General features: G+C 68.0%; 45 protein-coding genes and 1 tRNA gene (2 of these 46 running past the window's edge). 18 read left to right on the forward strand and 28 right to left on the reverse strand.

Translation table 11 applies throughout. The annotated features are described in order from the left end of the window. The 8 genes from D4766_RS04790 to dacB form a co-directional block, all read left to right on the forward strand. Positions 1–751: the 3' portion of a PepSY-associated TM helix domain-containing protein gene (locus D4766_RS04790; protein WP_120716415.1), read on the forward strand. Its footprint begins 407 nt before the window's first position; the window shows 751 of its 1,158 coding nt (coding positions 408–1,158); its start codon lies beyond the left edge, outside the window; its stop codon occupies positions 749–751. After that, positions 748–939 (forward strand): hypothetical protein, encoded by a 192-nt coding sequence (locus D4766_RS04795; protein ID WP_120716416.1) that lies wholly within the window; start codon positions 748–750, stop codon positions 937–939. The genes D4766_RS04790 and D4766_RS04795 overlap by 4 nt, the downstream gene beginning before the upstream one ends. A 37-nt stretch (positions 940–976) precedes the next feature. Then, entirely contained in the window at positions 977–3,097 is a 2,121-nt protein-coding gene (locus D4766_RS04800; protein WP_120716417.1) for a TonB-dependent receptor, read from the forward strand. 110 nt (positions 3,098–3,207) lie between these two features. Continuing rightward, positions 3,208–4,722 (forward strand): MFS transporter, encoded by a 1,515-nt coding sequence (locus D4766_RS04805; RefSeq protein ID WP_234024894.1) that lies wholly within the window; start codon positions 3,208–3,210, stop codon positions 4,720–4,722. Further along, positions 4,719–5,732 (forward strand): serine hydrolase domain-containing protein, encoded by a 1,014-nt coding sequence (locus D4766_RS04810; RefSeq protein WP_120716418.1) that lies wholly within the window; start codon positions 4,719–4,721, stop codon positions 5,730–5,732. Before D4766_RS04805 ends, D4766_RS04810 begins: the two co-directional genes overlap by 4 nt. A 109-nt stretch (positions 5,733–5,841) precedes the next feature. Then, positions 5,842–7,899, forward strand: coding sequence for a S9 family peptidase (locus D4766_RS04815; RefSeq protein ID WP_120716419.1), 2,058 nt, complete (start codon positions 5,842–5,844; stop codon positions 7,897–7,899). Then, positions 7,896–9,749 (forward strand): amidohydrolase family protein, encoded by a 1,854-nt coding sequence (locus D4766_RS04820; RefSeq protein ID WP_162935653.1) that lies wholly within the window; start codon positions 7,896–7,898, stop codon positions 9,747–9,749. The genes D4766_RS04815 and D4766_RS04820 overlap by 4 nt, the downstream gene beginning before the upstream one ends. Positions 9,750–9,835: 86 nt before the next feature. After that, complete coding sequence (gene dacB, locus D4766_RS04825) at positions 9,836–11,317, forward strand: D-alanyl-D-alanine carboxypeptidase/D-alanyl-D-alanine endopeptidase (protein ID WP_120716421.1); 1,482 nt, start codon at positions 9,836–9,838, stop codon at positions 11,315–11,317. 3 nt (positions 11,318–11,320) lie between these two features. Here the strand turns inward: dacB and D4766_RS04830 are convergent, their stop codons facing one another. Next, positions 11,321–11,731, reverse strand: coding sequence for a penicillin acylase family protein (locus D4766_RS04830; RefSeq protein WP_120716422.1), 411 nt, complete (start codon positions 11,729–11,731; stop codon positions 11,321–11,323). Between the two features lie 293 nt (positions 11,732–12,024). Here D4766_RS04830 and D4766_RS04835 point away from each other — a divergent pair, with 293 nt between their 5' ends. Next, positions 12,025–14,928: a TonB-dependent receptor plug domain-containing protein gene (locus D4766_RS04835; RefSeq protein ID WP_120716423.1), complete on the forward strand. Its 2,904-nt coding sequence runs from the start codon at positions 12,025–12,027 to the stop codon at positions 14,926–14,928. A gap of 85 nt (positions 14,929–15,013) precedes the next feature. Here D4766_RS04835 and D4766_RS04840 read toward each other — a convergent pair whose 3' ends face one another. Then, positions 15,014–16,639, reverse strand: a complete 1,626-nt coding sequence (locus tag D4766_RS04840) for an N-acyl-D-amino-acid deacylase family protein (RefSeq protein WP_120716424.1) — start codon at positions 16,637–16,639, stop codon at positions 15,014–15,016. A gap of 135 nt (positions 16,640–16,774) precedes the next feature. On the opposite strand from D4766_RS04840, the gene D4766_RS04845 reads away from it, so the two are divergent. From D4766_RS04845 to dgcA, 3 genes are all read left to right on the forward strand, one after another. Further along, complete coding sequence (locus D4766_RS04845) at positions 16,775–17,659, forward strand: LysR family transcriptional regulator (RefSeq protein ID WP_120716425.1); 885 nt, start codon at positions 16,775–16,777, stop codon at positions 17,657–17,659. A 92-nt stretch (positions 17,660–17,751) separates the two neighbouring features. Beyond that, complete coding sequence (gene dgcN, locus D4766_RS04850) at positions 17,752–18,786, forward strand: N-acetyltransferase DgcN (protein WP_120716426.1); 1,035 nt, start codon at positions 17,752–17,754, stop codon at positions 18,784–18,786. Further along, positions 18,786–19,790: an N-acetyl-D-Glu racemase DgcA gene (dgcA, locus tag D4766_RS04855; protein ID WP_120716427.1), complete on the forward strand. Its 1,005-nt coding sequence runs from the start codon at positions 18,786–18,788 to the stop codon at positions 19,788–19,790. The genes dgcN and dgcA overlap by 1 nt, the downstream gene beginning before the upstream one ends. A 14-nt stretch (positions 19,791–19,804) precedes the next feature. On the opposite strand, the gene D4766_RS04860 is transcribed toward dgcA, so the two are convergent. Continuing rightward, positions 19,805–19,881, reverse strand: a tRNA-Arg gene (locus D4766_RS04860). A gap of 62 nt (positions 19,882–19,943) precedes the next feature. Here D4766_RS04860 and D4766_RS04865 point away from each other — a divergent pair. Next, the gene (locus D4766_RS04865) at positions 19,944–20,693 is read left to right on the forward strand and encodes a queuosine precursor transporter (RefSeq protein ID WP_120716428.1); all 750 of its coding nucleotides are present in this window, start codon (positions 19,944–19,946) and stop codon (positions 20,691–20,693) included. Between the two features lie 69 nt (positions 20,694–20,762). On the opposite strand, the gene D4766_RS04870 is transcribed toward D4766_RS04865, so the two are convergent. The 10 genes from D4766_RS04870 to D4766_RS04915 form a co-directional block, all read right to left on the reverse strand. Further along, entirely contained in the window at positions 20,763–23,678 is a 2,916-nt protein-coding gene (locus tag D4766_RS04870) for a TonB-dependent receptor (RefSeq protein ID WP_120716429.1), read from the reverse strand. Between the two features lie 160 nt (positions 23,679–23,838). Then, positions 23,839–24,822 (reverse strand): P-type DNA transfer ATPase VirB11, encoded by a 984-nt coding sequence (gene virB11 / locus D4766_RS04875; RefSeq protein ID WP_120716430.1) that lies wholly within the window; start codon positions 24,820–24,822, stop codon positions 23,839–23,841. Positions 24,823–24,826: 4 nt separating this feature from the next. After that, complete coding sequence (locus tag D4766_RS04880) at positions 24,827–25,948, reverse strand: TrbI/VirB10 family protein (protein ID WP_234024895.1); 1,122 nt, start codon at positions 25,946–25,948, stop codon at positions 24,827–24,829. After that, positions 25,948–26,778 (reverse strand): TrbG/VirB9 family P-type conjugative transfer protein, encoded by an 831-nt coding sequence (locus D4766_RS04885; protein WP_120716431.1) that lies wholly within the window; start codon positions 26,776–26,778, stop codon positions 25,948–25,950. The genes D4766_RS04880 and D4766_RS04885 overlap by 1 nt, the downstream gene beginning before the upstream one ends. Continuing rightward, positions 26,775–27,962 (reverse strand): TrbL/VirB6 family protein, encoded by a 1,188-nt coding sequence (locus tag D4766_RS04890; protein WP_120716432.1) that lies wholly within the window; start codon positions 27,960–27,962, stop codon positions 26,775–26,777. Before D4766_RS04890 ends, D4766_RS04885 begins: the two co-directional genes overlap by 4 nt. Beyond that, positions 27,959–30,391, reverse strand: a complete 2,433-nt coding sequence (locus tag D4766_RS04895) for a VirB4 family type IV secretion/conjugal transfer ATPase (protein ID WP_120716433.1) — start codon at positions 30,389–30,391, stop codon at positions 27,959–27,961. The genes D4766_RS04890 and D4766_RS04895 overlap by 4 nt, the downstream gene beginning before the upstream one ends. 16 nt (positions 30,392–30,407) lie before the next feature. Further along, positions 30,408–30,689 (reverse strand): VirB3 family type IV secretion system protein, encoded by a 282-nt coding sequence (locus D4766_RS04900; RefSeq protein ID WP_120716434.1) that lies wholly within the window; start codon positions 30,687–30,689, stop codon positions 30,408–30,410. Positions 30,690–30,692: 3 nt separating this feature from the next. Continuing rightward, on the reverse strand, positions 30,693–30,995 hold the full coding sequence (locus D4766_RS04905) for a TrbC/VirB2 family protein (protein ID WP_120716435.1): 303 nt from the start codon (positions 30,993–30,995) through the stop codon (positions 30,693–30,695). A gap of 3 nt (positions 30,996–30,998) precedes the next feature. After that, positions 30,999–31,643, reverse strand: a complete 645-nt coding sequence (locus D4766_RS04910) for a lytic transglycosylase domain-containing protein (RefSeq protein ID WP_234024896.1) — start codon at positions 31,641–31,643, stop codon at positions 30,999–31,001. A gap of 183 nt (positions 31,644–31,826) precedes the next feature. Continuing rightward, entirely contained in the window at positions 31,827–32,186 is a 360-nt protein-coding gene (locus D4766_RS04915; RefSeq protein WP_120716436.1) for a hypothetical protein, read from the reverse strand. 264 nt (positions 32,187–32,450) lie between these two features. Between D4766_RS04915 and D4766_RS04920 the strand changes: the two genes are divergently transcribed. Both D4766_RS04920 and D4766_RS04925 read left to right on the forward strand, forming a co-directional pair. Further along, entirely contained in the window at positions 32,451–34,082 is a 1,632-nt protein-coding gene (locus tag D4766_RS04920) for a beta-helix domain-containing protein (RefSeq protein ID WP_120716437.1), read from the forward strand. 91 nt (positions 34,083–34,173) lie between these two features. Further along, on the forward strand, positions 34,174–36,912 hold the full coding sequence (locus D4766_RS04925; RefSeq protein ID WP_120716438.1) for a TonB-dependent receptor domain-containing protein: 2,739 nt from the start codon (positions 34,174–34,176) through the stop codon (positions 36,910–36,912). Between the two features lie 67 nt (positions 36,913–36,979). Here the strand turns inward: D4766_RS04925 and D4766_RS04930 are convergent, their stop codons facing one another. After that, positions 36,980–37,654, reverse strand: a complete 675-nt coding sequence (locus D4766_RS04930; protein ID WP_120716439.1) for a response regulator transcription factor — start codon at positions 37,652–37,654, stop codon at positions 36,980–36,982. Positions 37,655–37,712: 58 nt separating this feature from the next. Further along, positions 37,713–40,238 carry a DUF2339 domain-containing protein gene (locus D4766_RS04935; RefSeq protein WP_120716440.1) on the reverse strand — a complete coding sequence of 842 codons (2,526 nt, stop codon included), beginning with the start codon at positions 40,236–40,238 and terminating at the stop codon, positions 37,713–37,715. An 83-nt stretch (positions 40,239–40,321) separates the two neighbouring features. Between D4766_RS04935 and D4766_RS04940 the strand changes: the two genes are divergently transcribed. After that, complete coding sequence (locus D4766_RS04940; RefSeq protein ID WP_234024897.1) at positions 40,322–41,086, forward strand: Crp/Fnr family transcriptional regulator; 765 nt, start codon at positions 40,322–40,324, stop codon at positions 41,084–41,086. 10 nt (positions 41,087–41,096) lie between these two features. Here D4766_RS04940 and D4766_RS04945 read toward each other — a convergent pair whose 3' ends face one another. The 9 genes from D4766_RS04945 to kynU all read right to left on the reverse strand — a co-directional run bounded on the left by D4766_RS04945 (position 41,097) and on the right by kynU (position 51,788). Next, positions 41,097–43,862, reverse strand: a complete 2,766-nt coding sequence (locus D4766_RS04945; RefSeq protein WP_234024898.1) for a phosphoenolpyruvate carboxylase — start codon at positions 43,860–43,862, stop codon at positions 41,097–41,099. Beyond that, the gene (gene eda / locus D4766_RS04950; RefSeq protein WP_120716442.1) at positions 43,859–44,473 is read right to left on the reverse strand and encodes a bifunctional 4-hydroxy-2-oxoglutarate aldolase/2-dehydro-3-deoxy-phosphogluconate aldolase; all 615 of its coding nucleotides are present in this window, start codon (positions 44,471–44,473) and stop codon (positions 43,859–43,861) included. Before eda ends, D4766_RS04945 begins: the two co-directional genes overlap by 4 nt. Beyond that, positions 44,470–45,441, reverse strand: a complete 972-nt coding sequence (locus D4766_RS04955; protein WP_120716443.1) for a glucokinase — start codon at positions 45,439–45,441, stop codon at positions 44,470–44,472. Before D4766_RS04955 ends, eda begins: the two co-directional genes overlap by 4 nt. A gap of 10 nt (positions 45,442–45,451) precedes the next feature. Beyond that, positions 45,452–47,257 carry a phosphogluconate dehydratase gene (gene edd, locus D4766_RS04960; protein ID WP_120716444.1) on the reverse strand — a complete coding sequence of 602 codons (1,806 nt, stop codon included), beginning with the start codon at positions 47,255–47,257 and terminating at the stop codon, positions 45,452–45,454. Next, positions 47,250–48,710: a glucose-6-phosphate dehydrogenase gene (zwf, locus tag D4766_RS04965; RefSeq protein ID WP_120716445.1), complete on the reverse strand. Its 1,461-nt coding sequence runs from the start codon at positions 48,708–48,710 to the stop codon at positions 47,250–47,252. The genes edd and zwf overlap by 8 nt, the downstream gene beginning before the upstream one ends. Before the next feature lie 88 nt (positions 48,711–48,798). Further along, complete coding sequence (locus D4766_RS04970) at positions 48,799–49,215, reverse strand: secondary thiamine-phosphate synthase enzyme YjbQ (RefSeq protein ID WP_120716446.1); 417 nt, start codon at positions 49,213–49,215, stop codon at positions 48,799–48,801. Next, positions 49,212–50,093: an HpcH/HpaI aldolase/citrate lyase family protein gene (locus D4766_RS04975; RefSeq protein WP_120716447.1), complete on the reverse strand. Its 882-nt coding sequence runs from the start codon at positions 50,091–50,093 to the stop codon at positions 49,212–49,214. Before D4766_RS04975 ends, D4766_RS04970 begins: the two co-directional genes overlap by 4 nt. Continuing rightward, a complete protein-coding gene (locus D4766_RS04980) occupies positions 50,090–50,542 on the reverse strand; it encodes a MaoC family dehydratase (RefSeq protein WP_120716448.1) in 453 nt (150 codons plus the stop codon). The genes D4766_RS04975 and D4766_RS04980 overlap by 4 nt, the downstream gene beginning before the upstream one ends. A gap of 13 nt (positions 50,543–50,555) precedes the next feature. Then, complete coding sequence (gene kynU / locus D4766_RS04985; protein ID WP_120716449.1) at positions 50,556–51,788, reverse strand: kynureninase; 1,233 nt, start codon at positions 51,786–51,788, stop codon at positions 50,556–50,558. Positions 51,789–51,865: 77 nt separating this feature from the next. Here kynU and D4766_RS04990 point away from each other — a divergent pair, with 77 nt between their 5' ends. Beyond that, entirely contained in the window at positions 51,866–52,666 is an 801-nt protein-coding gene (locus tag D4766_RS04990; RefSeq protein ID WP_120716450.1) for a transglutaminase-like domain-containing protein, read from the forward strand. A 103-nt stretch (positions 52,667–52,769) separates the two neighbouring features. Continuing rightward, positions 52,770–53,429, forward strand: coding sequence for a L,D-transpeptidase (locus tag D4766_RS04995; protein ID WP_234024899.1), 660 nt, complete (start codon positions 52,770–52,772; stop codon positions 53,427–53,429). 1 nt (position 53,430) lies between these two features. Here D4766_RS04995 and tilS read toward each other — a convergent pair whose 3' ends face one another. The 4 genes from tilS to ptsP all read right to left on the reverse strand — a co-directional run. Next, the gene (gene tilS, locus D4766_RS05000; protein WP_120716452.1) at positions 53,431–54,426 is read right to left on the reverse strand and encodes a tRNA lysidine(34) synthetase TilS; all 996 of its coding nucleotides are present in this window, start codon (positions 54,424–54,426) and stop codon (positions 53,431–53,433) included. A 1-nt stretch (position 54,427) separates the two neighbouring features. Then, the gene (locus D4766_RS05005; RefSeq protein ID WP_120716453.1) at positions 54,428–55,354 is read right to left on the reverse strand and encodes a tol-pal system YbgF family protein; all 927 of its coding nucleotides are present in this window, start codon (positions 55,352–55,354) and stop codon (positions 54,428–54,430) included. A gap of 139 nt (positions 55,355–55,493) precedes the next feature. Beyond that, the gene (locus D4766_RS05010; protein ID WP_120716454.1) at positions 55,494–56,522 is read right to left on the reverse strand and encodes a helix-turn-helix domain-containing protein; all 1,029 of its coding nucleotides are present in this window, start codon (positions 56,520–56,522) and stop codon (positions 55,494–55,496) included. Between the two features lie 139 nt (positions 56,523–56,661). After that, a protein-coding gene (gene ptsP, locus D4766_RS05015; RefSeq protein ID WP_120716455.1) for a phosphoenolpyruvate--protein phosphotransferase crosses the window boundary here: on the reverse strand, positions 56,662–57,671 show its 3' portion. 1,258 nt of this gene lie beyond the right edge of the window; only the last 1,010 of its 2,268 coding nucleotides appear in the window; its start codon lies off the right edge, out of view — the gene reads right to left on this strand; it ends in the stop codon at positions 56,662–56,664.

A 57,671-nucleotide genomic window follows, 5' to 3' on the forward strand; every position in this document is an offset into this window, starting at 1 on the left:
TACCGACATGTTCCTGGGCCTGCCGGGCATGATCGTCCTCGGCGTCATGGGCCTATTGTTCGTGGTCGCGCTCGTATCGGGCACGGTGCTGTATGCGCCTTTCATGCGGCGTCTGCGGTTCGGCACGCTGCGCGCGGGCCGCAGCGCCCGGGTCCGCCGGCTCGATCAGCACAACCTTATTGGCGTCGTCACGCTCGCGTGGGCGCTGGTGATCGGACTGACCGGAGCGATCAACGCCTTTGCCGACCCGCTGACCGATGCGTGGCGCGACGGCGAGGTCGCGTCGATGACCGCCGCCTACGCCGGCAAGCCGCCGCTGCCTCCGGCCCGCTACGGTTCGCTCGATGCCGCGATGGCCTCGGCGCAGGCGGCGCTGCCGGGGCGATCGCCACAGTTTATCGGCTTCCCGGGCGGCGCATGGAGTTCCGGCCATCACTACGCGATCTTCTTTCAGGGCGACCGGCCGCTGACGCAAAACCTGCTCACCCCTGCCCTCGTCGATGCCGAGACCGGGACGCTCACCGACGCGCGCACGATGCCCGCGCTCAACCAGGCGCTGATGATGTCGAAGCCGCTGCATTTCGGCGACTACGGCGGCTTGCCGTTGAAGATCGTCTGGGCGCTGCTGACACTGGCGACGATCCGGGTGCTGTGGACCGGCTTGCTGCTGTGGTGGCGCCGGCGCGCAGGCGAGCTCGAACGGCGGGTCGACGAGATCGCCTCGGGTTTCGCCGCAAGGAACGAGGCATGAGCGTTCGCCTGCCCGCCAGCCGCAGGGCGCGCGCGGCCCTGACGGCGCCCGGCATTCTTTCGGCGGCGACCATCGCAGGCCTCGCCGCGGGATTGGTGGGAGACGGCATCTGGGATGTCGGTGCTTGGCTCCTGCTCGGATTGTTGCCTCTCGTCCTCGTCATCGCATGGTCGCGGCGCTCCCGCTGACCCCAGCCCTTCCATCCCTCTTCGAAAGAAACATACGATGTCCTTGCGCTTCCTCGCCTCGTCCTCCCTCGCCGCGCTGACCGTAGCCATTGCCGCGCCCGCCGCGGCGCAGGACAGCGATGCCGCCGCGATCGTCGTCACCGCCCAGCGTGCCAACGCGACCGAGATCGCGAACGGCGGCGAGGCGGGGGTGCTCGGCGACAAGCCTGCCGAAGACCTGCCCTTCGCCATCCGCAGCTTCGGCGAGACGCTGATCCTCAACCAACAGCCGCTGTCGCTCGGCGAAGTGCTCGACAACGATCCCACCGTCCGGACGACGTACGGGTTCGGCAATGCGGCCGAACAGTTCGTCATCCGCGGCTTCGCGCTGTTCGGCGACGACCTCGGGCTGAACGGCCTCTATGGCATCGCCCCGCGTCAGCTGGTCGCACCCGAACTGTATCAAAGCGTGCAGGTGCTGAACGGCTCCAGCGCCTTTCTCAACGGGGCGGCGCCGGGCGGCTCGGGCGTGGGCGGCAGCGTCAACCTCCAGCTCAAGCGGGCCGGCAGTGCGCCCCTGACGCGCGCGACCGCCAGCTATAACTCGGTCGCCCACATCGGCGGCAGTTTCGACGTCGCGCGGCGTTTCGGCGAATGGGGGCTGCGCGTCAACGGCGCCTACCGCGACGGCGAGACCGCGATCGATCGCGAGGATCGCCGCACGCAGGTGATCGGCGGCGCGCTCGACTACGATGGCGGCCCGTTCCGCGCGGCGCTCGACGTCGCCTATCAGAATATCCGCGTCGACGGGCTGCGCCCCAAGGTGACGATCGGCTCCGCCGCGATTCCCGCCGTTCCGGATGCGGATGCGAACTACGCGCAGGACTTCTCGTTCACGCGCCTGCGCGACGTGTTCGGCACCCTCACCCTCGAATACGACGTGGCCGACAACGCGCTGCTGTACGCGCGGCTGGGTGCGCGCGACGGCCGGGAGGACGGGATCTACAGCTCCATCACCGTGCTCGACGGGGCGACCGGGGCCGCCAACGGCAACGCGCTGATCGTCCCGCGGACCGACAACAACGAGGCGATACAGGGCGGCCTGCGGCTCAAGCTGGGCAGCGCGGTCACGCACGAGATCAATTTCGGCGGATCGGCGAACTGGCAGACGAACCGCAATGCGTTCGACTTCCGCTACGGGCCCGGCTTCGCCGGCTTCGCCACCAACCTTTACGACACGCCGCAGGTGGCCCTGCCCACATCTACCCTGGTCGGCGGATACCTGGACGATCCCTATCCCATCGCCCGCAACCGTCTGACGAGCGCGTTTGCGTCGGACACCATCGGGCTGTGGGGCGACCGCATCCTTCTCACCGGCGGGCTGCGGCTGCAGGCGATCGATGTCCGGACCTTCGGGTACTACGACGGCGGGTCGCCGGAAACGCGGTATCGCGAAGATGCGATCACCCCCGTCGTGGGCGTGGTCGTGAAGCCCGCCGCCGGTATCTCGCTCTACGCGAACCGGATCGAGGCGCTGCAGCAGGGCCCGACCGCGCCGCTCGATCCGCTGCTCGCGAACCCGGGCGAAGTGCTCGCACCGCGCCGTTCGGTGCAATACGAAGCGGGCGCGAAGGCGGCCTTCGGACGGCTGGAAGCTGCAGTCGCGTTCTATCGCATCGAGCGGCCCGGCGACGGCGCGATTGCCGGTGGGTCGGGCCGGCCGGTCTACGGTTACATCGGCGAGCAACGGCATCGCGGGATCGAAGCGACGCTGAACGGCGAGGCCGTGCCGGGACTGCGCATCAACGCCGGCTTCGCAGTCAACGACGCCGAATACGACAGCGGGCTTTCGGTGGCAGGCGTTCCCGACTTCACGGCCAACGCAGGGGCGGAGTGGGACCTGCCGTTCGTGTCCGGCCTTACCCTCACCGGCCGCGCGACGCATTCGGGCAAACAGTGGGTCGATGCGGCCAACACGCTCGAAATCCCGTCCTGGACGGTGTTCGATCTCGGCGCGCGATACGTTGTCGCGGCCGGAGACAGGCCCGTCACCTTGCGCGTCTCGGTCGATAACGTGGCGAACAAGCGGTACTGGGCATCCGCATTCGACAGCTTCAACGCCGCCCTGTTGCAGGGCCGCCCGCGCACGGCGAACGCGTCGATCTCGGTCGACTTCTAGCCGTTCCGCCATAGCTCTGGTCTATCGGGCATGCTCCCGTTCGGGCGTGCCGATTGACAAGGGTGCCCGTCCTGGTGCCAACCGGCGGTTCGGGGACGGGAGGAAGGCAAGTGGACGCAGCCGCGGTGGGACATGGCGCGCCGGTGACCCCGGCGATACCGGCGCGGCGGCTGCTTCCCCTCTACCTTCTCCTCGGTTTTTCGGCCGGGCTGCCGTTCTTCATGTTCAACGCGGTCCTGCTGCTCCGACTGGCTCGGCACGACATCGACATCGTGACGATCGGTTACTTCGCCTGGGTCGCGTTGCTGCCGACATTTAAGTTCCTGTGGTCGCCGATGGTCGATCGCTATGCGGTGCCGGGCTTCGCACGGTTCTGGGGCAAGCGGCGCGGCTGGATCTTGCTGTCGCAACTCGGCATTTTCGCCTCGATGGTGGGCATGGCGTTCACCAGCAGCGATACCGACCTGCCGCTGGTGGCGCTGTTCGCGGTGCTTTTGGCATTCTGGACCACGACGCTGGAGGTCGCGGCGGACGGCTGGCGGATCGAGCTTGCACCCTCGCAGGAACAGCAGGCGCCGATCGTCGCGGCCAACCTGTGGGGCTATCGCAGCGCGATGGTGGCGGCCGGAAGTGGCGCGGTCCTGATCGCGGCGCGCAGCGACTGGACGGTCGCCTATCTCGCGATCGCGTTGGCGGCGTTCCTGCCTTTCCCGGTTCTCGCGCTGACACGGGCGGACCCCGATGCAAGGGGCAGGCGATGGGGTTCGCTGTTGCTGGGCACGGCCGCCGCGATCCCCGTCCTTGCCGCATCCTGCGCGGTGGTCGCGCTGGCGGGGTGGGCGGTCCTCCGCGCTGCAGACGGCGCGGGCGTGGGTTCGGACACCAACCTGACGCCGATCGTCATGGCCGTGGCCCTCCTGCCGTTCGCCCTCCTCGCGTTGGCCCTTCCCCGCATCCGACGTCTGGCACCGGACGCGCCGCTCCTGCGCTCGCCCGGACTGGGGCCCTTCGTCGACATCTTCTGGCGGTACGGTTTCGCCACCCTGCTCGTGTTGGGTTTCGTGTCGATGTACCGCGTGGGCGACGTCCTCGCACTCACCCTGTCGCACCCGATGTGGGACGCGCACGGCTACTCGCTCGACCAGATCGGCATCGCCGACGGCGCGGTCGCGCTTCCGGCCAGCATGGCCGGTGTCGGGCTCGGCAGCTGGATGGCGGCGAAGTGGCGGCTATCGTGGGCGCTGGCGGCAGGTGCGCTCGTGGCGGCGATGGGCAACTGGATCTATGTCTGGCTGTGGTCGGTCCCGCCCGAGGGGTGGGTGCTCTACGCCGGCGTTGCCGTGGACCAGTTCGGCAACGGCATGGCCGGGGCCGTCTTCGTGGTGTACCTGTCGATGCTGGTGAACCCGCGCTTCCCCGCCGCGCAATACGCGTTCCTGTCGGGCTTCGCGTTCCTCCTGGCCCGCCTGCTCGCGGGTGCCTCGGGCGAGATGCAGCAGGTGATCGGTTACGACGGGTTCTTCCTGCTCACCGGCGCCATCAGCCTGGCAGCGGTAATCTTCATTCCCTTCCTTGCGCGCATCCGGTCGCGGGGCGACAGCGCCGGACCGGCGGAGGCCGCATGATCGACATCGACGAAGCCTTTGCGCCCGCCCGCCTCATGGTCGATGACGGCCGCATCCCCTGCGCCTCGCTCGGGGTGGTCTCTGCCGCTGGTGCATCGACGGTGGCATTCGCCGGGTACGCCGCGATCGAACCCAAGCGAGAAAAACTCACGCGCGACCACTGGTTCGACCTCGCCTCGGTATCGAAGGTCATCGCAACCACGACGATGATCCTCAAGCTGGCCGAACAAGGTCGGCTCGACCTCGACGCCCCGTTGACGAGCGCGATACCCGACCTGCGGCAATACGACGTGGAACACGCCGCGGAACGGCGGATCACCTTTCGCCAGTGCCTGGCGCACAGCACCTTCCTGCCCGCGGTCTTTCCCATCTACACTTACGGCGACGACCCTCTGCGCATGCGCGCATTCGTCTTGCAACGCGAATGGGCGCACGGAAGCCCGGTCTATTCCGACATCAATTTCATCCTGCTCGGCATCGCGATCGAACGGATCACGGGCCAGCCGCTGACGGACTGGCCGCTCGGCGAAGGCCTGTCCTACGGCCCGCCGCCCGGCCCGGCGGTGGCGACCGAGCGATGCACGTGGCGGGGCCGCGTGCTGAAGGGCGAGGTGCACGACGAGAACGCCGCCGCGCTGGGGGGTGCGCCAGGTCATGCAGGCCTCTTCGGCACGGTCGACGGCGTGCTGAAGTTCGCCCGCGCGCTGATGGCCGGGGAAATCCTGTCGCCGGCATCGATGGACCTCATCCGCACGTCGCAGTTCCATCACCGGACCCATGGCTGGGAACTTCCCTACGGCGGCTGGTCGGGCGGCGAGGCGTGTTCGCGCGCGACCATCGGGCACACCGGCTTCACCGGCACCGGCCTGTGGATCGATTTCGACCGAGGCATGGCCTGGACCCTGCTTACCAACCGCGTTCATCCGACCCGCCACCGGGACCACGCCATCCATGAACTGCGACCGCAGGTGGGCAATTCGGTCATAAGAGCCTGGGACGCGGCACACTGAATGCGGCGGCTTCGTCCGATGCAGACAATGACGAGCCCCATAGCCGCGCGGCATGAAACCGCGCCGGCGCGCTTGCCAGAGCCCGCGCCCGCACCCTAGGCAGGCGTCCATGCGGGCGATCATCCTGTTCCTGGCAGCCTTCGCGCTGCCCCTCCCCGCCGCCTCGGCTCAGGACCGGGCCCAGGCCTCCCCGATAGACTCGCCGAGCAACGTCCGACTGGCGGAGCGGCTTGCGATCCCCTTCGCGTCGGGACTGGCGGGGGCGGCCGATGCGCCGGTCTTCGCATGGGTGACGAACGCGGCCGGGGTGCGCAACGTGATGGTAGCGCGCGCGGGCGAACCGGCCCGTGCCCTAACCCGGTTCCGCGCGGACGACGGGATCGAGATCTACGGTCTCGCACTCTCGCCGGACGGATCGCAGATCGCCTTCGTGCGAGGGGGCGACAGCTCGTTCCCGGACGAAGGCCTGCCCAATACCGGCCAGCTTGCCGAAGCGCCGCTCCAGACGGTCTGGCTGGCCGACACCGGCGGCGCTGCCGCTCCCCGCGCGATCGGCCGTGGGCACGACCCCCTGTTCTCGCCCGACGGCCGGTCGCTCCTGTTCACCCGCGGTGGAGCCATCAGCCTGTGGACCCATGCGGGAGAGGTCCGGCAAATCGCCGACCTGCGCGGCAATGCGGGCGATTTCGGCTGGTCACCCGATGGCACGCGCATCGCCTTTCGCGAATTGCGGGGCGGGCACAGCGTCGTGGGCGTACTCGACGTAGCGACCAGGGCGCTGCGCTATCTCGGCGCCACCCTCGGCCATTCGAGCGACCCGGCGTTCTCGCCCGACGGCCGCGCAGTCGCCTTCATCCAGTTCCGCGATCCGCCCGCCCGGTTCGAGGACAGCGAGCGCTCGTTCTGGTCGGTGCGTGTTGCCGACATCGGCACCGGAACGGTGCGAACCGTATGGACCGCGCCACCGGGCCAGGGCGGCCAGTATTACGGCACACGGGGGCGCAACCTGTTCTGGACCGGGGCGGGCCACCTGCTTTTTCCTTTCGAGGGAAGCGGCTGGCTTCACATCATGGCGGCCCCGGCGGCAGGCGGGCCTGCTCGCGACCTGACGCCGGACGCGAACGAGGTCGAGAACTTCGTGCCCACCCCCGACGGCCGCGGCGTCGTCTATTCCGCCAACCCGGGCGATCTCGACACGCGCACGCTGTGGCAGGCGGACATCGCAAGCGGCCGCACCCGGCAGCTGACCCAGCCCGAACGCTTCGCCTTCTTCCCGACCTTTGCGGGTAGCCGGCTCGCGGCCACGGTCACCGACGGCCGCACGCCCGCTCACATGGTGATAATCGATGGCATGAAAGCGCTGGGCGAGAAACCGGCGGTCGCCGCGTACACCCCGCCCGAGGACGTGCGCTTCACCGCGCCGGACGGAACGGTCGTACACGGGCAATACTTCCGGGGCACCGGCAACGGTCCCCGCCCCGCGCTCGTCTTCGCGCACGGCGGGCCGCGTCGGCAGATGGTCGCGGGCTTCCACCCGCTGTTCTACTACCACAACACCTACATCCGGAACCAGGAGTTCGCCGCGGCAGGATACGACGTGCTGTCGGTCAACTACCGCAGCGGCACCAATTACGGCCGCGCCTTTCGCGAGGCGCCGCGCACGGGCCGGGGGGGCGCGGCGGAGTATTCCGACATCCTCGCCGGTGCCCGCTGGCTCGCCGCGCGGCCCGGCGTCGACCCGAAGCGGGTCGGCATTTGGGGCGGAAGCTGGGGCGGCTATCTCGCGGCGCTGGCGCTTGCACGGAACAGCGATCTCTTTGCCGCCGGTGTCGACCTTCACGGCGTGCACACCATGGTCCGCACCGTCGCCGATACATACGCACCCGGCGAAGCAGCGGCGATCCAGCGCCTGCAATGGGACAGTTCGCCCATGGGCGCGATCGAGGGCTGGCGCTCGCCCGTCTTGCTGATCCACGGCGACGACGACCGCAATGTCGATTACCGCCAGTCCCTCACCCTCGCCCGCGAACTGACCGCCCGCGATGTGCCGTTCGAGGAGCTGGCCCTGCCGAACGAGCGCCACGATTTCTTCCGCTACGAAAGCTGGCTGGACGCGATGACGGCCACGGGCGATTTCATCGACCGCAAGCTGGGTGCGGCGAAGTGAAACGGGTACTCGCCTTACTGGTGGCGGCCGCCGCGATCCTCGGCCTCACGCTGCCCGCGCTCGCGCAGGGCGAGCCGGCAGTGCTCATTCGCAATGCCCGTATCTTCGACGCGACCGGTGCGCCGGCCCGGTCAGGCGACGTGCTGGTGCGCGGCGAAACCATCGTGGCCGTCGGATCGCGCATCCCCCGGCCGCGCGGTGCCCGGGTCGTGGACGCCAGGGGCCGCACGCTGATCCCCGGCCTCCACGACCTGCATACCCATCTCCGCTCCCCCGCCTATTCGGCCCCCGAGGACATGGCCAAGGCGTGGGAGGCCTACCTGCTCAATGGCGTGACGACAGTGAACGATTATTCGCTCTCCGCCGAGATGATCGAGCCCATCCGTTCCATCACCACCGGCCCCGATGCGATCTGGGCGCCCCATCTCAACCTCGCCGTGCGCGCAGGCGTGCCGGGCGGTCACGGGACCGAGTACGGCTGGGGCGACTTCTTCACGATGAAGGCGGCCAGCCCGCGCGCGGCGCACCTCATCATGAGCCGGGCGCTTCCCTACCGGCCCGACGCGATCAAGGTGTTTGCCGACGGCTGGCGTTACGATCGCGGGCCGGATCTCAACTCGATGAACACCGGAACGCTCGCGGCCATCGTGTCCGACGCGCACGCGGCGGGCGTGCCGGTGGTGACCCACACCGTGACGCTGGAAGGTGCGAAGGTGGCCGCCGCCGCCGGGGTCGACGCGGTCGTCCACGGTGTCGGCGACGAGCCGGTAGACCGGGAACTGCTCGCCCTGATGCGAGGCAAAGGAACCGCGTACGTATCGACCCTCGTCGTGTACGAACCGTCCGACGTCCGCTCCGTATCCGCCGGGGAAGAGACGGTGCTGTCCTCGCCCGAACGCGCCCGCGAGGCTGCCCAGGCATCGCGCGGCAACCGCGTGGTCGAACCGGCCGTCGCGCGCCGCTGGCAGGTGCTTGGCGGCAACCTGCGCGCCGTGCACGATGCCGGTATTCCGATCGGGGTGGGCACCGATGCGGGCATCGGCGGCGTCTATCACGGCAGCTCGACGATCCGCGAGATCGGTTGGCTCGTCCGGCTGGGCCTGACCCCTGCCGAGGCGCTGATCGCCGCGACCCGGACGAGCGCTGCGATCATGGGTCAAACCGGACACGGGACCATCGCGCCCGGCATGCGCGCCGACCTTGTCCTCGTGGATGGGAGGCCGGACGAGGACATCGCCGACCTCTGGAAGGTGTCGCGCGTCTGGAAGGCCGGGCGCGAAGTGCCGCTCGCGAAACTGCGTGCCGCACGCGAAGCCGCCGCCCCCACCCCGTTGCCGACCGTGCGGATGAAGGGCCCGATCTTCACCGCGGCGCGTACGGGCGAGCGGACCGACCTCGACACCTTGCCGGTCGATTCGACCGACGCGGGCAGCGATCACAGCGACATCGCCTTCGTCCATCGGCACGGCCCGCACGGCGACAGGCCGCTCTTCAGTCTCGCGACTTTCGGAGCTGCTCCGCGTCCCTTCGCGCAACTGGTCCTCCCTTTGACCAAGGGAGCGGTCTTGCCCGCCGATGCGAGCGGGTTCGAAGGCATTGTCTTTACCGCGCGAGGTGCCGGCGCTTACCGATTGCGCCTCGAAAGCTACGGGCTGGAAGGTGCCGACTGGTTTCGGTCGGACTTCTCGGCCGGTCCCGACTTGGCCGAAATACGCATTCCCTTTGCTGCATTCGAAACCGGCGGCGATGCAACGCTCGACCGCACGAAATTGCGAGCCCTGCGCTTCGAGCTGACCGGACAGCCCGGGGGGCGGGCGTGGCTGGAGCTCCGCGATATTCGTTTCTACTGAACGCTTGCTCGTTCAATCATAAGGAAAGGCTATGGTTCGGAGCCTCAGCGCTGGCGCGATTGGCGTCTTGGGATAAAACGGTCCCCATGCGCACCTCCCTGTGTTTCGCCGCCCTTCTCTCGCTCTCCGTTCCGGCTCAAGCCCAGGAGACTCCGGCCGCTGTCGAGAGCGCTCGATCCGAAGAACTCGGCTCGCGGGTCGATACGATTCTGGCGACCGCGCCCGTGGGAACGCGGTACGGCATCGTCGTCCAGCGGCTGGACGGTACCGAGCTACTGGCGGTTGCCCCGGACCAGCGGTTCATTCCGGCATCGAACACCAAGGTCTACACGACGCTCGCCGCCTACCATGAACTCGCCGCCCTGCAGCGGGCGGCCGAGGGAACCGGGGTCCGGATCGAACCCGCCGGAGCCGGGATGGTCGACGTGGTGCTCGAAGGGCGCGGCGAAGCGACCCTGTCGAGCGCGCCCGATTGCCTCGTCCAGTGCCTTGCAGTCCTCGCCGACGCGGTCGCCTCGCGCACGAAGCGCGTCCGCAACGTCGTCGGCGACGCGAGCTGGTATCCCGACGAGCGCTGGAGCGCCGGGATGAGCTGGAACAACATCCCCTTCCGCTACGGCAGCGCGGTCGCCGCCCTGATGGTGGATGACAACGAGCTCTGGGTCACCGCCAGCCCGGGCAAGGCCGGCGAGGCGGTTCGCATCGAAAGCGACGGCTACTACCGCATCGAGAACCGCGCGCGCACCGTGCCCGGCGATGCCGACAACCTCTCGGTCAGCCGCATGCCCGGCAGCGACCTGCTCGTGCTCGACGGAACGATCGGAGAAGCGAGCAAGCCGTCCGTCTACCGCCTCGCGATCGACGATCCAGCCCACCGCGCTGCGTGGCGACTAGCGCGCATGTTGGAGGCAGGCGGGGTAACGGTGACGGGCGGCGTCTCCGCAATCTACCGCCCGGTCACGCCGATGGACGATCCGGCCGAGCGGGGAGACGCCCCGGTTGCCTCGCCTCCGAAGGAAACGATGCTGGCCAGCCTCCCGCCCGAAGCTCTCGCGGCCGATATCATCACGATCAACAAGGTCAGCCAGAACCTCCATGCGGAAATGATGTTGCGGCGCGTCGGGAAGTTGACGGGCTCGGGATCGGTCGCGGACGGACAAGCTGCGATGGCCCGGATGATGGTCGCGGCCGGACTGTCGGCGGACGGGGTCGTGCTCTCGGATGGATCGGGCATGTCGAGCTACAACCGGGCGAGCCCGCGTACGACCGCCCGATTGCTTGGCTGGGCAGCACGGCAGGACTGGTTCGAAGCTTGGCGCTCGACCCTGCCGGTGGGCGGAGTGGACGGAACTCTCGCACGCCGCTTCGCGGACACGCCGCTGTCGGGCCGCCTGTTCGCCAAGACCGGCTCCCTCAACGCCTCGCGCGCGCTGTCGGGCTACCTGATCGCGGCGAGCGGCGAGACGCTGGTCTTCTCGGCCTTCGCCAACGACATCCCGTCGGACAGAGAGGGCGCTGCGACCGCAGCCATGGATTCGGCGCTGCTGGCGATCGCCGCGGCATTCTGACGGTCAGCGCGGCGACAGGGTGAACCGTCTCACTGTCGCACGATTCACCGCGGCGCGGCTGAACGGCCATTCCGCCATGCTGCCCGCCAGCCAAGGCTCGAAGAAATCGCTGTAGTGGCTCGATTGCGGATCGGCCGACTGCCCGGGCAGCAGGAGGAACCGAGTCCGGTCCCAGTTGCCTACGTCGGCCGCGAACAGGAAACTCGCGCCATGGCGAAGGACGGCGCGCAGCTTCAGTGCAGCCAGCAAAACCGTATCGTGCAGCAACGCCGCGCTGTCGGCCAGGGAGTGCCGGGGCGACCATCGGCGTAAAGCAGTGTCACCACCTGCGGCGGCGCGCCCGCCAAACGGTACGGCTGCGCGAACGTAGCCCGATCGCGCAAGGTAGCGCATATCGTTGGGGCGGCGGCCCATAGCCCGACGATATCGCGCACTCTCCTCGGCTCGTGCCTATTCCCCGCGGCTATGGCCGCGTGCACAACTCTCTCGCGCACGCTTATTGACGGCGGGACCATCGCCGGTAGGTTCGGTGAATCGGAAAAATCGGCCCGGCGTACGACCGGGCATCTTTCCGGTCAGGATGGCAGCCCGGCGGGAAGGCCGGGTCGCCGAGGGAAATCCGGTCGAGAATCAGACGCGGCACATTGGCCAATCGAAGGCCCGGGTACCGCAAACTGATCGTCCGACGATACAACGAGGGGCTTACGATGAAATCGCCATTGCGCACCGTGTCCATCCGCCGGTCCGGTCGCGGACGCCTTGCCTGCGGCACGGCTCTCGCCGGCGTGGCCGCTCTCGGCCTGTTCGCCGCGCCGGCAGCCGCGCAGACGCTGGCCGACGAAGACGAACCGGTCGAACCCTCGACCGAGACGATCGCGCGCTCCTCGGAAGAAATCCTCGTTACCGGTTCGCGCGTGGCGCGGCTCGGCTTCGACAGCCCGACGCCGCTCACGGTGATCAGCACCGAGCAGATCCAGGCCGAGGCGCCGACCAACAACCTGTTCGACCTCGTGAACCAGCTCCCCTCGGTCGCGGGCAGTTCGCAGCTTTCGAACTCGCGCCTCAACATCAGCTCGGGCATCTCGGGCATCAACACGATCAACCTGCGCAACCTCGGGCTGGAACGCACGCTCGTCCTGCTCGACGGCAAGCGCACGGTACCCTCGACCGTGCAGGGCTACGTCGACGTCAACACGTTTCCGCAGCAGCTCGTCAGCCGGGTCGAGGTCGTCACCGGCGGTGCCTCGGCCGCGTACGGCTCCGATGCGGTCGCCGGCGTCGTCAATTTCGTTCTCGACAAGCGCTACGACGGGCTGAAGCTCAGCGCCAACAGCGGCATTACGGACAAGGGCGACGGGTTCACCTGGCAGTTCAGCGCGGCCGGCGGCACGTCCTTCGCGGGCGGACGCGGTCACGTGCTGTTGAGCGGACAGCTGTCACATCAGGACGGCATCTTCCAGGTCGATCGCGACTGGAACTTCGGGGTGCCGCAGATCATCGGCAACCCGAACTATACCGCGACCAACGGCGCTCCGCAGTTCATCGTGGTCGGCCCCGGCAATCGCAACAACTCGACTCCGGGCGGCATCATCAACGCCTCGCGTGGCGGCACCGCGAATATCCTGAAGGGCATCTATTTCGGCCAGGGCGGGTCGATCAACCGCTACAACTACGGGACATATCCCAGCGCCGGGACGATCTCGATCGGCGGCGATTACCTCGTCGACGACACCAACCGCCGCATCGGGCTGGGGGCGGAAGAGGACCGCCGCAATGCCTTCGGCCGCCTGAGCTTCGACGTGACGCCGTGGGCGACCGCCTTTGTCGAAGCGTCGTACAACTGGCAGGAAACGCTCTTCAACGCCGGGCCGCAGTTCTTCACCAGCACATCGTCGGGGCCGCTGGCGAACATTCCGCGCGACAACGCCTTCCTGCAGCAGACGCTGGGCTCGCTCCTGCCCGCCAACGTGACTTCGGTCGCCATCGGCACGACGCTGGCCGACGTTCCCTATCGCAAGCTCAACAACACGCGCGATGTGCAGCGCTACGTCGGCGGGCTGGAAGGCACGTTCGAGTTCGCCGGCAAGCCCGCGATCTGGGACGCCTATATCCAGTACGGCGAGACGAACTCGCACGAGCAGCTGCGCGACATCATCAAGAACACCGAATTCGCCAACGCGGTTGATGCGGTATTCGCACCGGCCGGGAACGCGGCGGGCCTTCCCGCCGGATCGATCGTCTGCCGCAGCACCCTGACCAACCCCACCAATGGATGCATCCCGCTCAACGTGTTCGGCCGGGGCGTGGCCAATCCGGCGTCGTTCGGATACTTCCTCGGCGATCCCTACCGCGACCAGACGCTGAAGCAGACGGTGGCGGGCGTGAACCTGTCGCTGACCCCGTTCGCCACTTGGGCCGGCGACGTCAGCGTCGCGGTTGGCGGCGAATACCGCAAGGAAGAGGTGTCCGGCTTCGTCCCCACCGAATTCCAGGGCGGCTTCCAGGTCGGCAACTACGTACCGACCTTCGGCGATTACAACGTCAAGGAGGCCTACCTCGAAACGGTCGTTCCGCTGGGTCTCGGCCTCATTTTCAACGGCGCGGTGCGCGCGACCGACTATTCGACCTCGGGCTACGTCACGACCTACAAGGTCGGCGCGACGTGGCAGCCGATCGAGGACATCAAGCTGCGCGGCACCTACTCGCGCGATATCCGGGCACCCAACCTCAACGAGCTGTTCCAGGCGGGCAGTTCGAACACGAGCACACTGCTGGACGGCACCAGCTACCGCGCGGTTCTCTCGGGCAACCTCGATCTCGAACCCGAAGTCAGCAAGTCGCTGACCGCCGGCGTCGTGCTCACGCCCCGGTTCATTCCCGGCCTGTCGGCCTCGGTCGATTATTACCGGGTCAAGATCGGCGGGGCGATCGGTGCTTACGGCGCGCAGGCGATCTTCGACCGCTGCCAGGAAGGGGTGCAGCAGTTCTGCAACGCCTACGGGCCCGACCCCGACGGCGTGCGCGACCTGTTTTTCCGCGCCAGCTTCTTCAATTTCAACGAAGTACTGAACGAAGGCATCGATTTCGACGTGTCGTACCGCCTGCCGCTCGACGGCGTCCTCGGCATGCCGGACAGTTCGCTCGCCTTCCGCGCGGTCGCCACACACTACCTCGAGAGCATCACCGACGACGGCATCAGCGTTCCGGTCAGTTCGCTCGGAACTTTGTCGGGCAGCGGTCCGCCGGACTGGCTCTATCGCGGGTCGATCTCGCTCCAGACGCCCGATTTCGGCCTGACCGCGATCGGCCGGGGCGTGAGCAGCGGCCTTTACTCGGCCACCCGCTTCGAGTGCACCTCGTCGTGCCCGGCATCGACAGCGCTCGCCCGGACGACCGACAACAACAGCATCGACGGGGTGTTCTATGTCGACCTCAACGCCACGGCCAAGATAGCCGAGACGATGGGCGGCGACGCGGAGGTGTTCTTCCACGTGACCAACCTGTTCGACGCCGATCCGATCATCCTGCCCGAAACCGGGCTGGCGGCGAACAGCACCTACAGCGACCTTCTCGGCCGCACGTTCCGCGTGGGCGTCCGGCTCGAGTTCTGATCCTCGGTTTCAGGGAAAGGCCCGCCAGCGGTTCGCGCCGTTGGCGGGCTTTTTCATGCAGGTCGTAGCGTCTGGCCCGGCACGATCACGGACAGCCTTCGGGGGCAGGCCGCAAGAGCATGCGGCCCGCCGCCTCGCCGGTGATTTGGCTATCCTCCACCGCGAGCCGGCCGTTGACGAACAGCGCCGTAACCCCGGTGGAGAGTTCGCGGGGGGAGAGATAAGTCGCACGCGGCGCATACCCCGCCGGATCGAACACCAGCACGTCCGCGAAGTATCCGGACCGCAAGTACCCGCGCTCCTTCACCTTGTAGATGTCGGCCACCTGCCCCGTTGCCTGCCGCACGAAACGCGCCAGGTCGATCGTGCGCCGCTCCTGCACGTACTTGCGATACTTCTCGGGATACGTCGCGAACATGCGCGGGTGCCCGATCGAACCGTCCGATGCGGTGATCACCCACGGCTGGCGCATGAGCAGCTCGACGTCGTCTTCGGCCATGTTGAACGATGCTACCTCGGTGCCGCGGCCACCTTCGCGGAAGACCTGCGCAACGATGGCGAGCGCCGCGTCCACGGGGTCCGTCCCCGTGCGTTCGGCTTGCTGCGCCAGCGTGCGGCCGGTCCAGTCGCGGTCGGGGGCGGTCAGGAGCAACGTCTGCGCTCCACCGCGCCGGGCCAGGTTCTCGGCCATTTCCTGCCTGATCCTCGCGAGCGTCTCCGGGTTCTCGAGCCTTGCAAGAAGCGCCGCTCCCCCGCCCTCCACCGCCCAGCCCGGAAGCAGCGCGGCGTCGAGGCTCGATCCCGAGGCCAGCCAGGGATACTGGTCGGCCGTCACGTCGACGCCCCGGGCCCGCGCCGCATCGACGAGCGCGACGAGATCCGGCGCCTCGCCCTGAACGTCGACACCCAGCGCCTTGATATGCGCAATATGGACGGGCGCGCCGGATTCCTCGCCGATGCGGATCGCCTCGCGCGTCGAATCCATGAGGCCGATGGAATACGAGGATTCGTCGCGTTGATGGGTGTCGTACAGTCCGCCACGCGATCCCGCTTCGCGCGCCAGAGCGACTACCTCTTCGGTTTTCGCGAAGCTCTGCGGGGCGTAGAACAACCCGGTCGAGAACCCGGTCGCCCCCTCACACATTCCCTTGGCGACCAGCCCCCGCATCTCGGCAAGCTCCGCCGCGTCGGGCGCGCGGGCGGCATCGCCCAGCACGCGGCCGCGCACGGCGCCGAACCCGACGAACGGCGCGACGTTGGTCCCGATCTCCGAACCGGCGAGCTTCGCGGCATCCGCCGCGACATCGGGGGTGCCGCCGCCGTCGACGCCGATCATCACCGTGGAGACGCCCTGCGCCAGCCAGGCGGCGTTGACCCGCTCGCCGCGATCGTCCGACCGGAGGAAGACGTCGGCATGGGTGTGCGGATCGATGAAGCCCGGGGTGACGATCCGGCCCGCCGCGTCGATCGTGCGCCCGGCGGCGAAGGATCGCGGCGGACCGACATAGACGATCCGGTCGCCCGTGATAGCGACGTCGCCCGTGTAGGCCGGCATGTCGCTACCGTCGTAGATCGTGCCGCCGGTGATGAGCACGTCGACCGGTTGCGGCGACACAGCGGTGGTGCAGCCCGCCAGCGTCAGGCACCATCCCACGACGACGAGCGAACTGCGTACAAATCCGACGCGGCGAAAGGGAGACGGTGGCGGCATCGATCGCAATCCTTCGGTTTTGGGCTGCCCACGCATTTACCACGGCCGCCGGTCCGTCCACCCCTTGGCATCCGGACGGTCCGATGGCCTATAACCGGGGCGAATGCACAGCCCCCACTCGAAGGCCCATCGCAAATGAACCTGCGCCAGATCGAAGTCTTCCATGCGGTATTCCTGCACGGTTCGGTGAGCGCCGCGGCGCGCGCGCTCAACGTCTCGCAGCCGAGCGTCACGAAAGTCCTGCGGCACGCCGAGAAGTCGCTCGGCCTCGACCTGTTCGAACGCATCAAGGGCCGGCTCATTCCCACCGAGGACGCCCGTACGCTGTTCGGGGAAGCGTCCGACATCCAGGACCGCGTCCGCTCGCTGCGCCAGGCCTGCCAGAACCTGCGCCAGGGCGAAGGAAGCCTGCTGCGAATATCGGCCCTACCGTCGCTCGGCCTCGGTGTCTTGCCCGAGGCGGTGGCCCGCTTCACCGCGAAACGCGGCGAAATCCGCTTCGACCTCCAGACGCTTCACCACGACGAGATCGTGCGCAAGCTCTACGAGCGCGAAACCGACATCGCGATCAGCTACGAAGTCCCTCCGGCCGCGCCCGTCGCGCATCAAGTCGTCGGCGAAGGCGAGCTCGTCGTGCTGTTCCGCCCCGAAGACCTCCCTGATCCGCCGTCGCGCCTGCATCTCGCCGACCTCGTGGGGCGGGACTTCATCAGCCCGGTTCAGAACGGCCCGATCGGCCAGTTGCTGCAGGGTGAGCTCGAGCGGCTCGAGGTGACTTTGACCGAAAGCGCGTCCTCGCGGACCTACTATATGGCCGCCGCGCTGGTGCGGGCCGGGCTCGGCATGGCGATCGTCGACAACTTCACGGCCGATTCGGTTGTCGCCGCGGGGCTCGCCAGCCGCCCGCTACAGCCCGCTCTCACTTTCAACATCAACGCGGTCTATCTGCAATCCCGCCCGCCGTCGCGCGCAGGGGCGGACTTCCTCGACCTGCTGGCGGACCTGATCGACACCGCATAGCCGGGCGCTATGGCACGGGCGCGACGCGCTATCTGGGTGGCTATTCGCGCACGATGTAGGGTCGCGCCTCCTTTCCGCACAGGCCAGGCCCCATGATCGACCCACCCTACCTGCTCTATCTCGGAAACTCGACCGACCATTACGCGATCAAGACCGCGCGCGGGCTGGCCGTGTTCCGACCAGAGCTGTGTATCGGCGAGTATCGCGGCAACGCGTGCACCCTTACGCTCGAACTGCCTCGCATGACCTTCGCCGAAGCCGTGGCGGCGGGCGCGCGCACGATGGTCCTGGGCATCGTCAATGCCGGAGGGACCCTCGACCCGGACGTCGTGGACGACTGCATCGCCGCGATGGAGGCCGGCCTCGATCTCGCATCCGGCCTCCACCAGCGCATGAACGGCGAGCCGCGCCTCGTCGCGGCGGCGGTACACACGGGGCGGCGGATGCACGACATTCGCACACCCCCCGCCGATCTCGTCGTCGGATCGGGCGATCCGCGGCCCGGCAACCGCCTCCTGACGGTCGGCACCGATTGCTCGTCGGGCAAGATGTACACCACGCTCGCGCTGCACCGTGCGATGCAGGCGCGGGGTATCCCGTGCGATTTCCGGGCCACCGGGCAGACCGGCATTATGGTTGCGGCCGCCGGTATCCCGCTCGACGCGGTGATCGCCGACTTTATTTCGGGCGCGATCGAGCAGCTCGCACCCGCTCGGCACGACGAGGGGTGGGACCTCATCGAGGGACAGGGGTCGCTGTTCCACCCTTCGTTCGCGGGCGTGTCGACCGGTCTCCTTCACGGTGCGCAGCCGGCCGCGCTGGTTATGTGTCACGATCCCTCGCGCCGGGTGATGCGGGGGATGACCGACCGCGCGCCGCCGGATCTCGGCGAATGCATCGCCGCCAACCTCGCGACCGCACGGCTAACCAGCCAGGGCGTGCGTATGGCCGGCATCGCGCTGAACACGTCGGCGATGGATCATCAAGACGCGGTCGCGATGTGCCTGCGCCTGCAGGACGAGCACGGCCTGCCCTGCACCGATCCGCATCGCATGGGAGTCGAACCGATACTCGACGCGCTGCTCGGGACGACGCAAGGCGGTGCGCAAAGGGCAGCCCAGGTCTGATGCCGAGCCGCTGCCGCACGCTCTCCGCGCGTTACGAAAGCCTGCCGCTCGCCCGCCCTTTCCGCATTTCGCGGGGGGTGAAATCGTCGGCCGAAGTCGTCACGGTCGAGATCGCCCAAGGCGATGCGACCGGACGCGGCGAGGGCGTGCCCTACCCGCGCTACGGCGAAAGCGTGGAGAGCGCGCTCGCCGCGATCGAGGCGATCCGGGGAGCGGTCGAAAGCGGGGCGACGCGCGGCGATCTCCTCCGGCTGATGCCGCCCGGTGCGGCACGCAACGCGATCGATTGCGCACTGTGGGATCTGGAAGCCCGCCTTTCGGGCACAAGCGTCCTGTCCCGCATCGGCCTGCCCGACCCGCTGGTGCCGGTTTCGACCGCACTCACCGTGGGCCTCGATACGCCGGATGCGATGCGCGAGGCTGCGCGCCCGCTTTCGCAGGTACCGCTGATCAAGGTGAAGGTGGATGCCGGCGATCCTGCCGCGCAGCTTCGCGCCGTGCGCGAGGCGGCCCCGGCCCCCCGCCTGATCGTCGATCCCAACGAAAGCTGGTCGATGGACCACGTCGTAGGCCTCCAGGACCTGATGGCGGAGTTGCGCGTCGACCTTCTCGAACAGCCCCTGCCGGCGGGCGACGACGCGGCGCTCGGCGGCTATGCCTCGCGCATCCCCATCGCGGCCGACGAGGCGATCCACACCGCTGCGGATCTCGCTACACTGTCCTCGGGCTACAGCGTCGTGAACGTCAAGCTGGACAAGGCGGGCGGCCTCACCGCCGCGCTCGAACTGGCGCAAGCCGCCTGGGCACGGGGTCTCGGCGTGATGACAGGGTGCATGGTCAGCTCCTCCCTGTCGATCGCCCCGGCATTGGCGGTCGCGGCGAGGAGCGCCTTCGTCGACGTCGACGGCCCGCTATGGCTGCGGAACGACCGCGCAGGCGGGGTGACATGCAGCGACGGACTGCTCGCGCCGCCCCGGGCTGGGTTCTGGGGCGGGAACGGCTAAATCAGCGGGATAGATGGCGCGCCCGGCAGGACTCGAACCTGCAACTCCAAGCTTAGAAGGCTCGTGCTCTATCCAGTTGAACTACGGGCGCGCTCCGGTGGCAGCGCATAGCGTGCTTTTCGCCGGGCACAAATCGCGATAACCCCGCCGCCCATGGACGAGCCGCTGCAACGCATCGAGGGGCCGGACGCCGCGCCGCGGCAGTTTCGCTATTACGACATCATCATGGCGGCGTTCGTCGCCATCCTGCTGTTGTCGAATGTGATCGGTGCCGCGAAGCCGAGCTACGTCACCCTGCCGGGCGGGCAAGAATGGTCGTTCGGCGCGGGGGTGCTGTTCTTTCCCTTGAGCTACGTCATCGGCGATGTGTTGACCGAGGTTTACGGCTACGCCCATGCGCGGCGAGTGATCTGGATGGGGTTCGCCGCGCTTGCCTTCATGGCCTTCATGGCCTGGGTCGTGGTCAGCCTCCCCCCTGCGAAAGGCTGGCCGGGGCAGGAGGCCTACGAGTTCGTATTCGGCAATTCGTGGCGGATCGTGCTTGCCTCGATGGTCGCGTTCTGGGTGGGCGAATTCGCCAACAGCATCGTGCTGGCGCGCATGAAGGTGCTGACGAAGGGCAAGCACCTGTGGACGCGAACGATAGGCTCGACCTTCGTCGGGCAGGGGCTCGACAGCCTGATCTTCTACCCGCTTGCGTTCTACGGCCTCGCGGGGTGGCCGCCCGAACAGCTGATGCAGGTCGTCCTGTCGCAATGGGCGATCAAGACCGCATGGGAAGCGGCGCTGACCCCGGTGACATACGCCGTCGTGGGCTCGCTCAAGCGGCGCGAGGGCGTGGACGTCTACGACACCGGAACAGATTTCTCGCCGTTCGCGAAGGGCGCTGCGAAGCGGACCTGAGCGGCACCACGAAAAAGGGCCGGCCCATGTCGGCCCGGCCCCTTCTCCCCATTTACCCTAGTCGAGCCGTCAGAACTTGAACCCCGCCGCGACGCCGTAACGGCGCGGTTCGAGTGTGAAGATGTTGGTGTAGAGGCCCGACGACGCGTCGGTCACGTAAAGGCCGGTGGTCGAGTTCGAATCGAAGATGTTCTGGACGAACGCACGGACGAAGAAGCGGTCGTCCGGCCCGTTCAGCTGGACTTGCGCGTTGGCCTGCGTGAACGGTTCGATCCGGTTGACGTTGCCGTTGAAGATGTTGCCGTACTGGCGGCCGGTCATCGAGATGTCGAAGCGCGGCACCAGTGTCATCCCGTTGCCGAATTCGGCGGTATACTGGATGCCCGCCGACGCCTTGAGGTTCGGCGCCTGCGGCAGTTCGTTCCCCTTGAGGTTCACTTCCACGCCCGGGCTCAGCACCTGAATGCCGAAAGGTGCGTTGGCCGGGGCTGCGGCCTGTGCGGCGAGGACCGAGCAGATGCCGAAAGCCCCGTTCGAGGCGATCCCGCTGTTGGGTCCGAACCCGGTCGGGGCGCGCAAGCCCAGTGCCGCGTTGACCGCACCGACGAAGCCGTTCGCCCCCGCCCCGCCCAGCGTCGAGGTGACCGCGCAGTTCGCGCCGTTGGTGATGTCCTTGATGATGACCGCGTTGGGGTCGCCGCCACCGGGATCGCGCGGGTTGGAGAAGAACTGGTCGCCAGCGACCTTGGTGTCGAGGAAGCTGAGGCTGAAGTTGATCAGCCAGTTGTCCGTCGGGCGGATGATCGATTCGAGCTCGACGCCATAGATGTTCGCATCGATCGTATCGTTGACCGACGTGCGCGCGATAATGCGGCTGAGCTGCAGGCTCTTGTACTTGTAGTAGAACGCCGTCGCGTTGAGCTGCACCGCACCGTTGCCGAGCGTGTTCTTCGTGCCGATTTCGAACGCATCGACGCTTTCGTTGCCGAAGCTATCCGGCACGGCGAAGATCGGCGCCAGCGGGGGGTTGATCCCGCCCGACTTGTAACCGCGCGAGTACGAGGCATAGACGAGGTTGTTCGGCGTGATCTGGTAATCGATCACCGCACGGCCCGTGATCGCATCGAAGCCGACGCTGCGGGTCTGGAACAACTGGTTGCCGGCCGTGCCCGGATCGGCATCGTAGCTGCCGACGAAGGGCGAAGCGAACGGATCGCCGTCGTTGGAGAACGGGTTGAGGAAGCTCGCCAGCGTATTGCGCGCGGTCAGCGATTTCTTGTCGTTGTTGTAGCGCAGGCCGCCGGTCAGCTTGAGCCGGTCGGAGATGTCGAAATAGACCTCGCCGAACACGCCGTAGCTCTTGAGTTCGAACTCCGTCGTCGCGTTGCGATAATACGACGTCGCCAGGTACGACGGCGGTAAGCCGCCGCCGAGCGCGGTAAAGGTTCCGAGTATGCCCGAGACGTAGTCGATGGCAAACGCGTTGACGAAGTAATCGACGTTCGTCGCCTTCGAATTTGCGTAGATCGCACCGACGAGGAAGTTGAAGGGACCGTCGAAGTCGCTGGAAACGATGGCCTCGGCCGAATAGGATTCGCCTTCGCCCACCGAGCGGTCGAAGGACAGCGGAACGGGCCCGCAGATCGAGAACCCTTCGTAGGATCCGCGGTTATCCTGCCGGTTGTCCGACGTACACAACGGGCCGTTCGGCCCTTGCGGGATCAGGGCCTGGGAAATCGGTGCGAAGTACGCGGCCGGCAACCCCGGCACCGCACCCGCACCAGCCGCGGCGAGCGTGCCGAGTGCCGTGCGGAATGCCGTACCCGTCCGATCGGCGACCCCGAGGTTGTAATCCTGTCGCGAATCGACGGATGTCTTCTGGTACAGACCCGTCAGCGACAGGTTGAACGCCCCGAAGCCCTGATCGATATGTCCCTGGATCTGCAGTTCGTCGGCGAAGTATTCGGGGGTGAAAGGCGTCGCCACGGTACGTACGTCGCGCGGCTCGGTCACGTTGGCGAACCCGTCCGGACCATAAAGGCTGTTGAGGCCGAAGGCAGCTGGGATGCCCTGAATGCGCAGGAATTCCTGCGATCCCAGGGTCCCGGTGAACGACGAGTTCGTGTTGGTCTTCTCGTAGCCCCGGAAGGTGTTGAGGCAGCCGAGCACGCCCGTGGGATCCCGCTGGCAAAGTTGCTTCTGGATCCGCAGTCGGTTGTCGTTCTCGCGGAAATAGTACCCCATCAGGTCGATGGTGGTGTCGGGCGTCGGCTCCCACCGGAACGACCCGCGCACCGCATACATGTCGCGGTCGTCGATCCGCGATCCGTCGAAGGTGTTGAGGGTGTAGCCGTCGCGGTTGAGGTAGAAGCCGGCCAGCCGCACGCCCATCGTGTTGCCGAGCGGCAGGTTGACCATGCCCTTGGCCTTGATGGAATTGAAGTTGCCGTATTCCGCCTCTCCAGCGGCGTGGAAACCCGACAGGTCGGGCTTGGCGGTGATGATGTTGACGACGCCCGAGGTCGCGTTGCGGCCGTACAGCGTACCCTGCGGGCCGCGAAGCACCTCGATCCGTTCGAGGTCGAAGTATTCGGTCTCGAACAGGCGGGTGCCGAACAGCGGCGAGCCGTTGGTGTGGATGCCCGTCGCGCTGTCGCAGCTCGTACCCACGCACAGGTCGCCGATGCCGCGGATGGTGAAGCTGGAACCGGTGAAGTTGCCCTTGGTGAACGACACGTTCGGCAGCGTCAGCTGCAGGTCGCTCGCATTCTCGATCTGCTGCGACTCCAGCGCTTCGGCGCTGAAGGCGCTGACCGCGATGGGAACGGACTGAAGCGATTCCGCCCGGCGCTGGGCGGTGACGACAATCTCGTTGCCTCGCTCGACCGGTGTGTTTGCTTCTGTGGATGAGGTGTCCTGCGCATGGACGGGAAACGCGGTCGCGGTGGCGCAAATGCCGGCAAGCAGGGCAGCCTTCACCCTCATAGGTCCTCTCCTTCGAACGGGCTCCCTTGCTGGGAACCTCTTTCGGAAAGGAAGCTCACGCGAAAGCGGGCGTCGTGGCAAGAGAATGTCGCGAAAGGGAGCTACGGCATTATTATTGCAATGCAGCATCCTATTTGATCCGGGCGCGCCGGTAGCGCCGTCAGACCAGCGTCACGCTCTCCGCGATGGCGGTAATGCCGCGATTGCCCGATCCGTCGCGACCCAGCTGGACGATCACGTCGATCACGCCGGCCGCATAGGCGATCGTATCGCTGCGGGTGAGGCCGATGCCCGTCTGCATGACCATGAGCGCGAGTTGTTCGAGCGCACCGCGCAGCGAGTTCGCATGGATCGTCGAGAAGCTGCCCGGGTGGCCGGTGTTGATCGCGCGCAGGAAGCTGACGCTCTCCGCGCCGCGCAGTTCGCCCAGCACGATGCGGTCGGGCCGCAACCGCAATGCGGCCTGCAGCAATTCGTTGGCAGTAACCTTCGCTTCGCCCAGTTCGCCCTTCACCGCGACGAGCCCGATGCCGTTCTCGCCGGGCAGGCGTAGTTCGGGCGTATCCTCCACGAGGATCACCCGTTCCCGCTTCGGTATCTCGCCGAGCATTGCGTTGAGGAAGGTCGTCTTGCCGGTGCTGGTGCCGCCGGAAATCAGGATCGTCCGCCGCGCCGCGATCGCCGCGCGCAGGAACGCGACCGGTTCGGCCTGCGGATCGGGCATGTCGGGCGCGATTTCCCCACCCAGCGGGCCGGTGTCGTAGGCGTCGAGCGGGAGATCGAGCCGGCGGTGGCGGCGGATCGCCATCGCCCAGTGCCGCCGCGCTGCGGGCGGACCGCAGAACTGGACGCGTGCGCCGTCGGGTAGCGTCGCGCCGAGCAGCGGGTGCTCGCGGTTGATGCCCTGGTGACTGACGCGGGCGACCTGTTCGGCGAGGCGCTGGACCAGCCGGTCGTCGATCTCGGGCGCATCCACCTTGTGCATCCCGCCCCGTGCCGCGTCTTCCACCCAGACCTCGCCGGGCCGGTTGACGAGGATTTCGGTGACGGTGTCGACCTCCAGCCAGCGCTGGAACGGCGCGAGGTAGGCGTCGAGGTAGACGCTGCGCTCGGCCGCCGGCGGCAGGGTGACGACGTCGGCCATGCGCTTACTTGACCGCGGAGAAATCCAGATCGCGCGCGGTGAAGACGCGGATCGGCTCGCCCGCGCGCACGCGCACGGTGGGCGCGATCTGGCCGTCCTGTTGCAGCGCGGTCGAGGCGGCGTTGGCGCCGCCGCCCAGCACGACCGAGGCGCCGCCGGTGGCAAGCCCGCCGATCACCGAGAGCAGCATCGAGGACCCGAAGCGCTTGAAGAAGTGGCTGTTGACCTTGCCTTCGAGCCCCGTCGTGCCATCGAAGCCGATGGCCGGTGAAGCGAGATTGACCGAGGCGCCGTCGGGCCGGATGAGCCGCGTCCAGATGACATAGGCGCGCTTCTGTCCGCCCTGCAGGCCCGACTGATACTGGCCGATCAGGCGGCTCGAGCGCGGCACCAGCGTGCGCGTGCCGTCGAAGCTGCGCACGTCCTGGCTCACCACCGCGCGCACGTAACCGGGCACATCGGTATTGATCGCGGTTTCGAGCACCGCGGGGATCAGCGTGCCCTGCGTCACGGTGGTGGTGGGATTGACCATCGCCGCGGCGCGCGCCGGAGCCCCGCCCACGCCGCCGATCTTGCTGGCGAAATCGTTGGCATTGCCCGCGCTCGACCCGTCGCCGACCGGCTGGCCCGGAGCCGCATCGCCGATACCGCCGCCCGCCGCCGCGCCTGCGTCGAACACTACCGTGGGGTTGGAGTACGGGTTGGCGACCGGGGCCGGGGAGGCGCCGGGCATGGCCGCAAGGACCGGCTGCGGCGCGGGATCGGACCGGACGAACCCGGGCGAAGGCTGCGCCGCAACCGGCTGGGCCACGTCCACCGTCGTCACCGCCTGCGGCGGCACCACGGGCGCCTGCTGCGCCGCGACCTGCTGCCCGCCGACGCTTTCCGGCTTCTCGGTCCGCGCGGCGTTCATGCTCCACAACGTCACCGCGCCGAGCAGGCCGATGATACCGACCCCGGCGGCGAGGCCGAGCCCGTCGGACTTGCCCTTGCGCTGGGTGACCGCGGGAAAGGCATTGCGGCTGGCGAGATCGATGATCTCCGCGCTCTCGCCCTCGCGCGGGTCGAGGTCGTTGGCGCTTTCCGCGCCGGGCTTCTTGGCCGGCAGTCGCATGGCGAGGCGCATCAACGGTCTCCCTGGGTGGTACGGGGCATGGGCATGTCGGACCGGGCGAGCGCGGCCTGCGGGCTGGCGACTTCGGGCGCGGCGCGCCCGGCTTCGCGGACCGGCCCGCCATTGGTCAGGGTGGCGGCATCCTTGCCCGAACGCAGCACGATCTCGCGCGGCACGCCGTCGACGACGATCACGTCGCCGCGCACGGTGAAATTGACCGGCCCCTCGGTACCCGCCTGGTCCTTGATCAGGATCGCCGGAACGGCAGTCCCCGCGGGCCAGGAAAGGAAGGTCGCGGTGCCGTCGTCGTAAGTGCGCACGGGCAGCAGCTTGCGGTCGCCCTTGGCCGCCCACGCGAAGTTGAGTTCGGCCGGATCGACCACCGGCTGCGGGTCCGCCAACGCGGCCAGTTCGGCGTCCGTCGCGCCGGTCGCGGCGGCCAGCTGTGCCGCGGGCTTTTCCGGTTCCTCGGGATAGGTAAAGCGCATCACATAAAGCGGCCGCGCACTCGGCGAGGCGACTAGGTCGAACAGGTAGGTATACTTGTTCGTCACCACCGTCATGTTGGTCGAGGCGGTGGTTGCCAGCGGCTTCACGAACAGGAGGTTCGCCCGCTTGTTGGGCGTTACCTGCCACGCCTGGGAATCGCCGATCGCGACGTTCTCGATGCTTTCGTCGTCGCCGAACTGGATGGTCGCCTGGACCTTCGTCTTGCCCTCGATCCGGACGACCTTGCCCGCGTCGTAGAACTTCTCGACGATGCGCGCGTCGTCGGCCCGGGCGGGGGCGAGGCCGGCGGCAGTCCCGGCGAGGAGGGCGAGCGCGAGTGCAGCGCGGATCATTTCGTTTTCTCCGAAAGACGAGGGGGCGCGGACTTGAAGCGGCTCCCGATGCCGCGAGCGCGCCCGGCACCCGGCATGGCCGGGGCGGCCTGACCGGAACCTGAAGCAAGGGTGTTGTTGATGACGCGCACGTCGCGCGCGCCCCCGCCGGCATCGTTGGCGGCCGGGGCGGTGGCGAATGCGGCCACGGGGATGCGGCGGTCGGTCGGCCCGGCCCCCGATCCCGCGCCCGCGCCGGCGGCAGCCGCTCCGGTCGCGCCCACGGCACCGGCGGACGGGGCCACGCTCGAGATGACGGTGGCCGCGCGATCGGCCTTGTCCATGCGGTCGGGCACCATGCCGAACACCCGCCAGCCCGACACCATTGTGCCGGCGACCTTCAGCACCATGATCATCAGCGCGGCGTGCACCGCGCCGATGACGAAGAACGCCATCGCCGCCTGCGGATCGACCTGACCCGGTGTCGCCACGAGCGAGGCGAGGACCGGCACCGCCAGTTCGAGCATGATCGATCCGCCCAGGACCGCGAACAGCGGCACCAGCGCGAGCATAACCAGTCCCTTGAGCCAGCCAGTGAACATGCCGCGCGTACTTTCGAACAGGGCCATGACGACGAAGACCGGGCCGACCGCGACGAGCACGGCCAGCGCGATCCGCGCGGTCACCAGCACCCCCACGGTGCCGAGCAGCAACAGCATCGCGCCCAGCCACAACATGCCTTCGGGACTGAATGCGCCGACGTCCTTGCCTTCCGTCTGCGGAGCGGCCTGCTGAAGTGCCTGGAAGACCACGTCGATCTTCTGCGCGAAGACCTGCGTTGCGCTGCCCTGGCTGCCGGTGATGAGGGTGGCGATCTCGTCGGGGCCGCCGATGGCGAGGTTCCAGACGAGCGTGGAGTAGGCGACCCAGCTGGTCACCAGCGTAAGGACGACGCCGATGGTCATCATGCGCGGGGTGAGTGAGCGGACCGAAAGGTTCGCCCGGCCGAGCAGGAGGTTGATCCCGAACCACGCGACGAACAGCGTCAGCAGGATCGTCAGCACCGTGACGAGCGCCCCGCCCGGCGCGAACAGCCGGCCGAACGCGCCCGCAATGGATTCGTTGGCGACGCAGTCGACCGCCCGCAAAGCGGCGGCGATGCCGCTGCCGACGCCCTGCGCGGCGTTGTCGCAGGCCGCGCTCATTCGGCGGCCAGCTTGAAGTCGGGATCGGCGCCATCGTCGGCGACCGTGGCGCCGCCGGGCCAGGCATGGCCGGTGAGAGCGGGGAACCAGTCGGCGGGATTGTCGCCCACCGCCTCGCGCAGCAGATCGAGCCGGCGCACGGTGCTCTCGCGGCCCGACAGCACGGCGAGCACTTCGGGCGCGCCCGACAGGTCGAGCCGCACGACGACGCTCGCATCGGGCTGGCGGATGAGGAACGCGCGGCTGTGCGCGGGAAGCGAACGGATCAGCGCCAGTTCGTGATCGGTGAGGCCGAACCCGTCGCAATAGTCCTCGGCCCGTGCACGCGCGTTGGGCATGAAGACCATCGTCGCGGTCTGCTCGACCAGCGCGGTCGCGATGCGGCTTTCCAGCGCATCGCGCGCCGACTGCGTGGCGAAGCCGACCATTGCGTTGCGTTTGCGCAGCGTCTTCAACCAGTCGCGGATACGCGCGGCGAAGATCTCGTCGTCCAAAGCCTTCCAGCCCTCGTCGATCAGGATCATCGTCGGCTTGCCGTCCAGACGTTCCTCGATCCGGTGGAAAAGGTACATCATCGTCGGCGTGCGCAGCCGCGGGTTTTCGAGCAGCGCGGTCATGTCGAACCCGAGCACGCGCGCACCCAGGTCCAACTGGTCGCGCTCGTTGTCGAACAGCCAGCTGTTCTCCGCGCCCGCGATCCATGCATTGAGCCGGTCGGCAAGATCGCCCGGTTGCGGCCGCCGCGTGCCGCTGAGCAGTTCGCGGAAATGGCGCAGGCGGCGCAAGCTGGCATCGTTGGCGTAGGCCGCATCGACCGCCCCGGCGATCGTCGCCAGTTCCTCCGGCCCTTCGGCCTTGAGCAGCACGGCGAGCCAGTCGCGCAGGAAGGCGCGGTTGCCGGGGGTGTCGGGCAGCGCCAGCGGGTTGAAGCCGGTGGGTTCGCCGCTGGCGATCCGGTCGTACCGGCCGCCGATCCCGCGGATGAAGAGTTCGGCGCCGCGATCCTTGTCGAAAAGGATGGTGCGGGGGCTGAATTTCTGCGCTTGCGCGGCGAGGAAATTCATCACCACCGTCTTGCCTGAACCCGACGGACCGATGACGGTGAAGTTGCCGAGATCGCCGGTGTGGAAATTGAAGAAGAACGGCGTCGCACTGGTCGTCTGCAACAGCGTCACCGCGTCGCCCCAGTGGTTCCCTTCCGCCTGCCCCAGTGCCATGCCGTGGAGCGATCCGAAGCTCGCCATGTTGGCACTCGAGATCATCGCGCGGCGGGCGATATAGCCCTCGTTGCCGGGAAACTGGCCCCAGAACGCGGGCTCCAGATTGGTATCCTCCCGCACGACGATCGCGCCGGTATCGGCGAGCGCGGCGGCGCACTGGGCGGTCGCCTCGTCGAGGTCGGGCAGGGTCGCCTCGCGCACGAGGACCGTCAGGTGGTGATCGCCGAAGCCGACCGCGCCGTTGCCCAGCGCATCGCGCGCGGCGAGCATGTCGCCCCGCTCGGCCATCGCTTCCTCGTCGGCGCTCTTCAGGCGGCGGATCGCAAGGTCCATCCGCTCGCGCGCGGTGGTCCGTTCGGACGGCGCGTAGCTTTCCGATACGATCATCTCGAACGGCTGGCGCAGGAGCGCGTCGAGCAGGCCGGGGCTGGTCGCTTCGGGATAGTCCTTGAGGCTGAGGATCGCCGCGAAATCCGGCTCGCCCGACCCGCGCAGTTCCATCGCGTCGAGCCCGAAGCTCGCCCGGCGATAGGGCAGCATCTGGCCGATGTCGGTTTCTTCGGCCGGGCGGCGCACGGGCCGCATCTCGCCGTTGTAGAGCGCCGAAAGAAGCTCGAGGATCTCGTTGTTGGTCGCCCCGCTCGGCCCCGTGTAATCGCCGAGCAACGCCGCGCCGTAGGCTTGCAAGCTCGCCACCAGGCCGGTCGCCGCCGCCTTCAACGTGCGCACGTCCTTGGGATCGGCTTCGGCGACCTTCTGGCCCTTCTTCGACCACATCTTACCGGCCTTTTCGGCGAGGCCCGCCCGCCCGCGCGCGGGGCGGCGGATGAGGGTGACGAACTGGTCGTTGACGAACAGCGATCCACTGCCGAGCCGTTCCTGCCACTTGGCATCGATATGCGCGGTCAGGGGATCGGGAAAAGCGGCGTCGAGCTCGATCGCCACCCGCCGGCGAATGACGTGGTGGTACATCACGAACCGGGCGTCGAGCGTGGAGCGCAGCATCACCTCGCGCGTGGCGGCGTGATGGTTGAGCGCGTCGGAATCCTCCGTCTCGAACAGGAGGCCGGGCACCTGCAGCGCGGTCATCACGCTGCCGTCGCGCAGCAGCACGGTGTTGCCGTCGACGAGGCGCGCGTAGGGAAGCCGGTCGCCCGCACGGGCTTCCTTCGCGCTCCAACTCGCGGCCCCGATCCACTTCTTGCTCATGATGTCTCGATCCCCATCATGCCGCGTAGCTGTTGCAACCCCAGCGCTTCCAGTTCTTCACCCGCGGGCACTTGCTGACCCGGGTCAGCCACAGGTCGAAGAAGCGCGGTTCCCTGAGGCAGGCGAAATAGCCGACCATGTGGAAGGCCAGCGCGGCGGGCAATGCCCACCAGCTGCCGGTGATCAGGAACAGCTCGGTTGTCAGCGCGAAGTTGATAATGAAATAGTTATACGTCACGCCGGCGAACATCTGCGGCCGCGTGAGCGCGCGATGGACGGGGTGGCGCACCAGCTCCACGGGTCAGGCGCCTGCCGCCGCGCCCTGGATGCCCGCGACGATGCTGGCGGCGCCGAACAGGATGAACACGCCGATGATCACGGTCGCCCCGAAGCGCCAGTTCAGCCGGCCCGTCAGCATCATGAAGCCGACTGCAGCCACCGCCATCACCGCGACCGCAGTCGCGACGTTGCCCAGTAGCGTCCCCTGCAGCCAGCCGAGCGCGGCCACGATCGGCCCGGATCCCTGCGGATCGGTCGCCTGGGCGAAGGCAGGGCTCGAAGCGGCGAGAAGCGCCAGCGGAAGGAGGCGAGTGGTCGGACGCATGGACTAGTTTTTCTCCCGTGAGTGATCGGAAAGCCGCCCCATGATGGACGATACGTAAGTCTGGGTCTCGCGAATGCGCGGGATGCCGTTTGCGGCGATCACCCGGCCCGGCCCGGCGTTGTAGGCGGCCAACGCCTTCTCGATGTTGCCGTCGAACCGGTCGAGCTGTTCTCGCAGGTACCGCGCCCCGCCTTCGAGGTTGGCGAAAGGGTCATCCGGATCGACCCCGAGATAGCGCGCAGTTCCCGGCATCAGCTGGGCGAGGCCGCGCGCGCCGACCGGCGAACGCGCACCGGCGTTCCAGCGGCTTTCCTGCCAGACCAGCGCCTCGATCAGCGCGGGCGAGAGGTCGAACCGACTGGCGAGTTCGAAGACCTTGGCTGCGTAGACCGCGGGCACCACACCTGCCTGCCGCGCGGCATCGGCAATGGCCTGCGGCGGGACCGAAAAGTCGGCTGCAAGTTCGACGATGGCCGGCTCTTCGGGAGCCAACATGTCGTTTTCCTGTGCTGCGGGAACCTGGACGGCCAGTACGCCGTTCACCCACCGCGCACCGTCTGGCCCAACCTCCATGACATCGGCGTGCGCGGGCACGGCACCGCACAGCAGCGCCACCCATACAATACCGCTCGCACGCGCGAGAATCATTACGCGAACCCTCCGTCCGGTGCCCCTGCCTACACTAAGTGACACGGCGGTGACAGATTCCTGAACGACCGGACCGGACAGTTCACCCTTAATACGAAACGGCCCGCCGGGACAATCCGACGGGCCGCAAGGCTGTTCGAGTGCTCTTCTCGAATAATATCGTGGGGTTGTCCGCTCCCAGGATCAGCGCATGGCGGTGCGCACTTCGCTTGCCAGGCCGCCCCGATCGAGTGCAGCCAGTGCCCGTAGCGCAAGGCGGCGCGATTCCACCCACTCGCCCGATGCGACCTCGAGATCGTAGCGCTCGCTCGAAGCGGCCGCGCGCTCGAACATGGTCCGCGCCCTGTCGCGGTCACCTTCCATCGCATAGGCGACGCCGAGGTTGATGAGCTTCGCCGGGTCATCGGTCGCCAACGGATCGGCGGCGATCGCCTCGACGGCGCGCTCGCCGTCGCCGGCGATGAGTGCATCATAGCCGATATCGGCCGCGGCCGGTGCCGCCTGACCCATCGCGATGACCGCCAGAATGCCGGTAATGCCCATGATCCGGACTCCTCTCGTTATGTTCCTTGAGCGTTGCCTACTCCCACCCTGAAGCTTCGCGCAACAATTCCGTAACAATGTCATTTTTGCGTAACAAACGCCCTCGTTGACGACGCATTTGTCGCACGACCGTCATAGTTAAGTCGCTTTCTTTTCACCGAAATCTTGCAACCGAACTGTCACGCAGCGGGCCTAGCGGGCGAGTCGGGGCGGGCGAAAAGCGCGCGTCGATTCCAAGCTTTCTCGGTTTTTGAGGGGACCGTCGTGAACACCATCAAGCGTACCATCGTGCTCGGCTGCGGGCTGTCGATCTTGACCGGCTGCGGTGCAGACGATGTCGCATCGCCCGGCACCACCGGCGACGTGAACGTCGTCATCACCACTCCGGCCCCGCCCCCGCCCCCGCCGCCGCCGACGAGCACAGTCGTGACGCCGGCCGGCGCGTGCCCCACGCTGACGAACGATGCCAGCGTGGTCCTGACCGATCGCGGAACGATCAGCGGCCCGACCGGCGGCTACCGGATCTGCGAGTTGCCGAGCCTCGTATCGCGCAGTGTCACCCTGCCCAGGATCACGGGCGTGCTTTACGCAATGAACGGCCGCGTCGACGTCGGCTGCGACGGAGGTTTCTCCGCGCCGACCTCCGGTGCCCCCTTCGCATCGACCACGGTCGGTTGCGGAACGCTGACCGCCGATACCAACGTGACGCTGACGATCGAACCCGGCGTCGTTCTCTATGCGCGCACCGGCCAGTCGTGGCTCGCGGTCAACCGCGGCAACAAGATCAATGCCGTCGGCACCGCCAATGCGCCGATCGTCTTCACCAGCCAGGACAATGTCGCCGGGCTGAACACCGACAGTTCGATCGGCCAATGGGGCGGTGTGGTGCTGCTCGGCCGAGGCCGGGTGAGCGACTGCTCGGTCGGTACGGTGGCCGCCGGCACGTGCGAGCGCGATACGGAAGGTGCGATCAACCTCGCCCGCTTCGGCGGCGCGGACGATGCCTACAACGCCGGCTCCATGCGCTACGTCCAGATCCGGTATTCGGGCTTCGTTCTGAGCGCGAACGCCGAACTGCAGGCGATCACGACCGGAGCGGTGGGCTCGGGCACCACGCTCGAGTACATCCAGTCGCACAACAGCTCCGACGACGGCGGCGAATTCTTCGGCGGCGTGGTCAAGATGAAGTACTACGTCGCGACCGGCGCCGACGACGACAGCCTCGACGTCGATACCGGTGCGCGGATGAGCCTGCAGTATGCGCTGCTCCTCCAGCGCCCCGGACAGGGCGATGCGCTGATGGAGATCGACTCCAACGGTCGCGAGACCGATACCCCGCGCACCAACCTGAAGGTAGCGAATTTCCTTGCTCTGCAGCCGCAGACCAGCAGCAACAGCGAGAGCAACGACAAGGCATCCACGCTCTTCCGCGGAAACGCCGACGTCACGCTCTACAACGGGGCGATCATCACCCCCAACAACGAGTGCATCCGCCTGACGGGCGCTGCCGACGCCTCGGTCCGCACCACGCTGGCCGCGCGGTCGGTGGTCCTGCAATGCAACAGCGCCAAGTATATCGGCGACGGCAGCTACGATGCGGCCAGCGTCGCGGCGGCGTTCGGTTCGGGCGCGAACAACAACAACGACGCCTTCACGAACACGCTGACGATGACCTTCGTCAACGGCGCGAACGAGAACGCGGTGGTCCCGACCGATCCGACCGGCCTTGCCACCGGGACCGCGATCCCTGCCGGGTTCTTCACCGCCAGCCCGAGCCCGTACCGGATCGGCGCCGCGTGGGCCGAGAACAGCTCTTGGTACAAGGGCTGGACCTGCAACAGCAGCTACGCACCGCTCGGCGGCGGAAGCGCCTGTACCTCGCTGCCGACCAACTAGGCGGCGGCTGCCCGAAACGACGGGGGCGGCTGCCTTTGGAGCGGTCGCCCCCGAATTCCATCCGATTACCTGGAACCGAGGGGGTTCTCCCATGTCCATCTCGCTGCGGCTGGCCGGTGCGCTGCTGATCACCAGTGCGCTGACCGCGCCCGAACTCGCGCTCGCCCAGAGCCAGACCGACGCTTCGCCCGCGCCGACCCCGCCGACCGGCGAGGACGTCGCCGAGCCGCAGCCTGAAACGGACATTCCCAACGAGCCGGGCCCCGACCAGGCGGCGCAGGAGGAAACGGAAGTTTCGGTTCCCGGCGGCGCAGGCGCGATCATCGTCACCGGCCGCCGCGACCGCAATGTCGCGCGCAGTTCGGACCAGGTGGTCTCCGTACTCGGGACCGCAGAGATCGCCCGGACCGGCGAAGGCAACATCGCCGGCGCCCTGTCGCGGGTGACCGGCCTTTCCGTGGTCGGGAACGGGTTCGTCTATGTCCGCGGCCTCGGCGATCGGTACAGCCTGGCGCTGCTCAACGGTAGCCCGCTGCCCAGCCCCGAGCCGCTGAAGCGCGTCGTCCCGCTCGACCTGTTCCCGACCGGCGTGGTTTCGTCGTCGCTCGTGCAGAAGAGCTATTCGGCAAACTACCCCGGCGAATTCGGCGGCGGCGTCATCAACCTCACCACCAAGACCACACCCGACGAGCCGTTCCTGTCGATCGGGTTCGGCGTTTCGGGAGATACCGAGACGACGTTCAACCTCGGCTACACCTACTACGGCAGCAAGACCGACTGGCTCGGCTACGACAACGGCAGCCGCGATGCACCGCCGGCGTTGCAGAACTATTTCGACAGCGGACTGCTGATCGGCACCGACCCCGTCGATTCGACCGCGATCGCGCGCGAGCTGGTCAATTTCCGCAACGGTGTGGTCCAGCGCGACTATTCGACGATGCCCAACTTCTCGGGGAGCCTGTCGGCCGGGAAGACGTTCGCGCTGGGCAGCGTGGACCTCGGCGTCATCGCGGCGGCGGGCTACAGCAACAAGTGGCTGACCAAGGACATCGTCCAGCAGGCTTCGCAGAGCGCCGACCTGTCGAGCCTCGAAAAGGACTTCCGCAGCGTCAACACCGACCAGCGGATCCTCGTCAACGGCCTGTTCGGGCTCGGCCTCGAATTCGGCGACAACAAGCTGCGGTGGACGAACGTCTATATCCACGACACCGTCAAGAAGGCCTCGCTCGCGCTGGGGCAGAAGCCGGCGCAGAACGGCGGGACCGATTTCCTGCAGCAGCGCACCGCATTCTACGAGCGCCAGCTGATCGACACCCAGCTGACCGGCGAATTCCGCATCGCGCAGGACGTGACCGCCGAATTGCGCGGCACTTACGCCAACACCAAGCGCAAGGCGCCGGGCGAACTGACGTTCGAATACGTCCGCACGAATTCCGCCGCCGACCCGTTCGGCGCGTTCTTCGTGAACCGCCTCAACAACGGCAACGGCGGCAACGGCGGCATCACCTTTTCCGATCTAAACGAGGACCTGTGGGCTGGCGGGGCGGACGTGACCTGGCGGGTCATGCCCCCGCTCGCCTTCACGGCGGGCGGCGCATATTCGAAGACCGACCGGTTCAGCTCGCGGCGCGATTTTCTGATCCTTGCGCCCAACACGTTCCAAGGCAGCACGCAGGCGGTGAGCGCCATCGGTCTGCTCCGCCCCGACCTCCTTCTCGGTCCGAACATCGTCGACGCTGTGGGTATCGGACTGATCGAGACCGACCCCGGCACGCCCGCTTTCGACGCGGGGCTGGAAATCAAGGCCGGCTACCTCAAGGGCAACTGGGCGATCGGCGACATTTCGATCGACGCAGGCGTGCGGTACGAGGACGCGACCCTCACGACCTCGCCGGTGCAGGTCTTCACCTCGGTCCCGCCTTCGGTTCCGCCGACCTCGCAGCAGAACGCCTACTGGCTGCCTGCAGCGACGGTAACCTGGGACATCGGCGGCGGCAGGCAGGTGCGCCTCAACGCCTCGAAGACCATCGCCCGCCCGCAGTTCCGCGAACTCATCGCGCAGCCATATTACGATCCCGACAGCAATCGGCCCTATCGCGGCAACCCGCTTCTGGTCGACAGCCACCTGTACAATGCCGAGGCGCGGTTCGAATGGTACTTCGCCCCCGAACAGCGGGTATCGCTGGCGGGCTTCTACAAGAAGATCGACAACCCGATCGAGGCGTTCGTCACCGGGATCGACTTGCTCACGAGCTACGCCAACGCGCCTTCGGCCAGCCTCTACGGCGCCGAATTCGAACTGGTGAAATACACGCCGCTCAGCGGCCTCGGCGGCGGCTTCTTCGCTCCTCGCCGCCTGGTCGGCATCGTGAACTACACCTACACCCAGTCCGAACTGTCGGTCGGTGCGAATGACAGCGTGGCCGTCTTCGGCGCGGCATCGACCATTGCCACCGACTACTTCCGCGATGGCTCGCCGCTCACCGGACAGTCGGATCACATCGTCAATCTGCAACTCGGTCTCGAGAACGAGGATCGCCTGTCGCAGCAGACCCTGCTGCTGTCCTACGCCAGCGACCGCGTGGTCAGCCGCGGCCTCAACGGCTCGCCGCCCCAGCCCGACGTGATCGAAAGTCCCGGCCTGCAGCTGGACTTCGTGTGGCGCGAAGGGTTCAGCCTGCTGGGCGCCGAACTGGAAGCCAAGTTCGAAGCGCGCAACATCTTCGGCCGCGGCCACCGAGAATTTCAGCGGGCCGGCGAAAACCAAATCGAGATCAACACGTATGACGTGGGTACGACGCTGGCCGCATCGGTCGGCCTCAAGTTCTGATCTAACCGGGCAACCACCCTTGGGGGCCGTCCACCGATACGGTGACGGCCCCTTTTTTTGGCCCGGTTCAGTCGAGATCGAAGACGTAGCCGAGCGAGCGCACGGTGCGCAGCGCCTCGCCCGCCCCGGACGCTTTCAGCGCGCGACGCAGGCGCCCGACCCACACGTCGACCGTACGCGCGTCGATCGGCGGTTCCTGCTTGCCGAGACCTGCGATCAGTTCCTCGCGCGTGAGCACGCGGTTCGCGTTTTCCGCGAAGTAGCGCAGCAGGCGAAATTCGTTCGGCGGCAGTACCATGGGCCTGCCCTGCCAGCGCGCCTGCAACGCGCGCAGGTCGATGGACAGCGCGCCGAAATCGAGGCGCCCCGGTGCATGCCGCTGGCTGCTGCCGGGTTCGACGGCCATCACCCGGTCGAGAACGCGGGTGCGGTCGAGCGGACCCAAGATGTAATCGTCAGCCCCGGCCTTCAGCGCCCGGCGGCGATCGTCGGCATCGTCTTCTTCCAACACCATTGTGATGTGGGCTTCGGCGGTGCGCGGATCGGCGCGCAGGCGGCGGCACATCTCCAGCCCGGCGAGGTCGTCCATGACCCAGTCGACGAAAGCCCACACCGGCCCTTCGACGAGCCGCTTCGGACCACCTGGGGAAAGGTGCGCGAAGGCGAACCGTCGCCCGTCGTGGACGAAGTCGTCCATTGCTTCCGCGTTCCGGTCGGTGAGAAAGATATTGACCACGTCCATGTCGCCCCGCGCACGTTGTACCGCCGCGGAATGCCGCGCCGATATGACGGGCGCGTGACTATGTTACGGAGGTCGGCAGACTTTCCTGCGGCGTGCGGAGCTGGCGGTTGTAGAACCAGCCGATGCCGATGAGGCTGAAGCCGAGCGCCATGAACGAGGCGATCCGCGAGAGCCCTTCCAGTCCCGCCGCGTCGACGAGGAACACCTTCAGCACCGCGATCACCATCAGCACGAGGCTCCCGATCCGCCAGCTGCGGCTCCCCGTGCGGGCACCCCATGCAAGGAATGCTGCCGCGAGCACGATACCGGCGAGCGAACGCAGCAGGTCTTCGGACTGGCTGACCGGTCCGGTCGCGAGGAGCGAGCCGGCAAAGGCCTGGCGCAGTTCGGAAAGCGTAAAGAGTGCGGCCAAGAGGACGATCCCCGCCTGTATCGCCCAGCGCGGCCACGCGGCCCGAGCCGGCAGCAGCTTCGCGGCAAGCCACAACGCGGCGAAGCCTGCCGCGTACATCGGCAGCAAGGCGTTGGTGAGCGGCAGGGGGCCGACCGCCTGCATGCTCCACAGCGGGTTGTGCAGGACCAGCGCGAACCATGCGAAATGCGCCGTCGCCAGAATGGCGGCGATAGCGGCGACGCGGCCCCAGCCCCGCTTAAGCGCCAGCCAACCTAGCCCGAGCAGAAGCCCTTCCCAGACGGCTCTCTCAAGTACGCCGGTCGCGACGAAATCGGTACCGGCCATCGCCGCGAAGGCGTGCCGGTAGATCGTATGCGCCGCGATCGCGGTCACTGCGACGGCGCTCGCGCCCAAGAGCCGGCGAACCCAGTTCGTCTGCGGCGGGGCGAGCAGGCGCCAGGCCCCCAGTGCGACGGCCGCCGGTGCCGCGTTGAGGAAGACCGCGCGCACGGTCGGCATCCCGGTCATTGCCATCGGCATTCCGCCGATCGCCTGGAGGCCCGCCTCGGCCCAGCGCACAGCCGGACCGATCGCCCACAGCGCGGCGAGGCAGGCAAACATTGCCAACGCACCTGCGAACGTCGCCGACCGCCACGCCGCCGCCAGCGCGAGCAGGCCTGCGGCCCAAGCCATCGCCTGGAGCGGCAATACCTGCGCGAGCGCCGCGTAGGCGATAAGCGCCGCTGCCGCCTGGGCCGCCCAGATCGAGCGGACGCCGGCGCCGTTGCCAGCCCGCCCCGCCCAGTGCGACACCAGCGCGGGGAGCACCGCGACGCCCGCCAGCGCCAGCGCGACGACGACCTGCGGCGCTCCTCGCGGAAACGAGACGAAATGCCAGTGAACCGCCAGCGCGAGGCCGAGGGCCACCCCCGCGGCCTGGGCGACATCGAGCCGAAACCCGGTCCCGCGCCACAGCCGCGCGAGCGGCGGAAGAGCGAATATCGCGGCGATGGCCGCGGCCACCGACGCGAAGAACCAAGGTGTTGGTCCGGTCCATACGAGCAGCAGCAGGATCACGATCGTCGCCGCCACCGCACCGCCTTCGCGCATCGCCGGCATTCGCCAGCCGAACCACGCAAGGGCGGCACCGAGCAGGAGGTACAGTCCCCATTCGAGCGGGCCGAACCCGCCCTGCGCCACGAGAACCGCCAGTTGCAGCGCGGCAATCCCGGTCGCGGCCACCCGTCCCCAGCGGTAGAAACCGTTCGCGCCGCCGAGAAACGCCGGCAGGACACCGCCGAGCAATGCCAGGAACGCCCCGAGCATGACGATGTCGCCCTGCCCGTTCGCCGCGGCCTCCAGCACCAGCAGCGCGCCCCAACCCAGCGCGCCCGCGAGCGCCGCGGCGCCCAGCCATGCACGGCCCTGCCGGTTGCCGGCCCAGCCGATCCCCACCGTGACCATCGCGAGATAGATCGTGAGAAGCGGAAGGTTCGCATTCTCGCTCGCGACCAGTGCCGGGGCTGCGAAGCCTCCGACGAGGGCGAGCACCGCACTCGGCAACCCGAAACGGAACGACAGGCCGATCGCCGCGGCAGTGACCGCCATCAGCCCGACGAACGCCGCCCCGGCAGTTATCAAACCGTACGTACTGCCCGCGAGGTAGAACGCGGCGTACAGCGTCGCCAGCCCCGCGCCCGCCAGCGCCTGTGCCACGCGCGGGTCCGCAACCCGCTCGCGCCAGCGATAGGCGGCCTCGGCCCCGGCGATGAGGGCAATGCCGAAGAGCCCGGCCAGCACGACCCGGACCGGCGGCGTCAGCAGGCCCGCGTCGATCGACCAGCGCACGAGGAAGAACCCAGCCACCGCCAGTGTGACGCCGCCCGCCCAGATCGGCAGCATCCGGCCGAAGAGATCCTCGAAATCGAACGAGCGCTTGCGGTGCGGCGTTTCCTCGACTGCGACCGGCGCCACGGTCGCATCTTCGGGGGGAGCGGGGTCTGGGTCCTGCGACGATGCAACCAGCGGAACCGACGGGCGCATCGCGGGCGCAGGCGGTGCATCGGCGGCGGGTGTTTGCGGCGCAATCAGACCGCTTCTGAGCCGCGCGACCTCGCTCTCCAGTGCGTCGACCTTGCGCCAGAGCCAGGCAACGCCGCCGAACAGCAGGAAGAAGGCGGCATATTCCATCGCGCTCCAGCGTCTACGTCGAGCCCCGAAATATCAAGCGTTGCCGGAACCGAATCCCCGCCCCGATCACTGCAGCCAGAGTGGTGGACGACATCGAACGCTATCCCCTGACGGGGCGCTTCCTGATGGGGCGGTCGCGCCACGCCATGCGCGAGCGCGAAAAGGACCTGCTCGAAGCCGCGATCGAGCGGGTCGCCGATTACGAAAAAACCCACACCGTCGTGGCCCGCGGCGAACTCACCGATCGCAGCACGATGCTGATCGAAGGCTATATCCTGCGCACGATCGAGGAGAACGATCATCGCTACGTCGTCGGCATCCAGGTGCCGGGCGATTTCGTCGATCTCCATGCCTATGCGCTGAAGCGGCTCGATCACGATGTCGTGACGATCGGCCCGACGAAGGTCGGCTACGTGAGCCACGACACGATCGGCCGCATCCACGAAACCGAACCGCACCTGTCGCGCCTGTTCTGGAATTCCACGCTGCTCGATGCGGCGATCCACCGCCAATGGACCCTGAAGCTGGAGCAGCTGAAAGCCAGCCGCCGGGTGGCGCACCGGTTATCCGAGCTGTGGTACCGGCTCGAGATGGTCGGCCTCGCCCGCCCGACCGGCTTCCGCACCCCGCTGACGCAGGTGGACCTTGCCGACATGTGCGGCACCACCTCGATCCACATGAACCGCGCGTTGGGCGAACTGCGCCGCAAGGGCATCGCCGAATTTCGGCGCGGCACCGTGATGACGCGCGACCGCCATGCTCTCGAGATGCACGGGGATTTCGATCCCGCCTATCTCTACGGCAACGGTCTGCTGCGCGTCGGCCACGAACTGGACGCGACCGACTGAGCCAACGGCTTCAGCCGTGTGCGCCGAACAGGTTCGCCACCGCCACCGAGATGCGCAGCGACAGCGCGTAGGCGTCCTCGATCGGGTCGATATACCCGCGGTGAATGGCTGCGTAACCTTCGCCGCCGCCGTTGGGATAATCGGCCGCCTCGTCGACAGCGAAATCGCCCGGCCGGGCCAGCTGCGCCGGATATGCCCGGCGGAGCTGCGCGAGCGCATCGTCGATCCGCAAGGTGAAGACCATTTCCAGCACGTCGGTGCGGCTGACGTCGTTGGCGCGGGCGAATGCAGGAATGCCCACGGCCTTCAGGAACATATGCTGCAGCAACGCAAGCCTAAGCGCCTGAAGCACGCCGATCTCTCGCCGCACTTGCTCGCGCCCTTCGAAGGCTTCCTCCTCGGGCAGCATGTCGAGCAGCCGGTGCAGCTTCAGCGCATCGACCCGCAGCCGCGAGACCAGCCGACGGAAGACGCCGTTGCGGTCGTCCTTGGTGAGGTACTCGGCGAGCGTCGCGCACTGGGCGGCAAGATGGTCTTCCGTCCCGCGATAGGTGCGGCTCGCCCAAAAAGCGGAATTGAACAGTTCGCCGTAGGCCGCGACCGTCTTGATGCTCGCCAGCCGGTTCGATGCCCGCACCAGCCGCACGATCTGCCGTCCGCGGGCGCTGTCGCGCAGCAACGCGGCCATGTCGTCTAGGTTGCCGTCCGCTGCGCTGCCGATGCCCGCGATGATGTTCACCGGGTACCCGAGCTGCTGCAGGATGGCGTTGTGCGGGATCGCGCGGATCTGGCGCAGGCTCATCTCGCGATCGGCCGAGATATCGGACTGGCGGCGCGACTTGCGGCTGCCGGTCTCGACCAGCATCCCCAGCCCGAACGCGGTAATCGCCCGGGCGTAGGTCTTGCTGGCGAGATGGTCCTGCTGGTGATCCTTGATCGCACGGTAGAAATCGAGACTGAGGTCGGTTCGCCGGTAGAAGGGGTCGGTCGGCGCGGCGAGATCGGCGGTGGCCGGGCGAAGCTCGGCAATCCGGACGAGCGTGGCGAGCGCGAACTTCGGCGAACCGAAGAACATGTAGCCGTCTCCCCCCTGGAAGCTCGCTTCGGGCTCCAAGGCGATCCCCGCGCGGGCGAACTTACGCCGGGCCCACGGACTCAGCGGCCATTCGAGCCGGTCTTTCAGGCTCGACGGATGCGCGCCGCGCCCCATCCCCTCGCCGTGCGTGTCGAATACGAGAGCGGCTACGTCGGTCAGCCCGTTCGCGGTCATCGCCGCGGCCATTCGGCCCTGCAACCGCTCGATCGCGAGGCTGGCGGGCACCTGCCCCACGAACCGGCCCGCATCGGAAAACCCGGTCTGGATCGCCACCCGTCCGCGCGTCCGGGCATAATCCTGATACGTGCGTTCCGCGAGCAGGGCGTCGAGCAGGCGTCCGCCGTGCTCAAGCGCGTTCTCGGTCTCGAACAGCGGCGATACGTCGACCTTGTCGGCGATGCCGAACAGCTTGGCGAAATAGAGCGCGGCGAGCACCGTCGAGGGCTGCTCGCACTCGGCGATCAGCATCCGAATCGGCGCGTCGGCATCCACGTGGTTGAGGATCTGCGCCATCGCGAGGAACTGGCGGATCGCGGTCGAGCTTTCGAGCGCCAGCGCTGCGAAATTCGCGCGCAGCGGCCGGACATCGGCAACCATCTCGCGCAAGGTCGCCACCGCACCGCGGCTGGCGATGTCGATCGAGCTGCCATCGGGCAGCCGCCGGCGGATGGCGTTGTGAAGCTGGCTGGCGTTCACGCGGAAATGGATGCCGCCCATGCCGAGGCCATCGGCGCGCATCGCCGCCGCCAGGGTCCGGAGGGCCACCGCGGTGTCGCCGTCAGCCTCTGCAGCAGCTCCGTCCAGCCGGTTGATCAACGGTGCAAGCGACAGGAGCTTGTCGGGATGGTCGGCGGTCAGCCGGTTGGCCGCCGCCGCCAGGACCGCCGGATCGCTCATGTCGCCGGAAAAATCGCCCGCGCGCGCACCCGCCTCCCCCGCGGCAGAGCGCAAGGTCGCGACGAGGTCGTGCCCCGCGTCGATCCCCTCCAGCGTGTCGGCGTACCGGGAAAGCCGCTCGGCTTTCTCCGAAAGGCGGAAGCCGACCGAAGTGTGCCAGCCGATGTCGGTCCGCCCGTCCATGTCGTACCCAACCCAGGTGGCGAAGCGGAACGGCATTGGGGCGAGTTCGCGCCAGCGATCGGGCCACTCGGCTTGCGCCCGGGCGAGCACGGCGCCGACGATCCGGTCGCGCGCATCCTGAGCATGGGCGATCGCCTCCATCGCACGGTCGTGCTCGTAGTCGAGCGTGACCGCGGGGCGCTCGCTCGCGACGACGCAGGCGACCTCTTCGTCACCCGAAACGGCGGCCCGGTCCACCGCGGCGGACTGCGCGGGCGACAGCAGGAAGGTCGGATGCGCGGTGAACACGGCGTGGAGCTGCGGCCGCGACCAGCGTGCGGCGAAGGCGTCGAAATCGGCTTCCTCGGCAACGGTCGCGGACAACGCCGCCTCCGCGCTCGACGGCTCGACGAGGCAGCGCAGACGTGCCGCGCGGCTCGCGAGGCCGGCACATTCGAGTTCGGCAATCATGCGCTCGAAATCGGCAAGCTCGAGATCGCCGGCCTCGAGCGCCCGCGAGAGATCGAGACTGAGCTGGAATACGGGATTGAAGAGCGGCGTTTCGGCAGTGCGCCGGTGATGCTCCTGCAGCCGTTCGACGAGATCGGCGACCGAATTCACTGCGCGAGGCCGGCCGCTTCGCGCGCGAGCCGTTCGATCTCGCCGCGGTCGGGCGTCCACTTGGGCGAAACCCAGCTTCCGCCGACGCAGAGGACGGGCTCGAACGCCAGCCATTCGGCCGCGTTGCCGAGGCCGATGCCGCCGGTGGGACAGAACCGGCACTGCCCGAACGGAGCGGCGAGCGCCTTCAAGGCGGGCAGCCCGCCCGCCGCCATGGCCGGGAAGAACTTGAAATGCGTGAGACCCATGTCGAGACCGCGCATGATGTCGCCTGCGTTCGCGATGCCGGGCAGGAACGGGACCCCGCTGGCGATCGCCGCCCTGCCGAGCGGTTCGGTAAGACCGGGAGAGACGATGAACTCGCTGCCCGCGTCCAGCGCCTCGTCGAGCTGATCCGGGTTGGTCACCGTGCCTGCGCCCACGATCGCGCCCTCGACCGATTTCATCGCGCGGATCGCCTCGAGCGCTGCAGGGGTGCGCAGCGTTACCTCCAGCACGCGCAGACCGCCGGCGACGAGCGCTTCGGCGAGCGGCACGGCATGCTCCACGTCCTCGACCACGATCACCGGAATGACCGGCGCGGTGCGCATGATAGTGGCGATGTCGGTCATGCGTGTTCCGATACGAAAGCGGCGGCCGCGCCGTAGAGGCCCGGCTGGGGGTGGACGATGAGCTTGACGGGCGTGTCGGCCATCATGCCGGCGAACCGGCCCTTGGCGCGGAAGCGTTCGGCAAACGCGGACTTCAGCAGCGTCTCGCGGATGCGGTAGCCGAGACCGCCGGCGATGACGACGCCCTTCGCCCCGTGGGCCAGCGCCATGTCGCCCGCGACCGAGCCCAGCGACATGCAGAACCGGTCGACCGCCGCGGCGGCCAGGCTGTCGCTACCGTCCATCCCGCGGGTCCAGATCGCGATGTCGTCCTCCTCCACCACCGCGCGACCTTCGAGCCCTGCGAGAGCGAGATATATATCGGAGATCGCCGGACCCGACACCACGCGCTCCGCCGAGACGCGTGTGTGCCGCTTGCGCAGGCGCGCGAGGATCGCATCGTCGATCTGGTCGAGCGGCGCGAAGTCGACGTGGCCGCCTTCGGTCGCGGAGACGCGGTAGGTGCCGTCGGCCTCGCGGTAGAGATGCGCCACGCCGAGGCCCGTGCCGGGGCCGAGGACAGTCAGGCGGCCGGTCGCAGGCAGCGGCCCGTCGGGTCCGGTCAGGTGGACGAACTGTTCATCGGGCGCGCGGGCAACTGCATGGGCCACCGCCTCGAAATCGTTGACGATGGTGAAGCGGGTGGCGCCCAGCTTCTCCTCGACCAGCGCGGGGCGGATGATCCACGGATTGTTGGTGAAGCGGATCACCTCGCCGCCCACCGGCCCCGCGATCGCCATGCTGACGGCATCGGGCAGTGTGCCGCCCTTGCGCTCGCGAAAATCCTCCCACGCGGTCTGGAAGCTCGCGTGATCCTCGGTGTGCAGCGTTTCGGGTTCGTCGAGTTCGATCGTCCCATCGTCCGCCGCCCGCGCGATGGCGAAGCGTGCGTGGGTTCCGCCGATATCGACCGCGACGAGTTCCATCATGCCGCCTCCCTCAAAGCCCTGCCGCCGCGAGCATCGCGCTCGCGCCGCGCTCCGCCCCGTCGGCCCCCAGCCGAAACATCGCGTAGAGCTCGCGACCCACGCCGTGTTCGTCCTCGCTCGGCTGCGCAGGGGTGCGGCCCGAAAGGTCGGCGGTCGTCGCCAGCGTGCCGGTGCGCGCGCAGAGCCGCACGACGTCGCCGTCCTGAAGCAGCGCCAGCGGACCGCCCCCCAACGCCTCCGGAGTGCAGTGGATCGCCGCGGGCACCTTGCCGCTTGCCCCGCTCATCCGCCCGTCGGTGACGAGCGCCACGCGGTAGCCGCGATCCTGCAGCACGCCGAGGGGCGGCGTCAGCTTGTGCAGCTCGGGCATCCCGTTCGCGCGCGGCCCCTGGAACCGGACCACCACGATCACGTCGCGGTCAAGCTCGCCCTTCGCGAACGCTTCGGCCACGCCGAGTTGATTGTCGAACACCCGGCACGGGGCCTCAATCGTCCAGCGCTCCTCGTCGACGGCACTCGTCTTGAAACAGGCGCGGCCGATGTTCCCTTCGACCAGTCGCATGCCCCCGTCGGGCAGGAAGGGATCGGAGGCGGGGCGCAGCATCGTATCGTCGCCGGTCGCGCCGACTTCGCGCCACGCCAGTTCCTCGCCGTCGAGCCACGGTTCCTTCGCATAATCCGACAGGTCACCGCCCCAGATCGTGCGGATGTCCCGGTGCGCAAGCCCCGCCTCGAGCAGTTCGCCGATGACATAGCCCATGCCGCCGGCCGCCTGGAAATGATTCACGTCACCCGACCCGTTGGGATAGACCCGCGCGATCAGGGGCACGACACTGCTGAGTTCGGAAATGTCGTTCCAGTCGAGCGCGATGCCGGCCGCGCGGGCCATCGCGGGCAGATGGATCGCGTGATTGGTCGAGCCCCCGGTGGCGAGCAGGCCGACGACCGCGTTGACGAACGCCTTCTCGTCGCAGGTCCGCGCCATCGCGAATTGGGGATCGTCGGCGATAGCGGCCAGCCGGTGCACAGCGGCGCGGGTCAACGCCTGCCGAAGGCCAGTGCCCGGCGGCACGAACGCCGCGCCGGGCACATGCAGCCCCATCATCTCCATCATCATCTGGTTGGAGTTGGCGGTGCCGTAGAACGTGCAGGTTCCGGGGCTGTGATAGCTCGCGCTTTCGCTTTCGAGCAGTTCGGCACGGGTCGCCTTGCCCTCGGCATAGAGCTGGCGGACCTTCTGCTTTTCCTTGTTGCCGATCCCGGTCGGCATCGGGCCGCTTGGCACGAAGATCGCCGGCAGGTGCCCGAACCGCAGCGCGCCCATGACGAGGCCGGGGACGATCTTGTCGCAGATGCCCAGCATGAACATGCCGTCGTACATCGCATGGCTCATCGCGATGGCGGTCGACAGCGCGATGGCATCGCGGCTGAAGAGCGACAGCTCCATGCCGTCCTGACCCTGCGTCACGCCGTCGCACATCGCCGGGGTGCCGCCCGCAACCTGGGCGGTCGCGCCAGCCTCGCGCGCCCAGACCTTCATCTGCGGCGGGTATGCGCCGTAGGGTTGGTGGGCTGACAGCATGTCGTTGTAGGCGGTCACGATGGCGAGGTTCGGCCCGCGCATCCCGGCGATCGCCGGCTTGTCCTCCAGCGCGGCCGCGAAGCCGTGGGCGAGGTTCGAACAGCCCAGCGAATTGCGGTCGGGCGCGCGGTCCCGCTCGCGGTCCATCAGGTCGAGATAGCGGCGCCGGCCCGCGGCGCTGTTCGCCACGATGCGCTGCGTCACCCGGTGGACGGTATCGTTCAGATCAGTCATGCCAGCTCACCCCGTCGCGTTCGGCCAGTGCGATTGCCGCGCTCGGACCCCAGTTCCCCGCCGAATACGGCTTCGGTTCGAGCCCGCTCTCGGCCCATCCGTTGCGGATCGCGTCGATCCACTCCCATTGCGCCTCCACCTCGTCGCGGCGGACGAACAGGGTCTGGTCGCCTTCGACGAGGTCGAGCAGCAGCCGCTCGTAAGCGATGCGTTTGACCGCGCCGGCAAAGGCATCGGGCATCGATATGTCGAGCGGCACCGGCCTGAGCCGCAGCCCCTCGCGGTCAAGGCCGGGCACCTTGGCCATCAGCGACAGGTGGACGTTCTCCTCGGGCTGGATCCCGATCACCAACCGGTTGGGCTGGGTCTTCGCGCCGCGCCCCTCGAAGATCGAGAACGGAATGCAGCGGAACTGAATCACGATCTCGGTGACCCGCTCGGGCAGCCGCTTGCCCGTGCGCAGGTAGAACGGCACGCCCTTCCACCGCCAGTTGTCGACGTGCGCCTTGATGGCGACGAACGTTTCCGTATCCGAATCCTTGCCGAGCTCGTCGTCGTACCCCGGGACGGTCCTCCCCTCGATCGCGCCGGCCCGGTACTGTCCGGTCACCGTCTCGCCATCCTTCACGGGCCGAAGCGATCGCAGAACCTTCACCTTCTCGTCGCGCACGGCGGTGGAATCGAAGCTCGTCGGCGGCTCCATCGCCACCAGCGCGAGCAGCTGCAGCATATGGTTCTGCACCATGTCGCGCAGCGCGCCGCTGTCGTCGTAATAGGCAACCCGGCTTTCCAGGCCGACCGTCTCGGCCACGGTGATCTGGACGTGGTCGATGTAGCTCGCGTTCCAGATCGGCTCGAACATGATGTTCGCGAACCTCAGCGCGAGGAGGTTCTGCACCGTCTCCTTGCCGAGGTAATGGTCGATGCGGAAGATGCGGTCCTCGCTGAACGCCATGGCCACCGCGTCGTTGATTTCACGGCTGCTGGCGAGATCGGTGCCGAGCGGCTTTTCGAGGCCGATGCGCACGTTCGGACCGGCAAGGCCGGCGGACTGCAGCCCGGCGATCGTCGGCTCGAACAGGCTCGGCGCGGTGGACAGGAAGATGGCCAGGCCCTGCCTGGGCTCACCGACCTTCTTCGCCAGTTCGTCGAACCCCTCGATCGTCGTGGCGTCGAGCGCCTGATAGCTGAGGCGATTCAAGAATTCCGCCATGCCGCCGCGGCGCTTGGGCGGAAGATACTTCTCCAGCGCCTCGCGAGCGAAGTTGCGGAATTCGCCGTCGGTCATCTCGGACCGGGCGGTGCCCACGATCCTGAGATCGGGCGACAACAGTCCGTCGTGCGTCAGCGCGCAGAGCGAGGGGAGCAGCATCCGCTGCGACAGGTCTCCGGTCGCGCCGAACAGGAGAAGGCGGTCGGCGGAAAAGGCGGCGTTTGATCCGGTTTCGGTCATCGTGCTCCGGGCTTTGCTTGGGTGCTGCCTAGCAAGAGGGCCGCGGCGGGCATAGCGCGAGCATACTTATGCACGCGCGTCCGCATTGCTATGCGCCGATGGCGGTCAGCACCACTTCGCGCCGCTGTGGGCGCGCGCGATGTTCGGCGAGATAGATCGCCTGCCACGTGCCCAGAAGCATCCGCCCACCGGCAAACGGGATCGTCAGCGCGCTGCCGGTGAGCATGGCCTTGACGTGCGCGGGCATGTCGTCCGGCCCCTCATCGTCGTGCTCGTAATGGCTCCCTTCGGGCACCGACCGGTCGAGCCAGCGCAGCAGGTCGCGCTGCACCGCGGGGCTGGCGTTCTCGCTGATCAGCAGGCCCGCGCTCGTGTGGCGGCAGAACAGCGAAAGCGAACCCTTCACCAGCCTTGTTTCGGCGAGCGAGACCGCGACGCGCGCGGTGATGTCGGTCAGGCCCTGCCCCGCCGTCTCGATGCGGAGGATGCCCTGCGCGACCGTCACGCCTCGGGCAGCCCCAGCGTCCGGCGGGCGGCGCGCAGATGCGGCACGTCCAGCATCTTGCCTTCGAGGCCGACGACGCCCGCCCCCGGCTCGGCGGCGAAGGCATCGACCACCTTCTGCGCGAAGGCGAGTTCCTCTGCACTCGGCGTGAAGCTGTCGTTGATCGGGCCGACCTGAGCCGGATGGATGGCAAGGCGGCCCGAGAAGCCTTCCGCACGGGCCTGCCGGCTGCTCGCGGCGAGCCCCGCTTCGTCGCGGAAGTCGGCTTGCAGGGTCTCAATCGCCGGCACCCCGGCGGCATGGGCAGCCATCAGCACCATGCTGCGCACAAGGCGATAGGTGAACAGCCATTCCCCGTCGGGCCCACGGTTGCCGGTCGCCCCCAGCGCCGCGGCGAGGTCCTCCGCCCCCCAGGTCATCGCGCGCATCCGGGTGAGCCCGGCCGCCGCGTAGTCTCCGAGCCGGAAGGGCGAGATCGCGGTCTCGCTGACCAGCGGGATGATCCCGATACTACCAGGCTTGCGCCCATGGGCGAGTTCCATGTGATCGAGCAGGTCCGATAGCTTCGCCACGCAGTCCGGGCCGTCCGCCTTGGGCTGCATGATACCGGCAGGTGCGAAGGGCACGACCGCTGCTAGGTCGGTTTCCATCATGCCGCTGCCGAGCGGGTTCACCCGGACCCACAGTTCGGGCGCGCCCGGCGCATCGCGGTCGAAGGCATGCAGGAAATCGGCCACCTTGGTTCGGGCGGCAGGCTTGGCGGACAGCGCCACCGCATCCTCGAGGTCGAGGATCACCGCATCGGCGCCGCATCCGGCGACCTTGGCCAGCTTCTTGTCGCTGTCGCCGGGGATGAAGAGGAGACTGCGCAGGGTCATGCCGGCTTCTTTCGCTGGAGGCCCGACCGCTTGCACGAGGCGACGAGCGTGCCGTCCTGGTTGTAGGCGCGGTGGGCGAAGGTGACGATGCCTGCGTTGGGGCGCGACTTGCTTTCTCGCAGTTCCAGAACCTCGCTCTCGATCCGCAGGGTATCGCCGATGAAGGTCGGAGCCGGGAAGCGCACTTCGTCCCAGCCGAGGTTGGCGATCGCGGTGCCGAGTGTCGTGTCGCCGACCGACACGCCCACCATCAGCGACAGGGTGAAGCACGAGTTGACGAGGATCCGCCCATACTCGCTGTCCTTCATCGCCTCGGCATCGAGGTGCAGCGCGGCCGGGTTGTGGCTCAGCGTCGTGAACAGCAGGTTGTCGGTTTCGGTCACCGTCCGGCGGATCGGGTGATCGAAGGTCTGGCCGACTTCGAGTTCGTCGAACCACAATCCGGGCATCGCGTATTCTCCTTCAGGTGACCGCCGAGCGGACCTTGTATTCGGACCGGTCCCACGCGCCAGCGGCCATGATGTCGGCGAGGATGTCCACCGCGCGGGCGACCTCGGCGTGGGTCGTATAAAGCGGGGTCAGGCCGAAGCGCAGGATGTCGGGATCGCGGAAGTCGCCGACGACCCTGCGTGCCTTCAGCGCCTGGACGATCGCGTAGCCCTCGGGATGGGCGTACGCGACGTGGCTGCCGCGCGCTGCGAGATCGGCGGGTCCGACCCATGCGAACCCATACTCGCGGCAGAGCGGCTCCATCGCCTCGCGGAATACCGTGGCCAGGCTCAGCGATTTCGCGCGCAGGCCGGCCATGTCGGCTTCCAGCATGAGATCGACGCCGACTTCCAGCGCGGCCAGACCGAGGACCGGCGGGGTGCCCGCCAGGAACCGCTCAATACCCGGCGCCGCCTCGTAGTCGTCGCGGAAGGCGAAGGGGGCGGTATGGCCGAACCAGCCGGACAGCGCGGGCAGCGCGCTGTGCTGATGACGCTTCGCCACATAGATGAAGGCCGGCGCCCCGGGGCCCCCGTTCAGGAACTTGTAGCCGCAGCCGACCGCGAAATCGGCATTCGCACCTTCGAGATCGAGCGGGACCGCCCCGACGCTGTGGCTGAGGTCCCAGATCGCCACTGCGCCCTTGGCCTGAATTGCCGCCGTGACCGCGGCCATGTCGCGCATCGCGCCGGTCTTGTAGTGCACCTGCGTGAGAAGAACGGCGGCGGTATCGTCGTCGACGGCATCCAGCACGTCGCCTGGCGCGACGGCCTTCGCCTCGACGCCGGTGAGCGCGGATAACCCTTGCATCATGTAGAGGTCGGTCGGAAAGTTGCCCGTCTCGCTGAGCAGGACCGTGCGGTCCGGCCGGAGCGAGGCGGCCGCGGCGAGTGCCTTGAAGATATTCACGCTGGTCGAATCGCAGACGACGACCTCACCCTCGCCTGCACCGACGATCCGGGCGATCTTGTCGCCGATACGGCGCGGCGCCTCGACCCAGGCGGCGTCGTTCCAGCTGGCGATCAAACCTTCGCCCCATTCGCGGCCGACAACCTCGGCGAGGCGGGCTGGCGTCGCGGCGGGCAGCGCGCCCAGCGAATTGCCGTCGAGGTAGATCGTGCCGTCCGGCAGCGCGAACCGCCGGCGGAAAGCGGCCAGCGGATCGGTGGCATCGAGTTGGGGGGCATCGAGTTGGGCGGCATCCATCGCTACCCGCGCTAGCGCCGCGCCTTCGCCGCGACAAGCGCTGGACCCAACGCCCCGCCGGTGCGTAGTGGGCGCATATGCCCATCACCATCTCCACGAAGTTCGACTTCACCCTCGACCAGCCGACCGACGTCATCCTCCAGTTCGAGGCGGCGACCATTCCCGAACAGGAGATCGTCTCCTGCAACAGCGTGCTGTCGAATTCCGAGCATTGCGCCCGCGTCCCCGCCCACGACGGCATCGGGGAACGCGTGCTCGTGCGCGCGGAGGGTAAGTTCGAAGTCGCCTACGACGCGGTGGTCGAGGTGAAGCGCCTCACGCCCGACATCTCCGGCCTTGCCCAGCTCGCCCCGCACGAACTGCCCGAGGACGCGTTCGAATACCTTCTCGACTCCACCTACTGTCCGGCCGACCGATTCCAGTCGATCGTCGAGGAGGAGTTCGGCGAACTGCAGGGCGGCGCGCGCGTGCTGGCGATCCGCGAGTGGGTGGCAAACCACCTCACCTACACCCCCGGCAGCAGCACCAGCACGACGACCGCGCTCGACAGCTATGTCGAGCGGCGCGGGATTTGCCGCGATTACGCCCACGTCGTCATCACGATGTGCCGCGCCTCCACGATCCCCGCGCGCTACGTCTCGTGCTTCGCGCCCGGCGTCACCCCGCCCGATTTCCACGCGCTGGCCGAGGTCTTCCTCGCCGACGAAACGATCGAGGGCGGGGGCGCATGGTACATCGTCGATGCGACCGGAATGGCCGAGCCGGGCGAAACGGTGAAGATCGGCGTGGGCCGCGACGCGGCCGACGTGAGCTTCCTGACCAGCTTCGGCGCATCCCATTTCGGCAACAAGACGGTGACCGTGACGAAGTCCGACTAGCCGGGCGTTAAGGTTTGTCCGGACGCCGTCCCGCATGGGGACGCGGCGGGAGAGGCGGTGGAACGCGGCGGTACGCTCGCGCATACCGGCGGCCATGGATACGATGATCAAGTATATTGGCGGGGCGACTGCTGCGGTGGCGCTTGCCATCGGCGGCATCGCCTACGCCGGCGGGATGTTCGAGGGCGCGGCGGAGCCTGTCCCGGCCATCGAGGATGCGATCCCGGTCGACGCGGCCGCGATGGCTTCGAAAGGCGGCCCCGAGGCCGCCGCCTCGACGACACCCGCAGCCGCCGATGCCCCGTTCACGGTCAGGCGCGTCCTGCCGATCGACGGCCCAATCAAGTACGGCGATTGGCATTGGGACGACGCCGGCGTGCCCGATGGCCCGATCGTGATGACCGTCGACCTCGACGCGCGCGTCCTGTCGGTCTTCAAGGGCGGCTACGAGATCGGCGCCGCGGCCGTCCTGGTCGGAACCGACGACTATCCGACCCCTCTCGGCACCTTCCCGATCATGCACAAACAGCGCCACAACGTCAGCGAGAAATACGACAACGCGCCGATGCCTTGGTCGATGTTCCTCACCAGCGACGGAGTGGCAATCCACGGCGGCAGCACGGTCGAAAACGGTTATGCCAGCCATGGCTGCATCAGCGGACCCGACGAGTTCATCAGCCGGATATTCGCCGTCGCCAAGCCCGGCGACAAGGTCGTGATCACCCGCGGCGCGACCATGCAGATGGGCGACAAGATCGTCTGACCTAGCCGCTTCGGCGGGGGCCCTCGCGCTCGAACAGCCACGCGTCGACCTGCGTATTGGCGTGTTTCCGATGCAACGCCCGGCGCACGCGCACGCCGCCCAGCGTCGCGTGACGTACGCTCCGCATCTGCAGCACCAGCCGGGCCGCGGCCGTGCGCGAAACTTCGCTGCCGAACCTGCGCAGGATGTCGACGACCACCTCCACTTCCACGATCCGTGGCCAGCCCGCGTAGAACCACACGGCCTTGCCATCCTGATGGACGTGAAGCGACAGGACGGTCGCGACCTGGTCGGCGACGACTTCGCCGGCGTCCTGCAACCACTCGGCGCTGCGCGCGATGGCAACCGGATCGAGGTCGGGCAACGCATCGAGCATGCGGCGCACCCTGACGCGATCGAAGCGATCGTCGTCGTTCGACGGATCGCGCACCGGCTCGATCCCGGCACCCTCCACGATGGCCGCCAGTTCGCTTTTCCGCCAGCCGAGCAGCGGGCGGAGGAGGAGATATTCGCACAAGGGATCGTCGCTTACGATGACCCGGCGTGCGCGTACCCCCGAGAGGCCCTCGAGCCCGCTACCGCGAGCAAGCCGCATGAGAACCGTCTCGGCCTGGTCGTCAGCATGGTGGGCGGTAGCGAACACCCCGGCCCGGCGCATGCCGAAAGATCGCAAGAGAGCTGCGTAGCGCGCCGCCCGCGCGCGATCCTGCAGGTTGCCCCTGCCTACCTCCACCCGCAGCGTTTCGTGATCGATGCCGAGCGAGCGGCACAGGTTCGCGACGAAAGACGCCTCGTTCGAGCTTTCGGGGCGCAGGCCGTGATCGACCGTCGCCGCGACCACCCGTCCAGGCAGGGCGGCATGCGCAAGAAGGAGCAAGGCGAGACTGTCGGGCCCGCCCGAAACGGCGACCCCGAACCGATCGTCACCCTCGAGATCGGGTTGCAGCCGATCGAGGTCCGCGCGGAAACGCTCTACGGCTTCGGGCGGCAGTTCCACATCAGGTGCACTTCACTTTCGCCCGGTCGCCTTCGTACTGGCTCTTGAGCCGGCCGCTGGCCACCGCGGGATAGGTCTCGCCGAATTCCGCAAGGGCGATGCAGGCACGCTTGGTGTCCTTCTGCGCCATCATCGCTTCGGCGAGATAGAGCAGGCTGTCGGGGGCGCGGGCGCCCTGCTTGTCGGTCTGGTAGTTCTTGAGGAACCACGGCGCGGCGTCCTTGGCCTTGCCGTCGTCGAGATAGGCCCGGCCGAGGAGGTTGCGGCCGTAGCTGATCCGCTCGTGACGCGGATATTTCTCGACGAACATCGTCAGCTGCTGCTGCGCCTCGGGGAAGAAGCCCGCCTCCCACAGGCGGAAACCATAGCTGTACTCGTCGTCGCCGGCGTTGTCGGTCTTCGGTTTGGCGATCGCCTGTACCGCGGCGAGCCGTTCAGCGGTCGGACCGGCCGGACGGGAGGCTGCCGGAGCGGGCGTCGGGGACGGTCGCGAAGCGGCGGGTGTAGGCGTCGCCGCCGAGATCGGCGCCGGAGTTGCCTGGGCCGCGCTCGCCGCTGCACTGCTGGTTACCTCGAGCGCACCCAGGCGCGTGCCGAGCTGGGCGATCGCGTTGGTGTTCTCCTCGGTTTGCGAAGTGAGGCGCGCGATCTGCGATTCCATCGCGTCGAGCCGAGCGAGGATGTCGGTCACCGCGGTCGTCGACGGCGCATTGGTCGTGCCGCCCTGCTGCTGCTGCGCGGTGATCTGCGGCTCGAAATAGCGGCCGTCGCCGCCCGGGAAGACCTGTCGCTGGAGCGCGCGGATCTCGGCCTCGGCCTTGCGAAGCCGAGCCTCGGTGGTGGTATCCTGCGCCGAAGCCGCGGCCGGCACTGCGAGCCCGGCCAGCGCGAGCGAAGCGAAGGCGGCGCGCGTGAAATTCATCCCCATCGGACGATCATCCCCTCAACAAATTTCCGGTTCTCCCTGTCGCCGCATGCGGTCGAACGGCGGGTGAACGGCGGTTACGGTTAACGCGCGGTCGCAGCCCTTGTCGAGCATGCGGTTCGGCGCGGTGGTGGACAGTGGATCAACCCTGCGTATCGGCGGCCTCGCCAGCGGCCGTCGGGACCGGCTGGACGACGGGGGTGGAGACGGTCGGCACCGCGGCGGGCCGGCTCGCGGTCGGCCGCGGACGCGGCGCGCTCGTCCGGCGGGGGGCAGGCGCGGCGCTGCGCGTCGGCGCGGGCCGGGCGGTTCGGGCTGGCGACGAACGCGCGGCACTCGCTTGCGTCTGTTGGGTCGTCGCAGGGGCTGGCGATGTCGCCTGCGGCTGACGTGCATCACGCGCGACCAGCGCCTCGGCACTCACCGGGACGTCCTTCACCACGCGCTGAGTGTCCGACAGCCTGGCCACCGGGCGACCGCCCACGGTGATCGCCAGCGCATCCGGACGCCCGGTCCAGACCTGAGGGCCTTCCGCATCGGCGGGAACGGCGTAGGTTTCGCCCTTGGCCATCTCCTTCTGCATCAGCTGGGTGCCGCCGGCATCGTAGAACTTGACCCACACGCCGTCCTCGAGCGCGGTGAAGACGACCTGGCCGCCCTGCGGTGTCGCCGGCGCCGAGGGCGCGGGCGTCGCCATCGCGGCCTGCGCGGCGCGCTGTTCGTCGAGGAGCGAGCCCGGCCCCGCCCCCGGGGCGAGGACCCGGTCGTAGAACATGTAACCGCCGACCGAGAGCAACGCGATCGCAAGCAGGCTCAGCAGCGCGAGTCCGCGCGAGGGGACGCGCGCCGGATCGCCGGGTTCGAACGTGGCGGCCCGCGAGTGAACGGCCGGGCGCGACATCGCGAGTTCGGCCCGCACTTCCTCGACGATCTCCGCCGGGTCGAGGCCGACCGCCTTCGCATAGGTGCGGGCAAAGCCGGTGGCATAGGTACGCGCCGGTAAGGCGTCGAAATCGCCCTTCTCGATCACTTCCAGATGGCGCTGCGGGATCCGGGTCTCGGCCGCGACCTGTCCGATCGTCATGCCCGCCTGCTCGCGCGCAAGCCGCAAGCGGTCGCCCGCGCTGTGCAGCGGCAATTGTTCGCCGTGCGAACCCGTGATTTCGTCCATGTCGCGTCCCGGTTTTACGACTTCATCGACCCCGCCCGCACCAAGAGGCGGCGCGCCGCACGGTGTCAAGCGTTCCGACACCTTCCCTTCTTCGGCCGAGCGACGAAACGCGCCTCAGTCACGGCGAAGCAATCGCGCGTCAGTCGGCCTCGATGCCGTGTTCCGCCGCCCACTCGGTCAACGCGGCTCGCATGTCTGGCGGCGGGGACGACATCCACCGCGTCATCGCAGCGGTGATCGCGGCAAGATCGACCTTGCGCACCAGTTCCTTGATCGGCCCGACCGATACCGGCGTGATCGACAGGCGCCGAAAGCCGAGCCCCAGCAGCGCGAGCGCCTCCAGCCGCCGCCCGCCCATTTCGCCGCACACGCCGAGATCCACGCCCGACCCCGCGGTCGCGAGCGCGATGCGCTGAAGGAACCGCAGGATCGCCGGGCTCAGCCAGTCGTACCGTTCGGCAAGCTTGGGATTGGCCCTGTCGGCGGCGAAGAGGAACTGGGTGAGGTCGTTGGTCCCGACCGAGATGAACGAGACCTTCGGCAGCAGCAGGTCGAGCATTTCGGCCAGCGCCGGCACTTCCAGCATCGCGCCGTAGCGGATCGCCTCTGGCAGAAGTTTCTTCTGCCCTTTCAGCCAGGCGAGCTGCCCGTCGAACACCGCCTTGGCTGCATCGAACTCCCACGGTTCGGACACCATCGGGAACATGACGTAGAGCTGCCGTCCGGCAGCCGCCTCGAGCAGGGCACGCGCCTGGGCCTTGAGCAAGCCTTCGCGTTCCAGCGCAAGCCGCAGCGCGCGCCAACCCATGGCGGGGTTCTCCTCGTGCTCGGTCGCCTCGCTCTCGAGGTAGGGCACCGCCTTGTCGCCGCCGATGTCGACCGTGCGGAACACCACCGGCTTGCCTTCGGCCGCGTCGAGCACGTCGCGGTAGAGCCGGGTCTGCCGCTCGCGCTGCGGCAGGGTGGCGGATACGAGGAACTGGAATTCGGTTCGAAACAGCCCGATGCCGTCTGCCCCGACGAGCGGCAGGTTCGCCATGTCGTCGCGCAGGCCCGCGTTCATCATGACCTGAATGCGGGTGCCGCAACGGGTGAACGGTTCGACGTCGCGCAGCTCGGCGTAGGCGGCCTGCCGCTGCCGCTTGAGGG

The sequence above is a fragment of the Tsuneonella amylolytica genome (genome assembly GCF_003626915.1).
GTDB classification, from domain to species: Bacteria; Pseudomonadota; Alphaproteobacteria; order Sphingomonadales; family Sphingomonadaceae; genus Tsuneonella; species Tsuneonella amylolytica.

Bases quoted from the DNA above. Each gene is read 5' to 3' on its own strand.
- D4766_RS04795 (WP_120716416.1), top strand. From the start codon at position 748: ATGAGCGTTCGCCTGCCCGCCAGCCGCAGGGCGCGCGCGGCCCTGACG.
- D4766_RS04800 (WP_120716417.1), top strand. From the start codon at position 977: ATGTCCTTGCGCTTCCTCGCCTCGTCCTCCCTCGCCGCGCTGACCGTA.
- D4766_RS04810 (WP_120716418.1), top strand. From the start codon at position 4,719: ATGATCGACATCGACGAAGCCTTTGCGCCCGCCCGCCTCATGGTCGAT.
- D4766_RS04815 (WP_120716419.1), top strand. From the start codon at position 5,842: ATGCGGGCGATCATCCTGTTCCTGGCAGCCTTCGCGCTGCCCCTCCCC.
- dacB (WP_120716421.1), top strand. From the start codon at position 9,836: ATGCGCACCTCCCTGTGTTTCGCCGCCCTTCTCTCGCTCTCCGTTCCG.
- D4766_RS04830 (WP_120716422.1), bottom strand. From the start codon at position 11,731: ATGGGCCGCCGCCCCAACGATATGCGCTACCTTGCGCGATCGGGCTAC.
- D4766_RS04835 (WP_120716423.1), top strand. From the start codon at position 12,025: ATGAAATCGCCATTGCGCACCGTGTCCATCCGCCGGTCCGGTCGCGGA.
- D4766_RS04840 (WP_120716424.1), bottom strand. From the start codon at position 16,639: ATGCCGCCACCGTCTCCCTTTCGCCGCGTCGGATTTGTACGCAGTTCG.
- D4766_RS04845 (WP_120716425.1), top strand. From the start codon at position 16,775: ATGAACCTGCGCCAGATCGAAGTCTTCCATGCGGTATTCCTGCACGGT.
- dgcN (WP_120716426.1), top strand. From the start codon at position 17,752: ATGATCGACCCACCCTACCTGCTCTATCTCGGAAACTCGACCGACCAT.
- dgcA (WP_120716427.1), top strand. From the start codon at position 18,786: ATGCCGAGCCGCTGCCGCACGCTCTCCGCGCGTTACGAAAGCCTGCCG.
- D4766_RS04865 (WP_120716428.1), top strand. From the start codon at position 19,944: ATGGACGAGCCGCTGCAACGCATCGAGGGGCCGGACGCCGCGCCGCGG.
- D4766_RS04870 (WP_120716429.1), bottom strand. From the start codon at position 23,678: ATGAGGGTGAAGGCTGCCCTGCTTGCCGGCATTTGCGCCACCGCGACC.
- virB11 (WP_120716430.1), bottom strand. From the start codon at position 24,822: ATGGCCGACGTCGTCACCCTGCCGCCGGCGGCCGAGCGCAGCGTCTAC.
- D4766_RS04880 (WP_234024895.1), bottom strand. From the start codon at position 25,948: ATGCGCCTCGCCATGCGACTGCCGGCCAAGAAGCCCGGCGCGGAAAGC.
- D4766_RS04885 (WP_120716431.1), bottom strand. From the start codon at position 26,778: ATGATCCGCGCTGCACTCGCGCTCGCCCTCCTCGCCGGGACTGCCGCC.
- D4766_RS04890 (WP_120716432.1), bottom strand. From the start codon at position 27,962: ATGAGCGCGGCCTGCGACAACGCCGCGCAGGGCGTCGGCAGCGGCATC.
- D4766_RS04895 (WP_120716433.1), bottom strand. From the start codon at position 30,391: ATGAGCAAGAAGTGGATCGGGGCCGCGAGTTGGAGCGCGAAGGAAGCC.
- D4766_RS04905 (WP_120716435.1), bottom strand. From the start codon at position 30,995: ATGCGTCCGACCACTCGCCTCCTTCCGCTGGCGCTTCTCGCCGCTTCG.
- D4766_RS04910 (WP_234024896.1), bottom strand. From the start codon at position 31,643: ATGATTCTCGCGCGTGCGAGCGGTATTGTATGGGTGGCGCTGCTGTGC.
- D4766_RS04915 (WP_120716436.1), bottom strand. From the start codon at position 32,186: ATGGGCATTACCGGCATTCTGGCGGTCATCGCGATGGGTCAGGCGGCA.
- D4766_RS04925 (WP_120716438.1), top strand. From the start codon at position 34,174: ATGTCCATCTCGCTGCGGCTGGCCGGTGCGCTGCTGATCACCAGTGCG.
- D4766_RS04930 (WP_120716439.1), bottom strand. From the start codon at position 37,654: ATGGACGTGGTCAATATCTTTCTCACCGACCGGAACGCGGAAGCAATG.
- D4766_RS04935 (WP_120716440.1), bottom strand. From the start codon at position 40,238: ATGGAATATGCCGCCTTCTTCCTGCTGTTCGGCGGCGTTGCCTGGCTC.
- eda (WP_120716442.1), bottom strand. From the start codon at position 44,473: ATGACCGACATCGCCACTATCATGCGCACCGCGCCGGTCATTCCGGTG.
- D4766_RS04955 (WP_120716443.1), bottom strand. From the start codon at position 45,441: ATGATGGAACTCGTCGCGGTCGATATCGGCGGAACCCACGCACGCTTC.
- edd (WP_120716444.1), bottom strand. From the start codon at position 47,257: ATGACTGATCTGAACGATACCGTCCACCGGGTGACGCAGCGCATCGTG.
- zwf (WP_120716445.1), bottom strand. From the start codon at position 48,710: ATGACCGAAACCGGATCAAACGCCGCCTTTTCCGCCGACCGCCTTCTC.
- D4766_RS04975 (WP_120716447.1), bottom strand. From the start codon at position 50,093: ATGACCCTGCGCAGTCTCCTCTTCATCCCCGGCGACAGCGACAAGAAG.
- D4766_RS04980 (WP_120716448.1), bottom strand. From the start codon at position 50,542: ATGCCCGGATTGTGGTTCGACGAACTCGAAGTCGGCCAGACCTTCGAT.
- kynU (WP_120716449.1), bottom strand. From the start codon at position 51,788: ATGGATGCCGCCCAACTCGATGCCCCCCAACTCGATGCCACCGATCCG.
- D4766_RS04990 (WP_120716450.1), top strand. From the start codon at position 51,866: ATGCCCATCACCATCTCCACGAAGTTCGACTTCACCCTCGACCAGCCG.
- D4766_RS04995 (WP_234024899.1), top strand. From the start codon at position 52,770: ATGATCAAGTATATTGGCGGGGCGACTGCTGCGGTGGCGCTTGCCATC.
- D4766_RS05005 (WP_120716453.1), bottom strand. From the start codon at position 55,354: ATGGGGATGAATTTCACGCGCGCCGCCTTCGCTTCGCTCGCGCTGGCC.
- D4766_RS05010 (WP_120716454.1), bottom strand. From the start codon at position 56,522: ATGGACGAAATCACGGGTTCGCACGGCGAACAATTGCCGCTGCACAGC.